Here is a 57200-nt window from a genome sequence, read left to right on the forward strand (position 1 = left end):
CCTACCCGTGGGACGTCTCGGGCTCGAACGCCGCGGTGCTGGACGGCTACATCGCCGGTCACGGCGACTTCCAGACCATCCAGGGCCTCAGCGCCGGCAACTACTTCCCGCTGCACACCACCGAGTCGAACCCCTACAAGGTCACCTCCTGGCTCCTGGAGGGCGACCTCCTGCAGGAGGCCGCGAAGATCGCCAAGGAGTGGAACGACCTCGGCGTGTGGCGCGAGGACGCGCTGAACTACGACGGCGACACCCGCGAGCTGTTCTACGCGGGCCTCTCCGGCGCCGATCAGCACCACACCCAGACCTTCCTCACCGGGATCGTCTTCAACATGACGGCCAAGCAGGAGGGCTCGGACCCGAAGTTCTTCTACTGGGGCAGCGAGAACGGGAACTTCTTCAAGGACCTCAAGACCCACGGGGCGATGGCGGTCTCCGCCACCAGCAGCAACCCCGAGAAGTCCCTCGCGGTGTACGACCTCCTGCGCAACGACGAGGAGTGCTACCGCCTGATCAACTTCGGCATCGAGGACACCGACTACGTCGTCACCGAGGACGGGAAGCTCGACTTCCCGACGGGCTACGACCCCTCCACCGACGGTCTCGGAGCGAACTTCTGGTACGGCCGCATGGACGACTACGAGCTCGATCGCGTCACCGATGCCGACTACAAGTGGGACTACTACGCCGAGCTCGACAAGGTCGCGAAGGTGTACCCGTACGAGACCCTGGTCATCGACCAGAACGCCTTCGCCCCGGCACTCTCGGCCGTCAGCGGTGTGCTCTCCGAGTACCTGCCGCAGCTCCAGTACGGCAAGTTCGACGACCCCGCCTCGGCGATCTCGGACATGCGCTCCAAGCTGGACGGCGCCGGGCTGAGCGACATCATCGCCTCCGTGCAGGAGCAGATGGACACCTGGAAGGCGGACAAGGGCCTCAGCTGATCCGGCCGGGGTGCCCGGGCGGTCCTCGCCCGGGCACCCCGCACCCCGCCGATACGAGGAACGAGCACCATGAAGAGCCTGATGGCGGCGGATTCCCCGCTGCAGAGGATCCTGGGCAGGGTCGCGGACGTGATGATCCTGAACCTGCTGTTCTTCGTGACCTCGCTGCCGCTGATCACCCTCGGCGCCTCGCTGACGGCGCTGAGCCGCACCGCGCTGGAGATGGTCGACGACCGGCAGGACTCGGTGCCCGGGACCTATCTGCGTGCGTTCCGGCAGAACCTGCGCCAGGCGACGATCCTGCTCGGGATCGCGGTCGCGGCGGTCGCGGTGCTCCTCGCCTGGCTGCTGGTGGTCTCCGCCCTCGACGTCTCCCCGCTCCTCGTGGGCCTCGCCTATGCGGTGATCGCGGTGGTCGCGCTGCGGCTCCTGGTGATCCTGTGCTTCCTCTTCCCGTACCAGGCGACCTTCGAGGGCGGCACCCGCGAGGTGATCACCGCCGCGCGGAAGATGTCCGCCCGCCACCCCGTCGCCGCGCTCGGCATGGTGGCCGTGCTCGTGCTGCCCGTCGTGGTCACCGTGACCGAGCCCGCGCTGGCGGGCTACGGGCTGTTCTGGCTCCTGTTCGGCGCCGGCGCCATCGCCTGCGTCAACGCGCTGCTGCTGCGCTCCGTCTTCTCCCGCTACATCCCCACCGAGACCACCCCTGACCTGAAGGAGACGTCGCGATGACGCCGCGCCCCACCACCCTCGAGCTCGGCGCCGGCAGGCTCCTGCTCGACGGCACCCCGTCGGTCCTGCTGTGCTCCTCCGTGTTCCCCTTCCGCATCCCGTCGGAGCAGTGGGACCACCGCCTGCAGCTCGTGCAGGAGTCGGGCTACCGGATGGTGGACCTCTACGTGCACTGGGGCTTCCACGAGCAGGTGCCCGGCACCATCGACCTCAGCTCCCCGGAACGGGACCTGGCCCGCTTCCTCGAGCTCGCCGCCGCCCGGGACCTTCTGGTGATGGCGCGGCCGGGCCCGTACATCTGCTCGGAGACCGACGGTGGCGGCCTGCCGTGGTGGCTGCACGGCGACGCCGCCACCGCGCCGGCCGCGCTGCGCACCACCGATCCCGCCTATCTCGAGGCCGTGGACCGCTGGTTCGACGCCGTCATGCCGATCCTCGCCGCGGCGCAGATCGTTCGCGGCGGCCCGGTCGCCCTCGTGCAGATCGAGAACGAGCTCGACTTCTTCGACTGCCCCGACCCGGAGGACTACATGGCCCACCTGGTCGAGCGCACCCGCGCCCACGGCATCGAGGTGCCGATCATCGCGTGCGCCGGCCAGGGCGACCTCGCGGGGGCCAGCGGCGACGCCGAGCACGTCGTCCCCACCGTGAACCTGTACCCCTCGGACACCTCGCGCAGCTTCGACGCGGAGGCCCGCCATTATGCGGCCGAGCTCGCCTCCCGGAACCTGCCGCTCATGGTCACCGAGACCAACCGGATGCACCGCACGCTGCGCCGCGAGATCCTCGCCGGCGCCCGGCTCGTCGCGCCCTATCTGCAGACCTCGGGCTTCGACCACCTGGTGCTGCCGTCGGCCGGCAACTGGGGGGACCCGGGCAACCTCATGACCCACGACTACGACTTCGACGGGTACCTCACCCCCGACGGCCGTCGGCGGCCCGAGTACGACGAGGCCGTGGCGCTCGGCGCGACCCTCGCGGCCTGGGGCGACCGTCTCGCCACCGCGCTGCCGGTCCCGCTGGACTCCGTGGCGGTCGACGGCATCGCCACCGGCGGCGCGCTCGCCCTGGACGGCGGCGGGTTCGTGGTGGGTCCGGCAGAGCTCGACGACCTCGCCACCGCCGTCCTCCTGCGCCCGAGCGGCTCCACGGCGGGCATCGCCGCGGTCCTCGCGCCCGGGACCTGTCCCTTCTGGGCGCTCGACGTCCCGCTCGAGCCCTGGGGCGCCGAGGGGACGCTGACGGCGGCGACCGCGGAGCTGATCGGGGTCCGGCCGCCGATCGCGGGCACCTCCGACTCCCTCGTGCTCACCTTCGAGGGCGGGGTCGATGCGCACGTGGCCCTCGAGCTCGCGGCCGACGGCGGGGAGCCCGAGCACCTCGTGCAGACAGGCCCGGGCGAGGCCCGCTCGCAGTCGGCACGGATCCCCGTCCGCCTCATCGTGCAGGAGCGCGCCTACAGCCTCGCCGATCCCGAGCCGGTCCTGGCCCGTGTCGCGGCGCACCGCCTTCCCGTCCACGACGCGCTCGCGGAGCTCGGCACCGTCCACCCCCTCGAGGAGGGCGCGGCCCTTCCCGGCGCAGAGCGGCTGGGCCTGGCCGACGGCCGGGTCCGCGCGGAGTTCGAGCTCTCCGCGGAGGCGACCGAGGTGCTGGTCCTCGAGGCCGCGGACCTCGTGCGGCTCGAGCTGGACGGCACCGACCACGGCGTGAGCGTCACCCACGGAGCACCCCGCTCCCTGCCGCTCGCCCCTGGCACCGGGCACGCGCTCCGCGTGGACGCCGAGATCTGGGGCCGGGCGAACTTCGACGACGCCCGCCGCCCCGCGCTGCACCTCGGTGCCGGGCGCGGCACGGGCCAGGTGCTGCAGGTGCTCCGCACCGAGGACGTCTCCGACGCCTGGGAGGTGCGCCGCATCCCGGACCGCCGCTCCCGCGGGGATCTCGCCGCGCCGCCGCTGCGGGAGCTCGGCGGCTGGTCCAGCGCCCGACCGGGCCGGGACACCCTCTACGGCCGGGCCCTCGGTCCCGTCACCTCCTCGGCGGTGCTGCGCCTGGTGGGTCTGACCCACCCGGTGCACGTCGCCCTCGACGGCGGCGAGGAGACGCTGGTGGTCCCGGACGCCCCGGTGCTCGTCCTGCCCGGCGCGGGCTCCGGCGCGGTCGACGTCACCGTCCGCACCCCGCACGTGCCCGGCGGGCTGCTCGAGCGCGTCGAGCTCCTGACCGTGGTGCCGGCCCGCTGCACCCGCCTGCGCACGCTCGCCGAGGCGGATCTCGCCGCCGAGCTCACCGCGGTCGCCGCGGCGTCGGCGGAGGAGGCGTGGACCGCGGTCCCCGCCGCCTTCGACGGACTGCGGGTCGGCGCCGGCCGGCCAGTGCTGCTGCGCCTGGAGGGCGCGGACCGCACCTCCGACCAGGGCCTGCTGCTCGAGCTCGCCGGCCAGGACGTCGAGGTCACGGTGCTGGCCGGGGGCCGTCGGGTCTCCCGGCACGTGCTCGGCGAACCCGTGGTCGGCGGCGGCCCTGCAGGTCGCAGCTGGGTGCCCGCGAGCTGGTGCGGTCCCGAGGGCGGCGAGGTGCTCCTGCTCGTCGAGGCGATCGAGGGCGCAGGGGGTATCTTCGAGGGTGCTCGACGGGCGGCGACCTCCCGCTGAGGGAGCCGGGCCGAGCCGGTCGAGATGAGCTGAGAGGCAGGCGTGGCAGCGAAGACGTCCAAGGACATCCGCAACGAGAGCCGCTTCATGGTGCTGCGGACGGTCTATGCCCGCCACACGGTGACCCGGGCCCAGATCAGCACCGAGACCGGGCTCAGCGCCGCGACCGTGACCACCCTCGTCGGCGAGCTGGTCGAGGAGGGGGTGCTCCGCGAGGCCGGGCAGATCTCCTCCCAGGGCGGTCGTCCCACCGCGACCTTCCAGGCCAACCCGCGGCGCGGCACGCTCCTCGCGGTCGACGTCGCGGAGACCTATGTGCGGGTGGACCTGTTCGACCTCTCCCTCGCCCGCCTCGGCCAGGAGCGGGTCGAGCTGGCGCTGGGCACGCAGAGCATCGAGTCGATCGCCGAGCTGATCGGCGACGCGATCGGGACTCTGCTGGAGCGTCATCCCGAGGTGGAGGGCACCGTGCTCGGCGCCGGGATCTCCCTGCCCGGGCAGGTCGACCCCGTGCGCGGTGTCGACGTCTTCGCCCCGAACTGGGGCTGGCACGAGGTGCCGCTCATGGAGGCGCTCGAGCGCGCGGTGCCGGTGCCGGTGCGGATCGACAACCCGCTCATGGCCCTCGCGACCGGCGAGCTGTGGTTCGGTGCGGGCCGGCGATTCCGGCACTTCGTCGCCGTGAACCTCGGCACCGGCGTGGGCGCCGGGATCATCCTGGACGGCCAGCTGCTGCGCGGCCCGGGGAACTCGGCCGGCGAGTGGGGCCACACGACCCTGGTCTGGAACGGACGCGCCTGCCGCTGCGGCCGCACCGGCTGCGTCGAGGCGTACGTGGGCGTGGAGGGCATCCGCGCCACCCTCGCCGAGGTCGACGCCGACCACGAGCTGCTCGCGGTGCGCCATCACCGGGACTTCATCGAGCGGCTCATGCGCGCCGAGGTCGCCGGGGACGCCCCGGCCCGCGAGGCGCTGTCCCGCACGGGCGACTACCTCGCGGCCGGCATCGGCAACCTCGTGAACCTGCTGAACCCCGAGCACGTCTCGGTGCTCGGGTGGATCACCCGCTTCGCCGGCTACGACCTGCACGACCGGGTGCGCGCCCGCATCGCGGAGGAGTGCCTGCCGGGTCCGTCGAGCACGGTGAGCATCGAGTTCACCGAGGCCGACGGCGAGGGCGTGAGCCTCGGCATGGCGGTGCTGGCCCTCGAGGGCTTCCTCGAGCAGGTGGGTCTGCCCAGCCCCAGCAGCCCGCCGGCGCCCGCCGCCGCGGAGGATCCGGGCGCCGGTCCGCGGGCCGGCTGGGCCGTGCCGCACCGGGGCACGTCCTCCCGCGCGGCGCGGCGCTGAGGCCGTCCACCGCTCACGGGGAGACGGCGCGCCGCAGCTTCTCGACGGTGGAGAGGCTGGTGTAGTCCTCGCCGACGCCCTCGAGGAGGACCATCGTGGCGGCGCTGTGACGCTGCCGCAGAGGCGCGATCTCCTGGTAGGCGCGGGATTCGTACCAGGAGCGCGCCGCGGCGAGGTCGGGGAAGCCGATGATGACCACGTCCTCGCGACGGCTGCCCTCGAGCAGCTCCGGGGTCCGCCCATGGCTGATCCATCGGCCGCCGAAGGGGACCATCGTCTGCTCGACGACCTCCATGTAGGTGAGCAGCTCGTCGGTGACGTGGACGTCATGGAGCATCGCGATGGCGTAGGCCGGGGGATTCTGTTCTGACATGGAGGATCCTTCTCGAGGCCCGCGTCGGTCCGCAGGACGTGGTGAGGTCACTCTTCCGGGCCGAGCCGGTGCCTGTCCATGGCAGGCGTCATGCCGTCCCGCCCCACAGCCGGCCCAGGACCCACGGCGGAACGCTGAATCCGACGGCGAGGGTGAGCGGGGCCAGCAGCCACAGCGGCGAGAGCAGGACGATCAGCGGGGGAGCGGCGAGCGCGGCCAGCGGCCGATCCCGCAGCAGGGCGAGCGTCGCGATCACGACGTCGGTGCGCTCCGCGGTCCGGTCCCGGGCCGCGGCGACGACATAGGCGCTCAGCGCGGCGACCGCCGCCCAGATCAGCGGCAGCAGGACGCCCACGGCGAGCACCCGCAGCGAGGGCTCGAGACGGGGGAGCACCAGCGCGTTCGCCCCGATCCCGACCGCCACGAACAGCATCAGGAGCGAGGCCGGGGCGTCCCGGCGCAGGGTGCGCCGCAGGTGCCGCAGGGTGCTCGTGAACGCCGCGTCCTCGTGGCGTGCGAGGTCCCCGGTCACCCGCGTCGCCCCCGCGAGAGCGGGCACGATCCCCACCACGGTGAGCACCCCGAGCAGCGCCGCCCAGTTCGCGCCGAGGAAGGCGGCGGGCTTCACGAGCAGCCGCACCAGCCCGCGCGACTCGAGCGGATCCCGTCGGCCGATCCCTCGCGGTGCCTGCCGGGCGAGGCTCATTTGATCCCCGAGGCGGCGAAGCCCTGCACGAAGTACCGCTGGAAGACGAGGAACAGGATGATCATCGGCACCGCCGCCATGGTGGTGCCCGCCATCAGCAGGTGCCAGTCGGTCGAGGCCTCCTGCCGGAAGGACGAGATCCCCACCTGGATCACCCGGAGGTTCTCCGAGGTCGTCACCAGCAGCGGCCACAGGAAGTTGTTCCACCCCGCCTCGAAGCTCAGCAGCGCCACGGTGAGCAGGCCCGGCTTGATGAGCGGGGTGATGATGCGGGTGTAGATCCCGAACTCGCTCACCCCGTCCAGCCGCGCCGCCTCGATCAGCTCCGAGGGCGTGGAGACGTAGAACTGGCGGAACAGGAACACCATGAACGGGGAGATCGCCCCGGGCACGATGAGCGCCCACCAGGTGTCGATCCATCCGGTGCCGCCCGCGCCGAGCAGGCTGTTCCCGCCGAACAGCGGCATGTGGCGCACCATCAGGAACACCGGGATCACGGTCGCGTAGAAGGGGATCATGATGCACGCGACCATCCAGCCGAAGATCGCCGGGGCGAGGCGGAACCGCATCTTGGCCAGGGCGTACCCGCAGGCGGAGCCGAAGGCCACGTTGAGCACCGCCGCCGCGGTCGCCAGGATGAGGCTGTTGCGCGCGTAGATCCCGAACGGGGCTCGGGACAGCGCCTCGGAGTAGTTCTCCCAGCGCAGATCCTGGGGGATCAGCGGCATGGGGACCTTCGCGAGCTCGGTGGGGTCGCGGATCGAGGACAGGGCCATCCACAGGAACGGGGCGGCCATGACGAGCGAGGCCACGATGAGGAACGCGAGCGTCGCCACGCGGGCGAGCCTCCTGCTGCGGCGCAGCCCCAGGGCCGTCTTCGGCGGCGGGGTGTGGAGATCAGTCGTCATCGGAACCTCCGACGATCCGGCGGGACAGGACGGCGAGCACGACCAGGATCAGCAGCAGGATCACCGACTGGGCGTTGGCGAGCCCCACCCGGAACTCCTGGAACGCGGTCTGGTAGATCCGGTAGGTCACCACGGAGGTCGAGTTCGCGGGCCCGCCCTCGGTGAGGATGTAGATGAGGTCGAAGGTCTGGAAGTTCGCGATCAGCGAGGTGATGAGGATGAAGAACGTCGCCGGTCGCAGCATCGGGACGGTGACGTGACGGAACTTCTGCACGATGCCCGCGCCGTCGAGATCGGCCGCCTCGTAGAGCTGGCCGTCCACCCCCTGCAGGGCCGCCAGGTAGATGAGCATCTTCAGCCCGATGCCCTGCCAGATCGTCACCAGGATGACCGAGGCCAGGGCCAGGTCGGGGTTGGTGAGGAAGGGCAGCGGCCCGATGCCGACCACGCCGAGGATCACGTTCATCAGCCCGTTCTCCGACGGGTTGTAGATCCACAGCCAGATCATCGCGACCGCGACCGTGGCGGTGATGTGGGGCAGGAACACCATCACGCGGAACAGTCCCCGGCCCGGGATCGCCCGGTCCAGCAGGACCGCGAAGACCAGCGCGAGGAACATCGAGACGGGGATGCCGACCGCCGCGATGATCACGTTGTGCAGCACGGACCGCCAGAACAGCCCGTCGGTGAAGATGATCCCGTAGTTCTCCAGGCCCGAGAACTCCGGGGCGTGGATGATGTCGTACGAGGTGAAGCTCAGCACGAACGCGATGACGATCGGCACCCCGATCCACAGCAGCGTGTGCAGCGTGGCCGGGGCGGCCAGCAGCAGACCCCAGCGGCGCTCCGCGGTGCGCACCGAGCGTCTGGAGGCGGTGGCACCCGCGGTCCCCGCGGCGCTCATCGGAGCCTGCTGATCGCGTCGTCGCACAGGGTCTGCATGTCCGCGAGCGTCTCGTCGACGCTCTTCTTCCGGGTCAGGCAGCCCTCGACGATGCCGTCGAGGTTGGTGCGGATCTGCATGTAGGCGGCGGTCCCGCCCTCGGTGGCCCCGGCGTACTGCAGGTTCTCGAGCGCGAAGCGGGTCAGCAGGCTGCCCTGGATCTCCTCGTTCTCCGGGATGTCGGGCGTGGGCGGGACCTTGCCGGTCGCCGCGTTGGAGATCCCGAGGATCTCCGGATCGAGCATGTGTTCCATGAAGGCTCCTGCGGCGTCCTTGTTCTTGGAGAGGCTGGAGACGGAGAGGAAGGAGCCGCCCTGGAACATGACGGGATCCCCGCCGCTGCCCGGAGGCATCAGGAAGACCCCGGCGGCGCCCTCCTCGCAGAGCTCGGGGGTCATCTGCTGCCAGGTGGGCCAGTTGCCGGTGGCGACCAGGGACATCGCGGCGCGCTTCTGCTGGAAGGGGGAGGGCTGTCCCTCCGCGGCCTGCAGGTTGTAGTCGATCGCCCCGGAGTCCATCCCGTCGAGCATCCACTGCAGGGCGAGCCGGCCGGGCTCCTCGGCCAGCCTCGTGGTCAGCCCGTCCTCGCTGAACATCGTGCCGCCGAAGGCGTACAGCAGGAACACGAACGCCTGCCGGGCGCCGCCCGCGCTGCCGGAGAGGTAGTCCAGGCCCACCACGCCGTCGCCGGTGAGCTCCTCCGCGACGGCGGCGAGCTCCTCCATGGTGGCGGGCGGCTCGGTGATGCCCCGGGCCTCGAACATCTCCGGGTGGTAGGCGAGGAAGCGCAGATCCAGAGCCTGCGGCAGGGAGTAGTACTTCCCGTCGTAGCGGGCCGGTGCGAGCACGCTCTCGTCGAAGCCGAGGCTCTCGATGTAGTCCGCCGGGATCTCCGCGAAGATGCCCTTCTCCGCGAAGGGCTGGGTCCAGCCCACGCCGGTCATGATGAGATCGGCGATGATGCCGCCGGCGATGCCGGTCGAGATCTTCTCGTTGAGCTTGTTCCAGTCGACCTGGTCGACGGAGACGGGGACGCCGGTCCGCTCGGTGAACGGCGCGATGACGTCGTCGTCCAGGACGGCGCGGTCCTCGCCCACGAAGTCCGGTGTGAGCAGGCTGATGCTCCCGGAGAGGTCGGCGTCCGCGACGTCGAGGTCGAGGGGGTCGTCGGGGTCCAGGGCGGCACCGGAGCCGCAGGCGGCGGCGCCGAGCCCCACGGCGGCGAGCGCGCCGGACGCGGAGAGCACGGAGCGACGGGAGACGGGCATCGGGATCCTCTCGGTGACCGGTGCGCGGGGTGCGCCGACGGTCGGTCCTCGGGGTCTGGCGGCGCCTCGATGCGCCGACCTTCGGTCCGCGCCCCGCCTGTGCGTCATCGGCGGCAGGGCGAGCAGCAAGGAAAGCGGATGCCTGGCGCGATGCGGCCGAATTGCCGCGGGTTGCCAGGGTTCGCGGTCACGGCGGGCCGCTCTACGATGCAGCCATGGCATCCCTGGAGAGCGCCCGAGACGGCGCCGAGAACGTCGAGCGTGCGGCGGAGAACGTCACCGAGCATCCGGTGTTCGAGAACATCGCCCGCGGCGGCTTCGTGATGAGCGGGCTCGTCCATGTCCTCATCGGCGTGATCGCCCTGCGGATGGCGCTGGGCGACTCCTCGGCGGACGCCGACCAGGGCGGCGCGCTGCGTGCCGTCGCCTCCGCGCCCGGCGGCGTCATCCTGCTGTGGATCGGAGGGCTGGCCATGGCGGCGCTCGTGATCTGGCATGTGGCCGAGGCCTGGTTCGGGGCCCGGTGGAAGGACGACGGCACGGAGACGATCGTCCACGTCGTGCGGACCCTCGGCAAGGCCGTCGTCTACGGGGCGCTCGCCGTCACGGCGCTGCGCTTCGCCGCCGGCGGGAGCAGCGACTCCGGCCAGCAGACCTCGGAGGTCACCGCCGGCCTGTTGGGCGGCGCCGCGGGCCGGATCGCCGTCGTGATGGTGGGCCTCGTGGTCCTCGGCATCGGCTGCTACCACGTCCACAAGGGGGCGAGCCGCGGCTTCGAGGACGATCTGCGGATCCCCCGTGGGCAGCAGATCGCCCGCGCGATCGTGGTCACCGGCGTGCTCGGCTACGTCGCCAAGGGCATCGCCCTGCTGGGGGTGGGCCTGATGTTCGGCTGGGCGGGCCTGGGCGCGGATCCGGAGAAGGCGACCGGCCTCGACGGGGCGCTGCAGTCCACGGCGTCGCTGCCCGCCGGAGGGATCGCGCTCGCCGTGATCGGTGCGGGCCTCGTCCTCTACGGGATCTACGCGGCGCTGCGCTCGCGCTACGCACCGATGTGAGGGGCGGCAGGGCGGGACCGGCGGGGCGGCTCGCGCCTCAGACCTGCGTCACCCCGTGCTCCGCCGCGAGCAGACCGCCGAGGAACGCGGCGATCCGCCCGGGGCCGGAGGCGGGGGCGGTCGCCTCGACGTCCGGGCTGTAGTTCGTGTTGGTGTTGACGTCGTAGGTGACCAGGCGGCCGTCGAGGGTCTCCGCGAACTCGATGCCGGCGATGCGCAGGCCGGTGCGCCGCAGGAACTCCTGGTGCTGCGCGACCAGGGGGTGCCGGGCGGTCAGGTCCTCGCGCAGGGTGAACAGGGGCGGGGCGGCGACGCCGTCGACGTCGGGGGCGCAGGCCTCCGCCGGGCACAGCTCGAAGGCGCCCGCCGAGGTGTCCACCCGGACCGCGTACACGAGCTCGCCGTCCACGTACTCGGCGCGCGTGATGAAGGGGGCCCGTGTCCACAGGTGCTCCTGCAGCAGCGTGATGCCGTCCGGCGAGGGCTCGAAGTCCGTCGAGCCGACCCAGGCGGCGAACTCCTCGTGGGAGTCCCAGCGGCGCACCCCCAGCCCCTTCCCTCCCTGGTTGTGCTTGCTGATGAACGGGGCGCGGAACAGCCGTGAGCGCTCTGCGAGGTCTTCGGTGCCGAACACGGCGACGGTGCGGGGCACCTCCACTCCGGCGCTGCGCAGGGCCGCGTGCTGGGCGACCTTGCTGACCTCGAGCTCGAGGGTGCCGCTGCCGCCGATCACGGTGCGGCCCCAGGACTCGAGCCATCGCAGCACGGCGCGCCCGTAGTCCTTGGACCCGGCATGGTCGCGCGTGTGCGCGGAGGCGGAGAGCCGGCACCAGTACACGCCCTCCGGCGGTTCCTGGTCGAGATCGATCGATCCGCCGGTGAGCAGCCACTCCCGTGCCGGGACGCCCTGCTGCGCGAAGGCCGCGGCGAAGGGCGGGAACCACTCGGGGTTCTCATGGATGACATGGACCTGAGGAGTTGTCATCGCACGAGGCTAGTGCTCCGACCGGCTCGCGGCGCAAGGAGATGACCGGGGATGACGCACGGCCGACGGGTCCGGGGCCGGCGGCCTCGGATTCTTCAGCGCACCGCGAGCAGGACCGCCCCGTGGGGCGGGATCCGCACGTCGATCGCGGTCGAGCCCGGGGCGACCCCGCGCGCGGCGTCGGACTGCACCGCGACCGGTCCTGTCGGCACCGACGCCCCGCTCCACAGCTCGGTGACCCCGCCGTCGAGTCGGGCGGGCAGGCCGACATCCTGGCTGTCCAGCGCGACCGCGAGCTCCGCCTCTCCGGTGTTGAACGCTGCGACGTATCGCTCGCCGCGCGGACCGTCGGCCGTCCACAGGATCAGCGGGTCCTCGCGGAACACCTCCCGGTTCCCGGAGGAGGTCGCGTGCACGGCGAGCACGTCGGCGTTCTGCAGCAGCGCGATCGTGGCCGGGTCGGAGGTGGGCAGGTCCCCGCCCACCATGAGCGGGGAGCGGGCGATCACCCAGAGGGTCATCAGCGCGACCTGCTCGTCCGGGGTCAGCAGCGAGTCGCGCGGCTCGCCGCGCTCGGCCCGGATCCCGATGCGGCCCAGCGGCAGCATGTCCCCGTCGGGCCAGCCGTCCTCGCCGGCGTGCGGCGCCCAGCGGGCGAAGCGCGAGAAGTTCGCCTCGACGTCCTCCCACCGGTCCCAGAGGTCATCGCAGATCCGCCACATGGTGGCGTGCTCGCGCAGATGGTCCAGCCGGGTCAGCGACAGGTCCCTGCCCGGGGAGAGGCTCAGCTGCATCGGGCGGCCGCAGCGGGCGATCGCCCCGGCGAAGGCCTCGATCTCCGCAGCCTGGTAGGGCCACAGCATGTCGTCGACCTTGAGGAAGTCCACGCCCCAGCCCGCGTACAGCGCGAGCACCGAGTCGTAGTACGCGCCCGCCCCGTCGACCTCGTGGTCGATGCCCACCATGTGCGGGTTCCACTCGCAGGAGTTGTCCCGCGCGGCGATGTCGGCCGCGCGCAGCTCCGTGCCGAGCACCGGGCTGTTCGCGGTGACGGCGCGGCGCGGGATCCCGCGCATCACGTGGATCCCGAGCTTCAGGCCCAGGGCGTGGATCTCCTCGGCGAGCGGGCCGAACCCGGCGCCGTCGGCGCTGCTGGGGAAGCGCTCCGGGTCCGGCTGCAGCCGCCCGTGCTCGTCCATCACCAGCGGCGCGCCCTGGTTGTAGCCGTGGGAGCGGGCCGACGGGTCCGACCAGTCGATGTCGATCACCACGGTGTCCCAGCCCAGAGGCGCCAGGTGCTCGGCGAGGAAGTGCGCGTTGGCCAGCACCTCCGCCTCGGTGACGGTGGTGCCGTAGCTGTCCCAGGAGTTCCAGCCCATCGGCGGGCGCGGGGCGGGGGCGGTGGTCATGGTCCGGTCACTCTCCGAGCAGTCGGTCGACGTAGGCGTTGGTGAAGGTGCGGCCCGGATCCAGCCGGTCCCGCAGGGCCAGGAAGTCCTCCATGTGCGGGTACTGCGCGCGCACCTGCTCCGGGGCGAGGGTGAAGACCTTGCCCCAGTGGGGGCGCGGCGCGAACGGCGCCAGGCGCTCCTCGACCTCGGGCAGCAGCGCCGTGACCTGCTCGGGCATACGCCGCCAGGTGAAGTGCAGGCAGGCGCTGTCGCGCTGGTGGGCGGGGGAGAGCCAGAGGCCGTCGGCCGCGACGGTGCGCACCTCCGAGGCGTGCAGCAGCGGCTGGATCCGCTCGGCGAGCGGCATCAGCGCGGCGAGGGCGGCGGCGACGTCCTCGCGGGCCACGAAGTACTCGGACTGGATCTCCTCGCCGCTGCTCGGGCTGAACTCGAGGCGGAAGTGCGGCAGACGCTCGTGCGCGGGGCCCGGCTCGCCCGTCTGGTCGGTGCAGGGCTCGGCCGAGACGCCCGGCAGCGGATGGATCGGGTGCTCCGACCGGTGCCCGCCCAGCCACTGCGGGGGCAGCGGCTCCTCGTCGTCCACCAGCTGCTTCACCCAGGCCTGCGTGATGTGGCCGTCCCAGCGGTGGAAGAGGCTCACGCTGGTCCCGGCGGCGAGCATGGTCGACAGGTCGTCCTGGTCCATGTGCTCGGGGGAGAGGTCGAGGTGGACGCTCTGGCGCATCGCCGCGGCCGGGTCCAGGTCCAGCGTGAGGTGGGTGACGATTCCGAGGGTGCCGAGCGCGATGACGGCGCCGTCGAAGATCTCCGGATCCGCCTCGCGCGACAGGGTGAGCAGGTCGCCGCCGGCCGTGACCAGCTCGATCGACCGCACCGCGCAGGCCAGCGAGCGCCGACGGTCGCCGGAGCCGTGGGTGCCCGTCGCGCTCGCGCCCGCGACCGAGATGTGGGGGAGCGATCCCATGTTCGGCAGCTGCAGGCCCTGCGCGTGGAGGGCGACGGCGAGCTTCCCGTACCGCACCCCGCCCGCGACCCGCACCGTGCGCGCCGCGGTGTCGATCTCGATGTCGGCCGGCATCCGGGTGACGGTCACGAGATCGGCCGTGCTCGCCGCGATCTCGGAGAACGAGTGGCGGGTGCCCAGCGCGCGGAGCCGCTCGCTGCGGCCGACGAGGGCCTGCAGCTCCGCGACCGACGTCGGGGCGTGCAGCGGGCCGGGCCCGTAGTCCACGGTCCCGGACCAGCTGTGCCCGGGCACCTCGAGGGCGTGATCGGGCGAGGTCTCGGCGGAGGTCATGGCTCCAGCTCCTGAGGGTCGGAGGGCGGGGCGGCGACGCGGGGGTGCGATGCGGCGATGTGGGGTGACGAAGGTGGGGAATGACGGGGCCATTCCCCCGCCTTCGTCACCCCCGTCGGCCTCAGAACCCCTGGGCGAGGCGGTGGAAGACCTGGTTGGTGCGCAGGTCCTGGGCGAAGGAGCGCACGGTGGTGTCCTCGTCGATGATCGCCAGCTCGATGTCGCCGATCGTCGCGAGGTCCTCCCAGGTCTCCAGGTCCACGGCGCTGCTCATCACCGTGTGGTGCGCGGCGCCGGCGGTCAGCCAGCACTCGGCGGAGGTCGCGAAGTCCGGTGCGGGCTCCCACACGGCGCAGGCCACGGGCAGCTTCGGCAGGGCATGGTCGGGCTCCACGACGTCCACCACGTTGGCGACCAGCCGGAACCGCTCGCGCATGTCCGAGAGCGCCACGACCACGGCGGGGCCCGCGTCGGCCGTGAACTTCAGGCGCACCGGGTCCTCGCGGTCGCCGATGCCGAGCGGGTGGATCTCCAGCGACGGCTTCGCGGTGGTCAGCGAGGGGGAGACCTCGAGCATGTGCGCGCCGAGGATCCGCTCGCGACCCGGGGTGAGGTCGTAGGTGTAGTCCTCCATGAGGGAGGCGCCGCCGGGCAGGCCGTGGCCCATCACCGCGGCGACCCGCACCAGGATCGCGGTCTTCCAGTCGCCCTCGGCGCCGAAGCCGTAGCCGTCGGCCATGAGGCGCTGCACGGCGAGGCCAGGCAGCTGGCGCAGCCCGCCGAGGTCCTCGAAGTTTGTGGTGAACGCACCGAACCCGCCCTCCTCGAGGAAGGTGCGCAGTCCGATCTCCTGGCGCGCGCCGTAGCGCAGCGACTCGTGGCGCTCGCCCCCGGCACGGAGCTCCGGGACCACGTCGTAGAGCTCCTCGTACTCGGCGACCAGCGCGTCGATGGCGCTGTCCTGGACCGCGTCGACCACCGCCACCAGGTCGTTCACGCCCCAGGTGTTCACCGAGACGCCGAGCCGCAGCTCCGCCTCGGTCTTGTCGCCCTCGGTGACGGCGACGCCGCGCATGTTGTCGCCGAAGCGGGCCAGCTTCAGGGAGTGCATCTCGGCCCAGCCGGTCGCGGCGCGCGCCCAGCGGCCGATCCGGCCCTGCACGGTCTGATCGCTCGCGTGGCCCACCACGGTCTTGCGGTCCACGCCCAGGCGGGTCGCGATGTAGCCGAACTCGCGGTCGCCGTGGGCGGCCTGGTTGAGGTTCATGAAGTCCATGTCGATGCTGTCCCAGGGCAGCTCGACGTTGGCCTGGGTGTGCAGGTGCAGCAGCGGGGTCTTCAGGGCGTCGAGGCCCTGGATCCACATCTTGGCGGGGGAGAAGGTGTGCATCCATGCGATGACGCCCACGCAGGCGGGGTCGGCGTTCGCGGCCAGGGCGGTCTCGCGGATCGCGTCGCGGTCGGTGAGCACCGGCTTCCAGACGATCTTCACCGGGATGTCGGAGGCGGCGTCGAGGGTCTCGGCGATGACGCGGGACTGCTCGGCGACCTGGTCGAGCGTCTCGGGTCCGTAGAGTCCCTGGCTGCCGGTCAGGAACCAGATCTCGCGGGTCTCGAAGGGGTTCTGCATGGGGTGTCCTCGTTCTTCCGGGGCCGGCGTCAGTGCTGGCCGTAGACGTTCTGGTAGCGGTCGTACAGGGAGTCGATGTGCTCGGAGGCGATCGCCAGCGGCTCGCCGAGCTGCCGGGAGACGTGCACGGTGCGCGCGACCTCCTCGACCATCACCGCGGCCTTCACGGCGGCGCGCGCATCGCGGCCGATGGTGAAGGGCCCGTGGTTCTGCATCAGCACGGCGGGGCTGCGGTGGCCGGTGAGGGTCTCCACGATCCCGCGGCCGATGGAGTCGTCGCCGATGATCGCGAAGGGGCCGACGGGCACCGGCCCGCCGAACTCGTCGCCCATCATCGTGAGCACGCAGGGGATCTCCTCCCCGCGGGCGGCCCAGGCGGTGGCGTAGGTGGAGTGGGTGTGGACCACGCCGCCCACCTCGGGCATGTGCGCGTAGACGTAGGCGTGGGCCGCGGTGTCCGAGGACGGGCTCAGCGCATCGGGGGTGCCGTCGACGATCTTGCTGCCGTCGAGGGTGCAGACCACCATGTTCTCGGCGGAGAGCTCGTCGTAGGAGACGCCGGAGGGCTTGATGACCAGCAGGTCGGGAACCTCGGGCGCCGCGGAGGGGACGCGCTCGGAGACGTTGCCGGCGGTCCAGACCACGAGGCCGTTGCGGGGCAGCTCGGCGTGGAGCGCGGCGACGCGCTCCCGGGTCGCGGCGACGGCCTCCTGGACGGCGGCGGGCAGCTCGGTGAGGACGAGGGTCATGGGGACTCCTGGATCAGGGGGTGGTGACGGGGGAGCGGGACGGCTCAGCGGAGCGTCTCGCCGGCCAGGCGCTCGACGGGCAGGGCCTCGCGGTAGCCGGCCAGCCACTGCGCATGCCCGGCCATCCCGGCCTCGTCGGGCTCGAGGGTGGAGAGCTCGTGGGAGGAGAAGATCTGCTCGGCCAGGAAGTCGGCGAGCGAGCCGGCGCCGTCGGCCGACGCGGTGCGGGCGGTGTGCGCCGCGAGCAGCGCCATGCCCCAGGCCCCGCCCTCGCCGGCGGAGTCGCCGACGGCCACCGGGGTGGCCAGGGCGTCGGCCAGCACCTGCTGGGCGACGCCGGCGGTGCGGAAGATGCCGCCGTGGGCGTACATGACGTCGAGCTCCACGCCCTCGTCCTGCAGCAGCGCCTCCATGCCCACCGCGAGCGCGCCGAAGGCGCCGTAGAGCTGGGAGCGCAGGAAGTTCTCGAGCGTGAAGCGGGCGCCCTGCTCGCGCACCACCAGCGGCCGGCCCGAGGGCACGCCCGTCTGGTGCTCGCCGGAGAGGTAGTTGTAGCTCAGCACCCCGCCGGCGTCGGCATCGCCCTCCGCACCGGCGCCGAGCAGCAGGCCGTAGAGCTCCTCGGAGCCGACGTGATGGCCCAGCAGCTCGGCGAAGCGCCCGAAGAGGGCCAGCCAGGCGTCGAGGTCACCGGCGCAGTTGTTCGTGTGGATCATCGCCACCGGGTCGCCGGCCGGCGTGGTGACCATGTCGATCTCCTCGCGAGGCCCGGAGAGCGGCTTCTCGAGCACCACCATCGCGAAGGCGCTGGTGCCGGCGGAGACGTTGCCGGTGCGGGGCGAGATCGCCTGGGTGGCGACCATGCCGGTGCCCGCGTCACCCTCCGGGGGAGCGGTGATCGCGCCCGGCTGCAGCGTGCCGGTGGGGTCGAGGTAGGCGGCCCCCTCGGCGGTGAGGGCGCCGGCGTCCTGCCCGGCGACCAGCACCTCGGGCAGCACGTCCGCGAGGGACCAGGGCAGATCGGCCACGCCGTCGAGCGCGGCGAAGCGCTCCAGCAGCTCGGGGTCGTAGGCGTCGCCGGAGGAGGAGATCGGGAACATGCCGCTCGCGTCGCCCACGCCGAGCACGGAGCGACCGGTGAGCTCGCGGTGGACGTAGCCGGCCAGGGTGGTCAGCTGTCCCAGCTCCCGCACGTGCTCCTCGCCGCCGCGGATCGCGTGCAGCAGGTGAGCGATGCTCCAGCGCAGCGGGATGTTCAGGCCGAAGGCCTCGCTCAGCTCGGCGGCGGCGTCGGTGGTGAAGGTGTTGCGCCAGGTGCGGAACGCGGCGAGCGGGGCGCCGTCGGCGTCGAGCGGGAGGTAGCCGTGCATCATCGCGGAGATGCCCAGGCTGGCCAGCTGCGTGAGCTGCACGTCGTGGCGCTCGCGCACGTCGCGCGCGAGGTCCGCGATGCAGTCCTGCACGCCGGTGCGGACATCCTCCAGGGAGTAGGTCCAGGAGTCGTCGACCAGCTGGTTCTCCCAGGCGTGGGCGCCGGTGGCGAGCACCGTGCCGGCGTCGTCCACGAGCGCGGCCTTGATCCGCGTCGACCCGAGCTCGAGCCCCAGATGGGCGCGTCCCTCGGCGAGGAGCGCGGCGGCCTCGGGGCGGTCGGCGGAAGTCACGTCGTCGTGGGTCATGGGACAACTCAAGCATCCGGGACCCGCGAATGTCAACGTTCACATCCGGTGGTGGACGAGGTCGTCGGAGGCGGGGGCGAGCGGCCTCAGTGGGTGCGCTCGGGGCGGGTGGATCGCCGCACCACCAGGCGCGGAGACAGGGTGCTCGGGCAGCCGACGGAGGAGCCGTCCCCCTCCAGGAGGGTCACCAGGTGCCGCAGCGCCTCGCGACCCACCTCGGCGAAGGGCTGCGCCACCGTGGTCAGCGAGGGCAGCAGGAACTCGGCCCCGATGGTGTTGTCGAAGCCCACCACGGCCACGTCCTCGGGGACCCGCAGCCCGTGCTGGTGCAGGGCATGCAGGGCGCCGATGGCGATCATGTCGTTCGCGGCGAAGAGCGCATCCGGCAGACCTGAGGCGATCAATGCGCTGGTCATCTCGTAGCCGGCGCGCGGAGTCCACTCGCCCGGACCCACCACGGCGCCGTCGAGGCCGAACTCCTCCAGCGAGGCGGTGAAGCCGCTGCGGCGGGCGCTGGCGTCGAACCAGTCCGTCGGCCCGGCGAGATGGACGATCGAGCGGGCGCCGGTGCGCTCCAGGTGCTCGACCACGATCCGCGCGCCCTCGGCCTGGTCGATGGCGACCACCTCGACCCCGGACTCCTGCTGCGGCTGGGCGGTCACCGCCACCACCGGGGCGGAGCCCGCGACCGCGGCGACGGCGGGGGTCATGCCCTCGTGCGCGGCGACCACCAGGATCCCCTCGACGCCCGAGGCGAGCAGGTCCGCCCCCACCTGGCGGGCGCTGCACTCGCCGGGCGGCAGCGAGGTCAGCACCACCGAGTACCCCGCCTCGCGGGCGGCGTTCTCGATCGCGGTGGTGGTCTCCGCCGGTCCGAACAGCGACAGGCTGTCCGTGAGCACGCCGATCAGCGATGACCTGGAGGTCTTCAGCGCACGGGCGGCCCGGTTGCGGGCGTACCCGAGCTCGGAGATGGCGGCGAGCACGCGCTCCCGCGTGGCGGGCCGGACGATCTCGGGCTCGTTGAGCACGCGCGAGACGGTCTGGTACGAGACGCCGGCGCGGGCGGCGACATCACCCATCGACGGGCGGCGCGGTGCTGTGCTCATGGGTGGCGCCTCCGTGGGGGATGGGTCGAGGCCGGGGACAGGGTGCTGGGCAGGGACATTGTCCAGGACGGCGGTGCCGGGACCCTCCGCCGCGAACCCCGCAGATCGAATCCTTCGGGGCAAGGCATTGCAGCCCGTTGCCAAGTTGTGACCCGCCCGGGGTGGCGGACAGTTGACACCTGCGTCAATGTGAACGTTACCATTCCAGCGGTCCCCGCCTCCCGGCGGCGTCGCGCCACGGTCGGCGCGCGGACCGGACGACGGGCCCATCCGGGGCCGTCAGCCCAGTCGACGTCCCGTCGGCGCCGCGCGGTGCACAGGAGCCCGCTCGGCCCCGAGCGGAGCGGCGACCGGACACCCTGCTGCGTGCAGCAGATGGCGATTTTCGACGAGGAGAAGCCCATGTACAACCGCAGAACCTTCATGCTGGGAGCGACGGCCGCAGCGGCCGCGCTGGGACTGGCCGCCTGCGGCGGCTCGGGCGCCGGATCCGGCGGCCCCGACACCGATGCCGCGCCGAGCGACCAGACCGTCGGCGTCGCGATGCCGACGCAGACCTACGAGCGCTGGGTCGCCGACGGCAACAACATCAAGAAGGGCCTGGAGGGCAAGGGCTTCAAGGTCGACATGCAGTATGCCGACGACGACATCCCCACCCAGCAGCAGCAGATCGATCAGATGGTCAACTCCGGCGTCAGCGTGCTGCTGATCGCCTCGATCGACGGCGCGTCCCTCTCGTCGCAGCTCGAGTCCGCGGCGGCCGCCGGCATCCCGGTCATCGCCTACGACCGCCTCCTGACCGACAGCGAGAACGTCGACTTCTACGTCACCTTCGACAACTACAAGGTGGGCGTGAACCAGGCCAACGCCCTGCTGTTCGGCCTGGGCCTGCTGGACGAGAAGTTCGAGAAGGCCGCGGACGCCCCGAAGGGTCCGCTGAACGTGGAGCTGTTCGCCGGTTCGCTGGACGACAACAACGCGCACCTGTTCTGGAAGGGTGCGATCGACACCCTGCAGCCGTACTTCGACGACGGTACCCTCGTGGTGCCCTCCAAGCAGACGGACATCGAGCAGGCCGCCACCCAGCGCTGGGAGCAGGAGACCGCCCAGAAGCGCATGGAGACGCTGCTGACCACGCACTACAACGGCGGCGAGGAGCTGGCCGGGGTGCTGGCCCCGGCCGATCCGCTGTCCCGCGGCATCATCAACGCCCTGCAGAACGCCGGCATGGGGCCGACGATCAAGGAGGGCCTGCCCGTCGTCACCGGTCAGGACGCCGAGATCGCCTCGATCAAGCTGATCGCCGACGGCGTCCAGTCCTCGACCATCTTCAAGGACACCCGCAAGCTCGCCGACCAGGCGATCGTCGCCGCGGAGTCGATCCTGAAGGGCGAGGACCCCGAGGCCAACGACACCAAGACCTACGACAACGGCGTGAAGGTCGTGCCCTCGTACCTGCTCGAGGTCCAGATGGTCCTGGAGAGCAACTACCAGGAGATCATGGTCGATTCCGGCTACTACACGGAGGAGCAGGTGGAGTCCGGCCAGCTCTGAGCACCCATCCGCTGCACAGCTCAGACGGGGTCCCGGCGCGCCCTCGCGCCGCCGGGACCCCCTGCCCGAAGGAGGACCACGTGGCCGAACACATCCTCGAGATGCGGTCCATCACCAAGCGATTCCCCGGCGTGGTCGCGCTCAAGGACGTGTCCCTGACCGTCGACGAGCACGAGATCCACGCCATCTGCGGCGAGAACGGCGCCGGCAAGTCCACGCTCATGAAGGTGCTCTCCGGCGTCGAGCCGGCCGGCACCTACGAGGGCGAGATCCATTACCGCGGCCGCCCCGTCAGCTTCACCTCGATCAACGACTCCGAGGCCGAGGGCATCGTGATCATCCACCAGGAGCTCGCCCTGGTGCCCCACCTGTCGATCGCCGAGAACATCTTCCTCGGCAACGAGCAGGCCACCCGCAAGGTGATCAGCTGGCACGAGACCAATGCGCGCGCCGCCGAGCTCATGGCGCGCGTGGGGCTCAAGGAGAAGCCCGTCACCCCCGTCGGCCAGCTCGGCGTCGGCAAGCAGCAGCTCGTCGAGATCGCCAAGGCGCTCTCGAAGAACGTGAGCCTGCTGATCCTCGACGAGCCCACCGCGGCGCTGAACGACGACGACTCCGAGCACCTGCTCGGCCTCATCCGCGGTCTGCGCGACGAGGGCGTCACCAGCATCATCATCTCCCACAAGCTCGGCGAGATCGCCGCCGTCGCCGATGCCACCACGGTCATCCGCGACGGCTCCACGATCGAGACGATCGACATGAAGGTGTCCGAGGAGCAGCGCCCCACGCTGATCCCCCGCATCATCAAGGGGATGGTGGGTCGGGACATCGACAACCTCTATCCCGAGCGGAAGGTCGAGATCGGGGAGGAGATCCTCCGCCTGGAGAACTGGCACGTGGGTCACCCGACCCAGCCCGGCCGCGTGGTGGTCGACGACGCCTCGCTGTCCGTCCGCGCGGGCGAGATCGTGGGCATCGCCGGGCTCATGGGCGCCGGTCGCACCGAGCTCGCGATGAGCGTGTTCGGCCGCTCCTACGGCCGGGACATCTCCGGCCGCGCCTACATGCACGGCCGCGAGGTGCAGATGCGCACCGTGGCCGAGGCGATCGACGCCGGCATCGCCTACGTCTCCGAGGACCGCAAGCAGTACGGGCTGAACCTCATCCAGGACATCCGCACCAACGTCACCGCGGCCGCGCTGCAGAAGGTCACCCCGCGCGGCTGGATCAACGGCAACGAGGAGATCGCGGTCGCCGAGCGCTACCGCTCCTCGCTGAACATCAAGACGCCGACGGTGATGGCGACCGTCGGCAAGCTCTCCGGGGGCAACCAGCAGAAGGTGGTGCTCAGCAAGTGGCTGTACACCGAGCCCGAGCTGCTGATCCTGGACGAGCCCACCCGAGGCGTCGACGTCGGCGCCAAGTTCGAGATCTACACGATCATCAACGAGCTCGCCGAGGCGGGCAAGGCCATCATCGTCATCTCCTCGGAGCTTCCCGAGGTCATGGGGCTGGCCGATCGCATCTACACACTGTCCGCGGGCCGTATCACCGGTGAGGTCGCCGCCCAGGACGCCACTCAGGAGCACCTCATGGAGCTCATGACCATGGAGAGGGAGTGAGCGCGCCTCATGGCCGGAACTTCTGACATCAAGGAGCTGCTGACGCGCAACATGCGCTCCAGCGGCATCTACATCGCGTTCGTGTTCATCATCGTGCTGTTCACGATCCTCACCGGGGGCCAGCTGCTCAGCCCCGGCAACCTCACCAACCTGGTGCTGCAGTACTCCTACATCCTGATCCTCGCGATCGGCATGGTGCTGATCATCGTGGCCGGGCACATCGACCTGTCGGTGGGCTCCGTGGTGGCGCTGACCGGCGCCGTCGCCGCGGTCGTGGTGATCGGGGGCGGCATGCCCTGGTGGGTGGGCGTCCTCGCGGCGCTCGCCACCGGCGTGCTGGTGGGGCTGTGGCAGGGCTTCTGGGTCGCGTACGTGGGCATCCCCGCCTTCATCGTGACCCTGGCGGGCATGCTCATCTTCCGCGGCGTCACCATGCAGGTGCTCGGCAACGTGTCCCTGTCGCCGTTCCCGAAGCAGTACCAGTACATCTCCGGCGGCTTCCTCAACGGGCTGCTGGGCGGCAACGGCTTCGACGCCTTCACGCTGTTCCTCGCCGCCGCGCTGGTGGTCGTCTTCGCGATCCAGCAGTACCGGGTGCGCATGGCGAAGCTGAAGTACAAGCAGCCCGTCGAGGCCTACCCGCTGTTCTGGCTGAAGATCGCCGTCGTGGGCCTGGTCATCATGGCCTTCGCCTGGCAGCTGGCGCATTCGCGCGGCCTGCCGGTGGTGCTGATCCTGCTGGCGGCGCTCGTGCTCATCTACGGCTTCATCAGCCAGAGCACGATCTTCGGCCGGCACATCTACGCCATGGGCGGCAACCTCCAGGCGGCCCAGCTCTCGGGTGTGAAGACCCGGCGGGTCAACATGTGGCTGTTCGTCAACATGGGCCTGCTCGCCGCGGTCGCCGGCATCGTCTACTCGGCACGCTCCAACAGCGCCCAGCCGGGCGCCGGCAACATGTTCGAGCTCGACGCGATCGCGGCCGCCTTCATCGGCGGCGCGGCGGTGACCGGCGGCGTGGGCAAGGTCCACGGCGCGATCATCGGCGGTCTGATCATGGCGGTCATGTCCAACGGCATGTCCATCATGGGCATCGACCAGTCCACCCAGTCCGTGGTCCGCGGCGTGGTGCTGCTGATCGCCGTCGCCTTCGACGTCTGGAACAAGAAGCGCTCGCAGTCCGGCGCGTGATCGGCGGAGGCGGGGCGGCGGATCCGTCGCCCCGCCTCTTCCGGCTCGCCAGCCGGACAGGAATGTCGACGCTGACGTGGGATCACCTTTCATCCAGGGGTGAGCCCACGCCAGCGTCGACATCTTTGCGTCCCGGTGATGCGGCGCTCCGGTGACGTCGTGCTCCGGCACCGTCGCGCTCCGGCGGCCGCGGCCGCCGAGGATGCCCCCCGTGGGATCTGGGACCGCCGCGGTGTTGACGGTCACATTGCAACGATGTAATTTCAAGGGAGGTGCGCCGACGGACCTCGAGGAGCGGCGAACTCGCCCGGACCTGGAGCGATGGACCCGGAACGACAGATCCGGAACCCCGGACCCGACCCCCGACCCGCCCGCACCTGCCCGACGCACCGACGCACGCCGCCGTGCCGCCCGGCCCGGCGACCATCCGACCCGATGGAGAGTTGAGATGAGGATCAGTCCACCCCCGCCTGCCGCCGGGCGGAGACCAGGCGGAGCGGGCCTCTCCCGCCGCCGCCTCCTCGGCGCCGGGGCGCTCGCCGCCTCCGGGGCGATGCTCTCCGGCTGCTCGACCCCGCTGGGCGCCGGTCTGCTCGGGTCCGAGCTCGACCCCGGCACCGTCGTCTACTGGAACCTCTTCGGCGGCGGCGACGGCGTACGCATGCAGGACATGCAGTCCGCCTATCGCGAGAAGAACGGTCCCGGATCGCTCCAGGCGACCACTCTCGCCTGGGGCAACCCCTACTACTCCAAGCTGACCCTCGCGACGGTCGGGAACCAGCCGCCGGATGTCGCCGTCTCCCACCTCACCCGGGCCAAGCCCCTGTGGGCCGGAGGGATCCTCGACCCGATCACCGAGGAGGACCTCGCCGGGGTGGGACTCTCGAGCGCGGACTTCGCCCAGCAGGCCTGGACCACGCAGGTCACCGACGGCCAGAACATCGCGATCCCGATCGACACCCACCCGTTCACCCTCTTCTACAACAAGGAGGTCTGCGAGAAGGCGGGCCTCCTCGACGGCGACGGGATCCTCGTGGACCTCCAGGGCCGGGAGGCCTTCGAGGCGGCGCTGGCAGAGGTCAGCGCGGTGACCGGAGGCAACGCCATCACGGTCGCGAACGTCGCCGAGACCGCCACCCCGTGGCGCTTCTTCTGGACCCTCTACAACCAGCTCGAGGGCGCCACCCCCTTCCTCTCCGACGATGGCGCCACCCTCAGCGTGGACGACGCGAGCTTCCTCGAGGCCGCGGAGCTGATCACCAGCTGGGTCGAGAAGGGCTGGCTGAACTCCAATCTCGACTACGCCACCTCGCAGACGGAGATGTTCACCGGCAAGGCCGGCTTCTACCTGCAGGGGGAGTGGGAGATCTCCACCGCCCAGTCGGTCGAGGGGCTCGACTTCGGGATGGCGCAGATCCCTCAGATCTTCGACCGGCCGGCGGTGCAGGCCGACTCCCACACCTTCGTCCTGCCGCGCAAGGACCGCTCGCCCGAGCAGCGTGGGCTGGCGATGGAGTTCATCAGGTCGATGCTGGACCAGAGCCTGATCTGGGCCGAGGGAGGGCATGTCCCCTCCTACCTGCCGACCTTCGAGAGCTCCGAGTTCCAGGAGCTGGAGCCGCAGCGGTACTACGCCGGGGCGGCCGACCACGCGGTGTACGACGACCCGGCCTGGTACGGCGGCTCCGGCTCCACCTTCGAGGCGACGGTCGGGGCTCAGCTCGGGCTGATGCAGCAGGGAGTGCTGACCCCGGAGCGCGCGCTCTCCGCGATCCGCGACCAGCTCGAGATCTACACCTCCACGCCCAGCCCCCTCTGACCGGAAGGCACCGACATGACGACCTCGTCCCCGACCGCCGGCCGGTCCGCGGTGCGCCGACGCACTCCGCAGGCCTGGCTCTTCCTCGCCCCTTTCGTCCTCTTCTACGCGGCCTTCATGATCGGGCCGACGATCTGGATGATGATCGCGAGCTTCTTCAACACCTCCACGGTCCGCTCGGGCCTCGGCTCCTTCGCCGGTCTGGACAACTACCTCGAGATGTTCTCGAGGCACGACTTCTGGTCCTCCCTCTGGCACACCCTCCAGTTCACCCTCTACACGGTGCCGCCGCTCGTGGTGCTCTCCTTCGTCTTCGCGGTCCTCACCAACCGCGTCGCCCGCGGGCAGTGGTTCTTCCGCTTGGCGTTCTTCCTGCCGTTCATCCTGCCCTCGGCCACGATCTCGCTCATCTGGGTCTTCGTGTTCACCCCGTCGACCGGCCTGTGGTCGCTGCCGGCGAACCTGCTCGGTCTGACGCCGGGGGACGGCATCCTCTCGGATCCGGCCACGGCGATGGTGGGCATCGCGATCGCCACCATCTGGTGGACGATCGGCTTCAACTTCGTGCTGTACCTGGCCGGGCTGCAGGAGATCCCGCGCGAGCTGTACGAGGCTGCTGCGGTCGACGGCGCGACCGCCTGGCAGCAGATCCGCTCCGTGACGATCCCGCTGCTCGCGCGGACGACGGCGCTGGTCATCCTGCTGCAGATCATCGCCAGCCTGAAGATCTTCGACCAGGTCTATCTGATGACCGAGGGCGGGCCGGGGATCTCCACCCAGGTCACCCTGGGGCTCATCACCGAGACGGCGTTCACCGACAACCGGATCGGGGCGGCGTCCGCCGCATCGGTCCTGCTGTTCCTCATCATCATCCTGATCGCCATCGTCCAGCAGCTCGTCAGCCGGGCCGGGGCGAAGCGCGAGGAGGCCTCCTGACATGACGCTCACCGCATCCCGTCCCCGTCGTGCGCGACGCTCCGGACTCTCCGCGGCGGCGCCGGCCCGCCGCTCCCGGCACGCCGGCGACAGCAGCCGCACCTTCACGGTGGTCTCGACCGTCGTCCTGGTGGTCTTCGCGATCATCTGGCTGGTGCCGAGCCTGTTCGCGCTCAAGACCTCGCTGACCGACAACGGCGTCGCCGCCCTCGGCGCGCAGGAGATCCTCGGCTCATGGAGTCCGACGCTGGACTCCTATCTGCGCCTGATGAGCCAGGGCGACATCTGGAACTGGTACCTCTCCAGCGCCGTGACCTCGGTGCTGACCGCGGTGCTCACCCTGCTGTTCGCCTCGATGGCGGCCTTCGCGCTGTCGCGGCTGCAGTTCCGCGGCCGGGCGGCGGTGTACCTGGCCATCATCGTCGGCCTCATGATCCCGAGCCAGGTGCTGATCGTGCCGATCTTCGAGCAGCTGCGGGTCGTGCAGCTGCTGAACACCTACTGGGCGGTGATCCTCCCGCAGGTGCCGTCGGTGATCGCGGTCTTCATCTTCAAGCAGTTCTTCGACGGGATCCCCCGGGAGCTGGAGGAGGCGGCCCGCGTGGACGGCGCCGGCTCGTGGCGGATCTACTGGTCGGTGGTGATGCCGCTGTCCCGGCCCGTGACCGCCGCGGTCGCGATCCTCACCTTCGTGTGGACCTGGAACAACCTCCTGCTGCCGCTGTTCGTCATGTCGAACCCGAGCCTGATGACCATCCCGGTGGGTCTGGCCACGGTGCAGGGCAGCTTCGGCCTCCGCTACGCGGACATCCAGGCCGGCGCGATCCTCGCCGCCCTACCGCTGGTGGTGCTGTACATGTTCTTCCAGCGCCAGATCGTCGAGGGCGTCACCGGATCCGGGCTGAAGGGCTGACGCCAGATCGCTCCCGAGTCGTGTCCCGATGGTGACCTCGATCACCGATTCTCACGTTAGACTTTCGTCGGGCACCCCACGGACGAGGTGCTCCGTGGTGGCTCATCAAGGGAGATGGCGATGTCTGCAGGAACTCGGAATCTGATCTCGCGCCGTGGCGCGCTCGGCCTCGGCGGCCTGGCTCTGGCGGGCGGCGGCCTGGCGGCCTGCGGCGGCAACACCGGCGGCCTCACCGGCGGCGGGGGAGGGGAATCGCTCTCCCAGTGGTACCACCAGTACGGCGAGGAGGGCACGCAGGAGGCGGCGAAGAAGTATGCCTCGACCTACGAGGACGCCACCGTGAACGTCAACTGGGTGACCGGCGACTACGCGGCCCGGCTCTCCACCGCGCTGCTCTCCGGCGGCGGGGTCGACGTCTTCGAGAACAACGGCATCGCGGTCGACCAGGCCCAGCAGGGCCGCTACGTGGACCTCACCGACATCATGGAGCCGGTCAAGGACCAGTTCAACGAGGCATCGCTGGGGCCGGTGACGATCGACGGCAAGATCTGGGGCATCCCCATGATCCTGGACCCCCAGCACTTCTACTATCGCAAGAGCCTGTTCGAGAAGGCCGGCATCCAGCCGCCGGAGACCTGGGAGGACCTCGTCGCCGCGGCGACCGAGCTCACCACCCCGGATCAGAAGGGCCTGTTCCTGGGCAACAACTACGACGCCAGCGCCTGGGCGATGATCTGGGCCGCGGGCGGCTCCCCGCTGAACGAGGCGAAGGATGCCGTCGGCTACAACACTCCTGGCTACGCGGAGGGTCTCGGCGCGATCCAGCAGATGATCAAGGACGACGTCCTGCTCACCGGCGCCCCGTCGGACTGGGCGGATCCCGCCGCCTTCGCCGCCGGGCTCGCCGCGATCACCTGGGGCGGCTGCTGGGCGCTGCCCGCCCTCGAGGGCGCGCTCGACGACATCGGGGTGTTCCCGCATCCTGCCGTCGGGTCCGACGGCCGCCAGGTCGCCTTCATGGGCTCCTGGAACGAGCAGGTCGCCGGCAACAGCGAGAAGATCGACGCGGCCAAGGCCTTCGCCAAGTGGCTGTGGGTGGACCAGACCGAGCACCAGACCGACTGGGCGCTCAGCTACGGCTTCCACATCCCGCCGATCACCGCCGTGGCCGACCAGGCGGAGGCGCTCAAGGAGGGCAACGGCCTCGAGATCGCGACCATGGCCAAGGAGATGGGCGTGACCGGCCCGCCGGAGTACACCGGTGACGTCGGCACCCCGCGCGACGACGCGGTGAGCAACATCCTCAAGAACGGCGCCGATCCCGCCGAGGAGCTCGCCAAGGCCGAGGAGGCCAGCAACCGGGCGATCGGGTCGTGAGCGCCGCGACCCCGGTGCGGGCCGCCTCCGCCGAAGGGCGGGCGGCCCGCACGGGGCCGACGCGGATCAAGGGCACCGGACTGGCCTTCTGGCTGTTCTTCACGCCCTTCCTCGTCGGCCTGCTCGTCTTCACGATCCTGCCCCTGATCTGGGGCGGCACCCTGAGCCTCTTCGAGGCGCGAGGAACGGTGCTGCCCACGAAGTTCATCGGGCTCGACAACTTCCGGGGCTTCCTCGTCGACACCGCGTTCCTGCAGTCGCTGCGCACGTTCATCGTCTTCGCGCTGTTCATCGTGCCGGTGACGATGGCGGTCTCGCTCGGCCTCGCCGTGCTGGTCAACGGCCTGCCGCGGTTCCAGACCTTCTTCCGTTCGGTGTTCTTCCTGCCCACGGCCTGCAGCTACGTGGTCGCCTGCGTCGTCTGGCGTCTCTCGCTGTTCAACGGGCTCGAATCCGGCGTGGTCAACCAGCTGCTGGGCGTGGTCGGGCTCGACTCCATCTCGGCATGGCTCTCCGCCTCGCCGTACTGGTGGATCGTGCTGGTCACGGTGCGGCTGTGGCTCCAGGTCGGCTTCTACATGCTGCTGTTCCTCGCGGGCCTGCAGGCGATCCCCACCCAGCTCTACGAGGCGGCCTCGGTGGACGGCCTGAACCCCGGCGGTCTCCGGATGTTCCGCCTCATCACCCTCCCGCAGCTGCGCACCACCTCCGCGGCGGTGCTGCTGCTCCTGCTCATCGCGTCCTTCCAGGCGTTCGACGAGTTCTACAACCTCACCGGCAACAACCCCGAGACCCGCCCGCCGCTGGTGTACCTGTACAACATCGCGCTCGGGCCGCAGCAGGACTTCGGCCGCGGATCGGCGGGCGCCCTGGTGCTCACCGCGATCATGGTCGTCGCCGGTCTGCTGCAGACCTGGCTGGTGGGCTTCGGCTCCGACGACGACACCCGCGGCGGGCGCTTCGGCATCCTGCGCCGCCTGCGCCGCCGGCCCGCCGCAGCCGCCGGTTCCGCGACCACCGAGGGAGGGACGCGATGACCGCCCAGCTCAACATCGTCGGCCAGAACCGCAGCAGCGCCGGCCTGGTGCTGCGCTACGTGCTGGCCTCGGTCCTCGCCCTGGTGTTCCTGGTGCCGTTCTACGCGATGATCAAGACGGCGCTGTCCACGAACGAGGAGATCTATTCGCAGGACTTCGTGTTCTGGCCGAGCGATCCCCAGTGGGGGCGCATTCCCGAGCTCTTCGCGGACCCGCGCTATCTCGACGCCCTGATGAACTCGGCGATCATGGCGATCGTCTCGACCTCGCTGTCGATCCTCATCGCGGCGCTGGCCGGCTACGCCCTGGTGCGCATCCCGCACCGCGCCGCGAAGCCGATGTTCGTGCTGGTGATCGTGGTGCTGCTGGTGCCGGCGACCACCGCGTTCGTGCCGAACTTCATCATCGTCGCGTCGCTGGGCTGGATCGGCACCCTGCAGGGTCTGATCGTCCCGGGCCTGTTCAGCGCCTTCAACGTGTTCCTGTTCCGGCAGTTCTACGTGAACTTCCCGCGGGAGATCGAGGAGGCCGCCTACATCGACGGCGCCGGGTTCTTCCGCACCTTCTTCCGGATCGTCTTCCCCAACACGCTGCCCTTCGCCTCGGCGCTCACGGTGCTGGGTCTGATCGGTTCGTGGAATGCCTTCCTGTGGCCGCTGGTGGTCGCGGGCGACGGGCAGAACGCGATGACGGTGCAGATCTACCTCTCCTCCTTCCTCACGGCGCAGACCTTCGACTACGGCGGGCTGTTCATGGCCGCGACGGTCAGCCTGATCCCGGTGCTGCTGGTGTTCTTCGTGCTCCAGCGCTACCTGGTGGCCGGCATCGCCGCGACGGGCCTGAAGGGGTGAGCGGGCGCGCGGAGCCCGCCTGGTCGACACCGCTCGCGGATCCGGCGGTGGTGCGCGTGCCCGGCGGCTGGATCGCCTACGGCACGGGGCCCGTCGAGGGCGGCCGCGCCGTCCCCGCGGCGCTCTCGCCGGACCTGCGGCAGTGGCAGGCGATCGGGAACGTGCTCGTGGCCCTCGACCCCTCGGCGGGCGACTCCTACTGGGCGCCCGAGGTGTGCGAGCGCGACGGCGCCTGGTGGATGTACTACTCCGTGGGCCACGGGGACCGGGGGCACCTGGTCCGGGTCGCGCGGGCCGAGCGGCCCGAGGGGCCGTTCGTCGACCAGGGCGAGATCCTCACTCCCGACGAGCTGTTCGCGATCGACGCCTCCCCGTGCCGGCTCGAGGACGGCAGCTGGTGGCTGTTCTTCGCCCGCGACGTGCTCGAGCACGAGCGGCCCGGCACGCATCTGGCCGCCGCTCCGCTGCTCACCCCGACGCAGCTGGGGGAGACCGTGCCCGTGCTCGCCCCCTACGCCGACTGGCAGCTGTTCGCGCGGGATCGCGAGATGTACGGGCGGCGCTTCGACTGGCACACGCTCGAGGGGCCGCATGTGGTGGTGCGCGATGGCCGCCTGCTGATGACCTGGTCCGGCGGGTCCTGGCAGGGCCCCGGGTATCGCACCGCCTGGGCCTGGGCCGGGCATCCCGCCGGTCCGTGGACCGTGCCGGAGGAGGGGGCCGACGTGCTGCTGCGCAGCGACGAGGAGTTCATCGGCCCCGGCCACAACTCCTGCACGGTCGACGCCGAGGGTCGCGACGTCATCGCCTTCCACGCCTGGGACGAGGAGGGCACCGGCCGGTACATGCACCTGCGGGAGCTCGCGGTGGACGCCGTCGCGCCGTCGCTGGAGGTGCTCGGCGGGAGCAGATGAGCATCCGGCGACTGGTGTCGCGGGCGGCCCGGATGCCTGAGCGTCCCGGCAGGGGACGCCTCTGGGGAGCTGTCTCGGGCGACGGTGTTGACGGCTAGTTTCCAACGATGTAAATTCCGATCAACGATCACTGAGAGCCCGGGCCGACCGTTGCATGCAGAAGGTGCGACGTTCCGCCCCACCACGAAGAGGTGGATTGCATGCAGCTTGATCCCGCACGTCCCGACTCGCACGGCCCGCGGGCCGAACCACCCCGCGTCCGGCCCCCCATCAGCCGTCGCACCCTCCTGCAGGGCGCCGGAGCGGTGGGCGCGGTCGGCGCCGCCGCCGCGCTGTCCGGCTGTGCCGGAGCCGCCGCCCGGGGCGCCGACGACATCGCCTTCTGGCACCTGCTCTCCGGCCCGGACGGCGTGACGATGGGAGAGTTGCTCGACGGCTACATGGCCACCGAGGGGGCCGCGACGGTCGAGCAGACCGTGCTCGCCTGGGGTGCTCCCTACTACACCAAGCTCGCCATGGCCTCCGCCGGTGGTCGGGCCCCGGACCTCGCCGTGATGCATGCCGCGCGGGTGCCCGGCTACGCGCCGGGCGGGCTGCTCGACGAATGGGATCTCGACCTGCTCGGCGAGTTCGGCGTCCGTCAGGAGGACTTCCCGGAGCTGATCTGGCAGAAGATGGTGGTCGACGACAAGCTCACCGCGATCGCCCTCGACTCCCACCCGTTCGTCCTCTACTACAACACCGATATTGCCGAGGCGGCGGGCGTGCTGGGCAGCGACGGCCTGCTCCTGCCGACGGAGAATCCCGAGGACTTCCGCGCCCTGGCCCTCGAGCTCGGGGCCAAGGCGCCCAGCGGCTACGGACTCTCCTTCGGGTATCTCGGGGACGGCTCGAACCAATGGCGCATGTTCTCCACCTATTACTCCCAGCTCGGCGGCACGATCGAACTGCCCGTCGGCGGGAAGATGGAGTACCAGGAGGAGCTCGTCGTCGAGACGGCCGAATGGATCCTGTCGCTCATCGACGGAGAGGTGGGGAATCCGGGTCACGACGGCGGCACCGCGATCTCCGAGTTCGCCACGGGCGGTTCCGGAGCCTTCTACGGCGGGGTCTGGGAATCGGGGAACTACCGGAATCAGGGCGTCCCCTTCGACATGACGATGATCCCGGGCGTCTTCGGCGACCCGGTCGCCTATGCCGACTCCCACTCCTTCGTCCTGCCCCATCAGATGAGCCCGGACCCGGAGCGCCGACGCGCCGTGCACAGCATCGTCGCGCATCTGCTGAAGAACTCGATCGAGTGGGCGGCGGCAGGCCACATCCCGGCGTACTCGCCGGTGATCGAGGATCCGGCGTACGACGATCTGGTCCCACAGTCGCACTACGCCGACGCCGTCGACCACCTCGTCTACGATCCGCCGGCCTGGTTCACCGGCTCCGGCAGCGACTTCCACACGTACTTCGGCAATGACATGCAGAACGTCTGGGCGCGGCGCGCGGATCCTCTCGAGGGGTGGAACGCCTTCGTGGCGCGGATCGACGCCCTGCTCCTCAAGCCCACCCCGATGTGATCTCGATGCGACAGAGAAGAGCCCTCGACCGCCCGGGCGATGACGCCCCGGCGCTCCCGGCCCCGTGCCGCATGCCCGTCCTGACGATCGTCGAAGGAAACGCCCGATGACCACCGCCGAAGCCCTCGACGTGCCGCCCACGGCGGCCGTCGATCCCGACTCCCGCTCGATCGGGCGCGCCCGACGGCGTCGTTCCGAGAACCTCCGCGGCTGGATCTACTGCGCGCCGTTCCTCATCGCCTTCGGCCTGTTCCTGATCTGGCCCACGGTCTACGGGCTCTGGATGAGCTTCACCGGCACCAGCCTCGCCGGGACCAACACCCAGTTCGTCGGCCTGGCGAACTGGAAGGAGGCCCTGGGGGACCCCCAGGTGTGGACCTCCCTGGGCAACACCGCCTGGTTCACCCTGCTCTCGACGATCCCGCTCGTCCTGGTCGCGATGGTGCTCGCGGTCCTGGTGAACATCGGCCTTCCCGGGCAGTGGTTCTGGCGGCTCGCCTTCTTCATGCCGTTCCTGCTGGCCTCCACCGTGGTCTCCCAGTTCTGGAACTGGATGTACAACCCGCAGCTGGGGCTGATCAACACCTTCCTGGGGTGGTTCGGGGTCACCGGTCCCGCGTGGCTGCAGGACCCGAACACCGCGATGATCTCCGTGGTCATCACCACCGTGTGGTGGACCATCGGGTTCAACTTCCTGCTCTACCTGGCCGCCCTGCAGAACATCCCCGACCAGCTCTACGAGGCCGCATCGCTCGACGGCGCGGGCTCCTGGAGGAAGTTCCTCTCGATCACGCTGCCGCAGCTGATGCCCACCACGGTGCTGGTGCTCGTGCTCCAGCTGCTCGCCTCCCTCAAGGTCTTCGATCAGATCTATCAGATGACCGGAGGCGGCCCCGGCGGCAGCACGAGGCCGGTGCTGCTGTACATCTACGAGGTCGGCTTCACCGGCTACCGCCTGGGCTACGCCTCGGCGATCTCGTACATCTTCTTCTTCCTCATCATCATCGTCTCGGTCGCCTACATGGTGATCTCGTCCCGACGGAGCGTGAAGGCATGAGCGCCGCGAACCCCACCAGCCCGACCCTGAACCGGCCCGTCCCCGGGGTGGAGGCGCCGGCGCTGGGCGCGGTGCGGACGTCCCGACGTGGCCCCGCTCCGGCGCGCATCCTGGCCTTCGTGATCCTCGCGGTCCTGGCGCTGGCCTGGCTCACGCCGGTGGCGTGGGCGGCGCTCACCTCGTTCAAGTCCGAGGCCGAGGCCGCGGCGATGCCGGTGACGATCGTTCCCGAGGACGGCTTCACGCTGCGGGCCTACCTCAACGTGCTCACCGAGGGTCTGGTGCCCCGGTGGGCGTGGAACAGCCTGCTCACCTCCGCGGCGGTCACGCTGATCACGGTGACGATCTCGGCGCTCGCCGGCTATGCGCTCTCGCGGCTGCGGTTCGCGGGGCGGCAGATGCTGATCACCCTGATCGTCGCCTCGATCATGATCCCCGGTCAGATCCTCATCGTGCCGCTGTTCCACCTGATGCTCTCGCTGAACCTCGTGGACACCTACTGGGGGATCATCCTGCCGCAGGTGGTCGCGGCGCCGATGGTGTTCATCCTCAAGAAGTTCTTCGACCAGATCCCCTTCGAGCTCGAGGAGGCCGCACTCATGGACGGCGCGAGCCGCCTGCGGATCTTCTGGTCGATCGTGCTGCCGCTGTCGCGGCCGATCCTCGGGGCCGTCGCGATCTTCGTGTTCATCGGCGCCTGGAACAACTTCCTGTGGCCCTTCATCGTCGTCAACGATTCCACCCTGATGACGCTGCCGACGGGCCTGCAGACCGTGATCAGCGCCTACGGCATCCAGTACGCGCAGAACATGGCCCAGGCCGTCCTGGCCGCGCTCCCGCTGATCGTCGTGTTCATGTTCTTCCAGCGCCAGATCATCAAGGGCATCGCCACCACCGGCATCGCCGGCACCTGAGGCCCGCGCGGCAGCGCCCGCGGATCCTGCAGCGAGAGCTGCGGGACCGGCGGGCGCTGTCCGCTGCACGGGAGCGGCCTCAGACCTCCTTCGTGCCCCAGAGGCTGCGGCCGTCGGCGCCCAGCACGCTGAACGTGAGAGTCCACGCTCCGGCGCTCTCCCTCCACCCCCGGGTGAAGACGCCCTCGAAGGTCTCGCCGTCGAGGACCACGGCGGCCCGATGCCCGCCCTCGAGGCGCCAGCGACCGGTGACGGCTCCGGTGATCCTCCCGTCGCCCTGGAGGACGATGCGGCGGGAGGGGATCACCTCCGGGCTGATCGCCCGCCCGTGGTCCACGAGCTGCCAGGCGCCCTCGAGCTCGGAGCGGTGCGGCAGGGCGCCGCGCTCGTCGGCAGGGGGCTCCCCGGCGTAGCGGTGGGGTGAGACCACCGGCCAGCCGTCGCGGCTGATGTGCATCCGATGCACGCGGACCTGGTGGAGCTCGCCGGTGCCGGGGAACCTGCTGTGGAGGAAGAGGAAGGTGTCCTCCTCATCCGGGCTGCTCCAGGCGGAGACGTGACCGGGGGAGACGTAGCCGGCTCCTGGTCCGTCCTCTGCGACATCCGCGTAGCGGTGGTTGCCCAGCAGCTTCGCCCCGTACGGCTCGATGGAGGCGTCGTCGAACAGCGGCAGCTCGGGATCCGCCTTCGCTTCGCGCAGGTCCTGGCCCATGGGGTCGAGATACGGGCCCTCGACATCGCGGGAGCGCCCCACCCGCACGTTGTGCCCGCCGTTCGCGTCCAGGCCGCCGAAGGTGAGCAGCAGGTAGTAGTAGCCGGCCGCCCGTGAGTGCAGGATGTAGGGGGCCTCGATGCGGGCATGGTTGCCGCCGATGAGGTGGATCCCGTACCCCTGGCCCGGGAACGGGTGCCCGGTGGCGGGGTCGAGGTCGAGCAGGAAGATCCCGCCCGAGTACGAGCCGTAGACCAGGCGGTGGAGGCCGTCGGCGTCCACGAAGGCATGCGGGTCGATGGCGTTGGGGTGGATCCGCGCGTCGTAGATCGTGCCGTCCTCGCTCGGCTGGTCCCACATGCCCGAGCGGAGGAAGATCCCCTCGTCGCGGTACGGGCCCTCGACCTGGTCGGCGATCGCCGTGCCCATCGCGGAGCGCGGTGACGAGCCCTCGCAGGCGCAGTAGTACATGCGGAACCGGCCGTCCGGGGTCTCGCTGACGTCCGCCGCCCACAGCGTGTCCGTGTTCGCCCACTCGAACGCCTCGGCCAGCTCCGCCGTGACGTCATCGAACAGAGGGTTCTGCGGGGTGACGAGATCGGCGACGCCCTCCCAATGCATCAGGTCATCGCTGCGCGCCGCGGCCAGGTGCGAGCCGAACACGTGGAAGCCGCTCCTCGTGACGATCACGGAGGGATCGTGGACCGAGACCTCCGTGAAGTCCGGATCGGGCGGCACCGTGGATCGCGGTGGCCCGGCCTCGGCGCGGGAGGCGCCGAGCAGGGTGCCTCCTGCTGCAGTGGACAGGGTCGCGGTGGCTGCGAACAGGCCGCGTCGAGAGATGGTCGCCATGCTCAACTCCTTCGTCGAGTCCCCGGAGACGCCCGGTGGTCGAGCGCCGGGGGGAGGGCGGCGGTCGCTCGTCGACCGTCGCTCCACCCTTGACGTTACAACGTTGCAAAACGTGGGGCAACGGCCAGGACGAGAGGGCGGCACGGGCCAGATACGTGGGCGATGGCCGACGCCGCCACCCGTCGCCGGGGCCCCGGTCCGCTCAGCGGGTGTAGGTGAGCATCCGGTAGCGGGTGCCACCGGCGGCCTCGTGCCATCCCGCGGCGGGGTCGGCGGAGGTGAGGGTGAAGTCCTCCGGGATCGCCGGCGCGCGGGTGTCACCGTCGACCTCGAGGTCGATCTCGGTGACGACCAGGAGCTCCGCGACCTCGATCGCGTCGGCGTAGATCGACCCGCCGCCGATCACCCAGGTGGTCCCCTCGGGGCCCGCCTCGGTGGCCGCGAGCTCGAGCGCCTCGGGCAGGGAGCGGGCCCGCACCGCGCCGGGCAGCTCCAGCGCGTCGTCGCGGGTGATGACGATGTTGGTGCGCCCGGGCAGCGGGCGGAAGCGCGCGGGGAACGAGTCCCAGGTGCGCCGGCCCATCACGACCGGGGACCCGGAGGTGGTGCGGCGGAAGTGCTTCAGATCCTCCGGCAGGTGCCAGGGCATGCTGCCATCGGCGCCGATGACCCCGCCGCGGGCCTGCGCCCAGATCATCCCGATGGCCGGGGTGCTCATACCGCCACCGGCGCCTTGATGCCCTTGTGGTGCTGGTAGTCGCGGATCTCGACGTCCTCGAGCGCGTAGTCCAGGATCGTCTCCGGCCGACGCCGCAGGTGCAGCGTCGGGTACGGGAACGGCTCCCGGGACAGCTGACGCTCGACCTGCTCGATGTGGTTGTCGTAGATGTGGCAGTCGCCGCCGGTCCACACGAAGTCGCCCACCTCGAGATCGGTCTGCTGGGCGATCATGTGGGTGAGCAGCGCGTAGCTGGCGATGTTGAACGGCACCCCGAGGAAGAGGTCGGCGCTGCGCTGGTAGAGCTGGCAGGACAGCGTGCCGTCGTGCACCTCGAACTGGAACAGCGCGTGGCAGGGGGCGAGCGCCATCTGCGGGATGTCCGCCGGGTTCCAGGCGGAGACGATCAGCCGGCGCGAGTCGGGGTTGGTGCGGATCTGCTCGACCACGTCGCTGATCTGGTCGATCACGCCGCCGTCGGCCGTGGGCCAGGAGCGCCACTGCGCCCCGTAGATCGGGCCGAGGTCGCCGTTCTCGTCGGCCCACTCGTCCCAGATGCTCACTCCCTGCTCCTGCAGCCAGCGCGCGTTCGTCTCCCCGCGCAGGAACCACAGCAGCTCGAGGATGATCGAGCGGGTGTGGACGCGCTTGGTGGTGATCAGCGGGAAGCCCTGGGAGAGGTCGTAGCGGATCTGCTTGCCGAACAGGCTGCGGGTTCCCGTGCCCGTGCGATCCCCCTTGGGATTGCCGGTCTCCAGGACCTCGCGCAGGAGGTCCTCGTACGGGGTGGGGATGCTCACCGGGGGTGCTCCTGGAGCTCGGGGACGGGCGATCGTCGGTGCCTGATCCTAGTCCTTCTGCGACCCCTCCTGCAGGGGCCCACCGGTGCTCTCCCGTGCCACCACCCGGTGAGGGACCGTCGCCGTGCGGGGCGGCCCGTCGTAGCCCTGGATGCGCTCGGTGAGGAAGTCGAGGGCGGTGCGCGTGAGCACCGAGGTGTCCGGGGAGACGGAGCTCAGCGGCGGACCGGCGAAGGGGGCGTCAGGGGTGTCGTCGTAGCCGATCACGGCGATCTCCTCCGGCACGGACCGGTGCAGATCCCGCAGCGCGGCCAGCACGCCGATGGCGAGGTCGTCGTTCGCGCAGACGATCCCGTCGACCTCGGGCTCGCGCGCCAGGAGGGCGCGGACCGCGTCGGCGCCGTCCCGGCGGTGCCAATGGGTCACCTGCTCCACGGGGGCGGCGTCGGGGTCGAGGTCGAAGCGGGCGAGCGCCTCGCGGAACCCCTGCAGGCGCAGCGTGGCGGAGCCGTGGGGGCGCGCGCCGCCGTCCTCGGGGAGCGCGCCGAGGAAGGCGATCCGTCGGCGGCCGTGCTCCAGCAGGTGAGTCGTCGCGTCGGCCGTGGCCTGCACGTTGTCGATGCGCACGTAGTCGGAGCCGGCGGGGAGATCGTCGGGCATGTGCTCCCCGATGAAGACCGTGGGCTGGGAGAGCCGGTCCATCGAGGCGAGGGCCTGCTCGTCCAGGTGTAGGGGGTTGAAGATCACGCCGTCGCCCAGGAGCCGGTCGAAACCCTCGAGTACGGCCCGCTCGGCCTCCTTCCCGGCGGAGGTGCTGTGTAGCAGGATCGTCAGGCGCCGGCTCTGGGCCTCGTCGATGAAGGTCTGGGCGAGGTCGGAGAAGTAGCTGAAGGCGAGGCTCGGCACGGCCAGGGTGAGCAGGCGGCTGGCGCCGGTGCGCAGCTGCTGGGCGGCGGCCTGCGGCCGGTAGCCGACCTGCCGGATCGCGTCCTTCACCGAGGCGCGGGTCGAGTCGCGCACGTGGGGGTAGTCGTTGACGACGTTGGAGACCGTCTTGATCGACACCCCGGCCAGCTCCGCGACATCGCGCAGGGTCGGTGGTCGGCGAGGGGTGGGCGAGGCGGAGGAGGGCATGGTCGGATTCTCGCACCACGCCCGGGGGGTCTGGGGTCGGCACGAAGGGCGCATCACGCCATTGACGCCTCCCGGAGCGCTGTGGAATGCTCTATGCAACGTTGTAGAAATCGTAGGACCGATCGTCGCACCGCAGCGCACGCACCGGCGCCGCCCACCTTCCCGAAGGACTCAGACACCGATGTCATCGCAGGTCTCCCTCCTCCTGAACCCCGCCTTCCGCGTCGCCCCCGTGCGCCGCCGCACCTTCGGCGCCTTCGTCGAACACCTCGGCCGCTGCGTCTACAGCGGCATCTTCGAGCCGGGCCATCCGTCGGCCGACGAGGACGGCTTCCGCACCGACGTCCTGGCGCTGACCCGCGAGCTCGGCGTCAGCTCCGTGCGCTACCCCGGCGGCAACTTCGTCTCCGGCTACAAGTGGGAGGACGGCGTGGGTCCGGTCGAGGACCGCCCCGCCCGCCACGACCTCGCCTGGCACTCCACCGACCCCAACACCGTGGGCCTGGACGAGTTCATGACCTGGGCGAAGAAGGCGGAGGTCGAGCCGATGTACGCGGTCAACCTCGGCACCCGCGGCATCGAGGAGGCGCTGGACGTGCTCCAGTACGCCAACTCCCCGCAGGGCATCGCCCTCTCGGACCAGCGCGCCGCGAACGGCAGCCCGGAGCCCCACGGCATCCGGATGTGGTGCCTGGGCAACGAGATGGACGGCCCTTGGCAGGCGGGCCACAAGACCGCGCACGAGTACGCGCGGATCGCGACCGAGGCCGCACGCCTCATGCGTCAGGAGGACCCGGACCTCGAGCTCATCGCCTGCGGCTCCTCGAGCTCCTCGATGGAGACCTTCGGCGAGTGGGAGAACGTGGTCCTCACCGAGGCCTACGACCACGTCGACATGATCTCCGCCCACGCCTACTACTCCGAGAAGGACGGCGACCAGGCCTCCTTCCTCGCCTCCGCCGACGACATGGACCACTTCATCGAGTCCGTCGTCGCCACCGCCGATCACGTGCGCGCCAAGCTCAAGAAGGACAAGCGCATCATGATCAGCTTCGACGAGTGGAACATCTGGTACCAGCACCGCGCCGAGTCCCGCCCGCCGAGCGGCGACGACTGGCCCGTGGCCCCGGTGTTGCTCGAGGACACCTACAGCGCCATGGACGCGGTGGTCTTCGGCAACCTGCTGATCTCCCTGCTGCGCCACAGCGACCGCGTCGCCTCCGCCTCGCTCGCCCAGCTGGTCAACGTGATCGCCCCGATCATGACCGCGCCGGGCGGGGCGAGCTGGAAGCAGACCACCTTCCACCCCTTCGCCCTCACCTCCGCGCACGCCCGCGGCGAGGTGCTCGACGTGCGCCTGGACGCGCCGTCCTTCGAGAACACCCGCTTCGGCACCAGCTCGGCGGCCGACGCGGTCGCCACCTGGGACGAGGAGTCCGGCGACCTGGCCGTGTTCGTGGTCAACCGCGGCAACCAGGACGCGCTCGACCTCGACGCCGACCTCTCCGCCTTCGGCGATCTCGAGCTGGTCGAGGCCCTCACCCTGCACCACGAGGACCCCTACGCCGCCAACACCGAGTCCGCCCCGGAGACCGTGGTCCCGCAGGCGAACGACACCATCCGTCTCGACGGGGGCCGGCTCGTCGGCTCCCTGCCCGAGATCTCCTGGTCGATCGTGCGTCTCACCCGCACCTCGGCCTGACCCCGACTGCCCCCTCGGCCGGCCGTGGCCGACGGGGCCCAGGGACCGACGGACCCGCCTGCTCCTCGTCGACCGGCGGGTCCGTCGACCCGTATCCAGCCCTCTCTGCTCCAGGAGAACCCATGACCGACTCCGCCCCCGCACCCACCCTCGCCTCCGGCCTCGTCGGCGCGCTGACGCCCACCCACGCCCGGACCAGCGGCTCCACCGGCCCGTCGGCCGCCCCCACCGACGGCCCCGCCCGCGTGGTCATCGACCTCGACCTGCCCGGCGCGACCATCAGCCGCCACCTCTACGGCCATTTCGCCGAGCACCTCGGGCGCTGCATCTACGAGGGCTTCTACGTGGGCGAGGACTCCGAGATCCCCAACACCCGCGGCATCCGCGATGACGTGGTCGAGGCGCTGCGCGCCCTGCAGATCCCGAACCTGCGCTGGCCCGGCGGCTGCTTCGCCGACGACTACCACTGGAAGGACGGCATCGGCCCGCGCGAGCAGCGCCCCCGGATGGTCAACTCCCACTGGGGCGACATCGTGGAGGACAACTCCTTCGGCACCCACGAGTTCATGGACCTCGTCGAGCTGCTCGGCACCGAGGCGTACGTCAACGGCAACGTCGGCTCCGGCACCGTCGCCGAGATGAGCGAGTGGATCGAGTACCTCACCCGTGCGGACGACTCCCCGATGGCGTCGCTGCGCCGTGAGAACGGGCGCGACGAGCCGTGGAAGGTGCCCTTCTTCGGCATCGGCAACGAGGCCTGGGGCTGCGGCGGCAACATGCGCGCCGAGGACTACGCGGCGCTCGCCCGCCAGTACGCCACCTATGTGCGGGACCACGCCGGCAACGAGGTCACCCGCATCGCCGCCGGCGCCAGCGACCACGACTACGCCTGGACCGAGGCGCTCATGCAGGCCATGAAGGGTCTCGAGAAGCGCGAGGGCCAGGCCGGGCCCTTCCAGGCCATCTCGATGCACTACTACACGATGTCCGGCCCCTGGCAGGACAAGGGCAGCGCCACCGAGTTCACCGACGAGGAGTGGTACCTGACCCTCTCGCGCGCCGCCCACGCCGAGGAGCTCGTGGCGCGCCACGCGACCGTCATGGATCACTACGACCCGCACAAGAAGGTGGGTCTGGTGTTCGACGAGTGGGGCACCTGGTGGAACGTGGAGCCCGGCACGAATCCCGGCTTCCTGTACCAGCAGAACACCGTGCGCGACGCGCTCGTGGCCTCGATCCACTTCGACGGCTTCCACCGTCACGCGGATCGCCTGCTCATGGCCAACATCGCCCAGACCGTCAACGTGCTGCAGGCGATGATCCTCACCGATCCCGATACCGGTGCGCTCGTGCTCACCCCCACGTACCACGTGTTCGCGATGAACGCCGGGCACCAGGACGCCCGTGCGCTCGCCGCCCACGTGCTGCTGCCCGAGGAGGTCGCCGAGGTCGACGGCCGCGCGCTGCCGATGATCTCCGCCTCGGCCTCCACCACCGGGTCGACGGCGCTGGTCTCGCTGTCCAACCTGGACGTCGCCGAGGAGCGCACGCTCGTGCTGGACCTCCGCGGCCGCTCCGTCACGGGGCACACGGCGACGGTGCTCACCGGCGCGAGCTCCGCCGCGCACAACACCCCTGAGCAGCCCGACGCCGTGGCTCCGACCGAGCTCGCCGACGTTCGCGAGCTCGAGCAGGAGGGTCGTCTGGAGATCACCCTGCCGCCGCACTCCTTCGCGACCGTGGAGCTGCAGCTGGGGGAGTGAGTGCGTCGGCATGGTCGGCTGCTGGCGCCCAGGCGGGCTCTGCGGAGCCATGGGCATACTGCCCGCCCTGTCGCCTGTACCCGACCGGCCGACGCCCCGCGGAGCTCAGCCCAGCGCCGGCTCCGCCTCGGCCTCGTCCACGTGAACCTCGCGGGCGTCGACGTGGCGACCTGCCAGTGGGGGCCCGAGGGCGTCCCGCCCCGCGGAGACGTCGCGCTCTGCCATGGAACGCCCTGGTCGACAGAGGTCTGAGCCCCGATCGCACGGGCTCTCAGCGCGCGGTACCGCGTCCATCGGTGGGACATGCCGGGCTACGGGCGCTCCGCCCCGGCCCCTGGTCGGGGCGCTGGGGGATCTTCGGTGCCCCGTCGCGGTCGGCTGGGGTGAGAGGGACCCCTGGATCCCCGCCCGACAGGCGGCGCGGCTCCGTCGCCTCCTGCCCGGGGATCCACCCGGCGTGGTGCTCTCAGGCGTCGGGCATCCCGCCCTCTCGAAACACGCGATGCGGTGCTGACCTCCATCGACGAATGGCTCCGGAGCCGAATTCAACCAAGGGGTTGACCAAGGATCTCCCGCAGAGTAGCGTCCCTGTCATCAACCACTCGGTGGAGAAAGGGAGGGATGGACGACGACAGCTTGTCGAGGGCCTTCGCGGCCCTCTCCGACCCCACCCGGCGGGACCTCGTCTCGCGTCTCACCCTCGGTGACGCCACCGTCGGCGAGCTCGCCGCTCCCTATGACATGTCCCTGCAGGCCGTGAGCAAGCACATCACGGTCCTCGCCGCGGCGGGCCTCGTCACCCGCCGTCGCGACGCCCAGCGGCGCCCCGTTCACCTCGATGCCGAGGTGCTGGGGGAGCTGACGCGATGGATCGATCGCCATCGCCTCGCCGCCGAGGCGCGGATGTCCCGCCTCGACGACATACTGCACGACTCGAGCAGTGCCGACACCACGGAGCGCACGCCATGAGCATCACCGAGCATCTGACCACCGCCACCATCGAGGCCGACCCCGAACTCCCGCTCATCCGCATCACCCGGGACTTCGCCACCTCTCCGGGTCGCCTGCTGCGCGCCCACACCGACCCGGAGCTGTACGCGCAGTGGGTGGGGCCGGAGTCCCTCTCCACCCGGATCGACCGCTGGGATGCCCGCACCGGCGGGGCCTGGGCGTTCACCAACATCGACCGTGACAGCGGCGAGAAGTACTCCTTCCATGGCAGCTTCCACGAGGTCGCCGAAGGCCGCATCGTCCAGACCTTCACCTTCGACGGCTGGCCCGAAGGCGTCTCCTTGGAGACGACGCGGTTCGAGGATCTCGGCGACGGCTGGACCCGGATGCTCAGCACGTCGCTCTTCGACTCCTTCGAAGGTCGCGGTCAGATGCTCGGCAGCGGCATGGAGGTCGGGATCAACGAGGGCTACGCCGCGCTCGATGCGCTCCTGGCCTCCGGCACCGCTCCCGGAGCCTCCTGATGAGCGGCTCCCTGACCCAGCTGCCTCCCGCGGAGAAGTACCGCGAGATCGCCGCCGGGTTCACGGCGGCCGTCGCCGGCGTCACCGACTGGGACGCGCCGACGCCGGTCGCCGAGTGGTGCGCCCGGGACGTGGTGGGACACCTGGTCACGTGGCTGCCGGAGATGATCCAGGGCGGATCGGACGTCCGCTTCGCGGAGGGGCCGACGGCCGACGAGGACCCCGTCGGCGCCTGGGCTCATCTCGACGGCCAGCTCCGTGCCCTCTTCGCCGACCCGGAGTCGGGCCGACACCTGCACTCCAACCCCCACACGGGGTCCGACCGGCCGGTGCCCGAGGTGATCGACCAGTTCTTCACGGGCGACGTCTTCTTCCACACCTGGGATCTCGCGCGCTCCTCCGGTCAGGACGACCGCCTCGACCCCGGCATGGTCCACGACGCCTACACGGGGATGAGTGCGGCCGAGGAGCACCTGCGCCCCACCGGCCAGTTCGGGCAGCAGCAGCCGGTCCCGGCCGACGCCACCGAGCAGGAGCGGCTGTTCGCGTTCCTCGGCCGCGACCCCCGCTGGACTCCGCCAGGGGCGTGACCGGGGCGCTCGAGCCGCCGTCCCACGGAGCGGACCGTGTGCCCCGAATCACCCTGGGAATGCGGTGTCCGGATAGGCTTTCGGGATGTTCACGAATCTCTCGGCCGGCGCACTCGGCCTCTCCCTCGACCATCCCGCTGCGATCGACAAGGCTGCCGAGCACGGCTACGGCGGCGTCTCTCCCGATCTCGGCCACCTCCGCTCCCTGGACTCCGCCGCCGCGGTCGCCGAGCACGGTGCCGCCGTGCGCGAGTGCGGTCTCGAATGGGGCATGGCGGGGCTGCCGATCGGCCTCGACGCCCCCGCCGAGGAGTTCCGCGCGCAGCTCGTCGAGCTCCCCGGCGCCCTCGCCCTGCTGAACGGCGCCGGCATCGGGCGCGTGGGCACCTGGCTGCGCCCGATGCACGACGAGCTCGACCACCGCCAGAACTGGCGCCTCCACCTGGGCCGACTCGCCCTGGTCGCGGAGATCCTCGCCGACGCGGGGATGCGGCTGGGCCTGGAGTACATCGGCCCCAAGACCTTCTGGTCCACCGAGCGCTTCCCCTTCATCCACTCGCTGCGCGAGACCCGCGAGCTCATCGCGGAGACCGGTGCGAGCAACGTGGGCCTGATCCTGGACAGCTACCACTGGTACACCGCCGGCGAGAGCGCGGCGGACCTCGAGGGCCTCACCGATGCGGACATCGTCTCGGTGGACATCAACGACGCCCGCGCCGATCGCGAGCGCGACGAGCAGCAGGACCTCGACCGCCGCCTGCCCTTCGACACGGGCGTCATCGACCTCGAGGGCTTCCTCGGCGCGGTGCACGCGGCGGGCTACACCGGGCCGGTCCTGGTGGAGCCGTTCATGAAGGAGCTCGCGGACAAGCCGGTCGACGAGGTCCTCACCGACATCGCGGCCCGTCTGGACCGCGCCGTCAGCGCGCGCTGACGGAGGGCTGCGCCCCGCGCGTCGACCGGACGAGCGGGGCCAGCAGCTCGGCCACGATCTCCGCCACGGCGATGGCGCCGTCGACCGAGTAGTGCGTGTTGTCCTCGACCCCGTCCGGGTAGAGGAGGCTGCTCCCGGCGGGCAGCTGGGTGAACAGGCTCCGGGAGGGCTCCTCGCCGAGACCCTCGATGAGGTCTCGGGTGCGCGACTGGAGGTCCAGCAGCGGCACGTCGAAGGTCTCGGCCAGGGCGAACACCGCCGCCGGGTGCTCGCCGTGGGTGCGCAGCAGCCTCCCGTCCGCGTAGTGCCGCCGAGCCACCGGGGTGCACAGCACCGGGTGGGCGCCCCGGTCCCGCACCTCCTGGATCATCCGCGCCAGGTTCTCGGTGTACCCGGACCACGCCGAGAGATGCTCGTGCTTCTGGTCGTTGTGCCCGAACTGGAGCAGCACCAGGTCCCCGGCGGCCACGGCGTCGAGCACCGCCGCCCACAGCCCGTCCTCGCGGTGGGACTGGGTGGTCGCGCCGTTCTTGGCGAGGTCGACGACGTGCAGCGGGGTCGCGTCCCCGCCTGCGCAGCGGGCGGACAGCGCCGCACCGAGATGGGCGCCCCATCCGGACATCGGGTAGGCGGTCGCGACGTACGGGGCGACGGTGGAGTCGCCGGCGAGGATCACGCGCGGGAAGCGCTCCCGCGCGCTCATGCGGGCATCTCGGCGAGGAGGGCGTCCACCTCGTCGGCCTCCACCAGCTGGTCGAGCACGGCGGCGCGCACCCGGACGTCGAGCGACTGCGAGGCGGGGATGTCCCGTGGCTCCGACCAGGCCAGGCTGGTGCCGACGCCGACGTAGTCCATGAGGCGCACGAACCACGGATCGATCCGGCCCTGGGCCTGCTCGTCCTGGACCATCAGCAGGCTCGTCCAGTCCGTGCCGTGGCGGCGGCTGATGACGATGAAGTCGCTGGTGGAGCCATGGGCGACGGACTCGCCCCGGCCCTCCCGCACCAGGATCCGCGTCTCGTCCGCGCTCGGGAGGCGCCAGAAGAGGCCGCCGTACCCGGCGCCGTGACGACCCCGGGTGGCGGGACTGGTGAGGTGGAGGTCCCCGCGGTCCGCTTCGAGGCGGCTCGCCCAGGTCAGCCCCCAGCCGCGATGGTCGGGCAGCAGGAAGGCGCCGATGCGGCGGTGCTCGAGCAGCAGCTCGGTCCCGTCGTGCGTCCGCCAGCGCACCTCGGCATGCAGGTCGCGGCCGTTCTCCGCGAGCTCCTCCGAGAGGGACTCCTGGCGTCCCTGGTTGGACAGCAGCGTGGGCCCCTGCCCCTCGACGTAGGTGCGGCCGCCCCAGTAGGTGGTGCCGTTGACGTCGGAGAGGGCGAGCGAGAGGCCGAAGTGGTGGCGATGGTCCACCGGGTTGGTCACGGTCATCGCGTGCCCGCCGAGCGAGCGGACGGGGTGCAGATGCGGTCGGGGGCTGTGCACCGGGGCCATGGAGGCGCCGCTCGTCGCCACCGTGAGCAGGGTCCCTCCGTGCAGCAGCGTCCAGTCCCGGCCCTCGCGCACCCAGCCCAGGGGCTTGTCCGTGCGGTCGATGCCGGTGGTGGCAGCGGCCGACGGGCCGGAGGGCCGGGAGGGGACGCGGGAGGGCGGGACCCTCCCGGTGCTGTCGCCCACCAGGATCTGCGGCTCGAGGAGGACGTGACCGGGAGCCGTGGAACCGTCCGCCCCGTCGGACCGCGTGCCCTCGATGTGAGGGGCGAGGAGCGCCCAGGCCGCGGCCCCGGCGTCGAGCTCCTCCTGGGCGACGGTGGTCAGGCTCGGCACCGCGTACCGCGTCAGCGCGATGCCGTCGAAGCCCGTCACCGAGAGATCGCCGGGCACGGCGACACCGAGCTCGTTCAGACGCGCGAGCAGGCCGAACGCCGAGAGGTCGTTGAAGGCGAGGGCCGCCGTGGCTCCGGAGTCGAGCACCTGCTCGGCCACCTGGAAGCCGTCGGACATCATGGATCCGCCCTGGATCGTGCGCAGCGACATGGCCGGGTTCGCGTCGGTCAGCGCGTTCAGCGCCCGGAGCCGCTCCCGGTTCGCGGCGCTCCGCGGAGGTCCGGCGACGTACAGCAGGTCGCGATGGCCGAGGTCCTCCAGGTGCTGCACCAGCTGGCGCATGCCGGCGGTGTAGTCGATCCCCACCGAGGCGATGCGCGGGTGCGCCGAGCGTCGGTTCACGAGCACGACGGGGGAGATCTGCTCGACCAGCTCCTCGAGCGTGACGTCGTCCATGCGCGGCGCGACCAGGACGACCGCGTCGCAGCGCCGTCGGGCGTCGCGGGCGGTCGCCGCCTCGCGCTCCGGGGAGGGCGCCTCGGCGACGAGCACGCTGTAGCCGTCGGCCTCCGCGGTCCGGGAGATGCCGCGCAGGATCGCCTGGAACATGGGGTTGCCGAGATCAGGGATGACCAGGGCGATCGTGTAGGTGCGCCCGGTGGAGAGGTAGCGCGCGGTGAGGTTCGGTCGGTACTGCAGCCTGTCGGCGGCCTCCCGCACGCGCGCCCCGATCGAGGGGTCGACGCTGGTGCGACCGTTGAGCACCCGGGACACGGTGGCGCGCGAGACCCCCGCCGCCTCGGCGACCTGGGTGATGGTCGGTCCCCCGCTGCTTCGAGCCATCAGGCCTCCCGCCCTTCTCGTCGTACGGCCACCGGCCCGAACTCGGCCCGGCGCTCGGAGAGATCATGCTCCACCGGCGAGTCGATGGAGGCGAACAGACCGATCTCGGCCCCGATCCAGTGGCCCTCGGTCGCCTGCCAGTCTGACAGCAGCACGGCCTGCTCCTCGTCGCGTCCCACGCCGGGGATCGTCGCGGCGAACGTCACCCGTCCTGCGGCGTCGATCGTGACCTGAAGGCGCACGGCGGCCGCCTCCGACGACCCTCGGGTGAGCAGGCTGTGCACGGCGACCTCCTCATCGGCCCCGTCGGCCGCCATGGTGCCGTGCACCAGCGCGATGCCGTCGGCGTCGCGCCGCAGGCCGGCCCAGGCGTAGGAGTACCCCAGCACGACCGCTCCCGCGCGCTCGGCGCCGGTCCCGGCCTCGGTCGTCGCGGCGGGCAGATGCAGCTCCACCTCCCAGGACGAGGGCCGGCCGGGCATCTGCTGGCAGAGGATCGCGCCCTGGTCCCGCAGATCCCCGCGCGGGCTGGGGGCGAACGCGAGGTCCAGGCGGCCCTCGCCGGTGCGCCACCACCCGGCCTGCGGGTTGGCCTGCCAGTGCCAGCGCGGGTGCAGCTCGGCGGATCCGAAGTCGTCGGAGCGCACGGGCTCGCGGTACGGCTCGCCCGACAGGTCGTCTCCGAGCAGAGGGACGACGACGACCGGCCGACCCCGGACCTCGTCGATGCTCTCGCCCAGGTGCGGCCAGCCGTCGGCGTCGAAGCGCACCGGCTGGGTGTGGGTGACCCGGCCGAACACGCCCCGGTCCTGGAAGTGCACGAACCACCATCCGCCGTTGCCGTCGTCGACGAGGGCGCCCTGGTGGGGGCCGTTCACAGGGGTGGAGTCCTGTTCGAGCACGATCCGGTGCTCGTAGGGTCCGCGCAGGTCACGGGACCGGAAGACCACCTGGTAGCCGTCGGCCACCCCGCCGGCCGGCGCGTAGATCCAGTACCAGCCGTCGTGCCGATAGGCCTTGGGTCCCTCGAGCGTGAGCATGCCGGGGAGGTCCGCTCCGTCGATGATGACCTGCGAGGTGGACAGGGGAGCGGTGAGGTCGGGGGTGACCTCGAGCAGCGAGAGCCGGTTCTTGACCCGGGCCCGGGAGCGGGCCCAGCCGTGGACCAGATAGGTCCGGCCGTCCTCGTCCCACAGCGGGCACGGATCGATCAGGCCGCGGCCTGCCAGCAGCAGCCGCGGCGCGCTCCACGGACCGGAGGGGTGCGGGGCCTCGAGCACGTGGATCCCGTGGTCGGGGTCGGGATAGACGATGTAGAAGGTGTCCTCGTGCTCCCGGAAGGACGGCGCCCAGACGCCGCTTCCCCGCCGCGGGAGCGCGTAGTGCTCCGCGGGCACCAGGGCGGGCAGCGCATTGGTGACGTGCTCCCAGTCCACGAGGTTCGAGGAGCGCAGCACCGGCAGGCCGGGAGCGCGGTTGAAGCTCGAGGCGATCATCCAGAACTCGTCGCCGACGCGGAGCACGTCGGGGTCGGGCCAGTCCGCGTCGAGGACGGGGTTCGAGCGGTGGTGCACGGAGGTCTCCTCCAGGGGACGAGGCAGGATCCGAGAAACGAGAGGAACCGGTTTCTCGGTGGTGCGTCCAGACAGTACCAGGGCGCTGCCGAGCCGGCCTGCAGGAGGTCGGCCCGCCGCCTCCGGCGAGCGAGACCGAATCGTGACAGCCCTGCCACCTGCGCACATGCCAACCATCACACCTGGCAACACCCCTCGACCCCTCGCGGATCCCCCCGAAGTCGTTGACAGGATCGAAATCCTCCCTCCACACTGGGGCCTCACCGGGAACCGGTTTCCCGTAGATCGGTTTCCCCTCGACGCAGAGCAAGGATGGCCAATGGTGGCTGACCCCGTGATCGACACCCGTGTGACCGCGCCCCGGCTCGAGGAGCCTGCGAGGCCCGCGGGGTCCGCGCCCCTCGTCCCGCGGCGTCGGAGCCTCGGCGCACAGCTGTGGAGATACCGGACCCTCTACCTGATGGCGATCCCCGGCATCCTCTACTTCCTGGTCTTCAAGTACGTGCCCATGGGCGGGCTGGTCATCTCGTTCCAGGACTACAAGCCCTTCCTCGGGATCCTGAACAGCCCGTGGGTCGGGTTCGAGCACTTCGTGCGGCTGTTCACCCAGGACACCTTCGTGATGCTGCTGCGCAACACCCTGATCCTCTCGGTGCTGCTCATGGTGATCTCGTTCCCGGTGCCGATCATCCTGGCGCTGCTGCTCAACGAGCTGCGCTCCAAGTGGTTCCAGCGCAGCGTGCAGACGATCATCTACATCCCGCACTTCATGTCCTGGGTGATCGTGGTCTCGATCTTCTACGTGATGCTCACGATCGACGGCGGCGCCATCAACAACGTCATCCAGCAGCTGGGCTTCCAGCCCATCGGGTTCCTCACCGACCCCGAGTGGCTGCGGCCCATGTACGTGTTCCAGCACATCTGGCGCACCGCCGGCTGGGGGACCATCGTGTATCTCGCCGCGCTCACGGCGGTCGACATGAACCTCTACGAGGCGTCGGAGATCGACGGCGCCAACCGCTGGCGGCAGACCTGGCACATCACGCTCCCCGCCATCCGCGCCACGATCATCGTGCTGTTCATCCTCTCGATCGGCGACTTCCTCGAGCTGGGCTTCGAGCACATGTTCCTGCTGCTGAACTCGCTGAACCGCGAGGTCGGAGAAATCTTCGACACCTTCGTGTACACCGCCGGCATCCAGAACGGCCAGCTGAGCTTCGCCACGGCCGTGGGCCTGTTCAAGGGCCTCGTGGGGCTGATCCTCGTGATGGTCGCCAACTCGCTCGCCAAGAAGTTCGGCGAAGAAGGCGTGTACTGAGCGGCCCCGCCGCTCAGGAGGTCGGTCATGCTCTTCTCCTTCGAATCCTTCGCGACGCTGAACCACTGGCTCGCAGCCTTCTGGCGCCTCATCCTCCTGAACCTGCTGTGGGTCGTCGTGACCCTGGCGGGCCTGGTGGTCATGGGCCTCGGCCCGGCGAGCTATGCGCTCGCCGCCTGCCTCGACGGATGGATCCGCCGCGGCGAAGGGCCGCCGACGGCGGCGACCTTCTTCCACCGGGCGCGGGAGCAGGGCTTCCGCCCCGTGCTCATGGGGTGGGTGCTGCTCGGGGCGGGGAGCGTCATCCTGGTGAACCTCCTGAGCCTGACCGACTGGTACCTGCGGGTCGCGAACCTCGTGGCGCTCGCCGCGCTCGTGCTCATCGGCGCCTACGTGTTCTTCGTGATGGCGGCGACGGAGGTGGTCGGCGCGAGGCGACAGATCGTCACCGCGCTGCTGCTGGGCGTCGGCTCGCTGCACTGGAGCGTGCTCGGCGCCACCGGCATCACCCTCGCCTACCTCGCGATGTTCCGCCTCGCGATGCCCCTGCTCCTCCTCCTGGGGGCCGTGCTGCCGGCCCTCCTGGTGGCCCTGATCCTGCGCTCGGCCTGGCGGGATCTCCCCCGAGACCCTGAAGCGGTGCGCACCGACGCGCCCGCACCCCTGACGAAAGGTGTTCCCGCATGATCCAGCGCAGAAGTCTCCTCAAGGCCCTCCCCGTCGCGGCGGCGGGTGGGCTCGCCCTCTCCGCCTGCGGCGGGAACAGCGGCTCCGGCGGGTCCGGCGGCTCCGACGGGTCCCTGACCTGGATGTCGATGCTGCACACGCCCACCACGCCCGACGCCGCCGGTCCGGTGATGACGGGGCTCCAGGAGCATGCGGGCGTCGAGTTCGAGTTCCAGTGGGTGCCGGACGCCTCGAAGGAGGAGAAGATCACCGCCGCGCTCGCCTCGGGCTCGCTCGCCGACATCAACACCCTGAACCAGGGCATGGCCGCGGTCCGCGAACCGCTGGCCTCCGGGCTGTTCTGGGACGTCGAGCCGCTGCTCGCGGACTTCCCGAACCTCTCGGCGATCAATCCCGCCATCATCGACGCGGCACGGCTGGACGGGGCGCTCTACGGCATCCCGTTCCAGAAGCCGATGGCCCGCTACGGCGTGCTGGTGCGTCAGGACTGGCTGGATCGTCTGGGCCTGGAGGTGCCGCACACGACCGCCGAGCTCGAGGAGGTCGCGAAGGCCTTCGCGGAGGGAGACCCCACCGGCACCGGCGCTGCGACGACCGGGTTCATCGACCGCGAGGAGAGCTTCGTCGTGGGCTTCCGCTCCCTGAGCGGGTACTTCGGTGCGGGGGATCGGTTCGAGCTGGACTCCTCGGGGAAGATTGTCCCGGCCGCCACGACCGAGGCCTTCAAGGAGGCGATGGAGTGGTACCGCGGGATCTACGAGGCCGGGGGGATCAACAAGGAGTTCATCACCACCCAGAAGCAGAACCAGCAGCAGGCGATCGCCCAGGACAAGGGCGGTCTGGTGGTGACGGGCCTGTTCGAGGCGAAGAACTACGTGGCGCTGGCGAACGAGATCAACGCGGAGACCGAGGTCCAGTGGACCCTCATCAACGACATCACCCATGAGGACGTGCCGCGCCGGATCCTCTCGGACACCTCCGGCGGCATGGGCGGGCTGATGGCCCTGAACACCCAGACGCTGAAGAGCGAGGAGGACGCCAAGCGCGCCCTCGGGCTCATCGACAAGCTCCTGGACGAGAAGGCCTTCGAGCTCATGACCAACGGCGTCGAGGGAACGCACTTCGAGATCGATGCCGACGGGGCGGTGACCATCACCGATCAGACCCGCTGGGAGCAGGAGGTCCAGCCCTACTCGAGCTCGCGACCCTCTGACCAGGTGGTCCTGTACAAGTCCACCGACGACTACGTCAATCTCGCCAATGAGCTGATGGCGGAGAACGACGAGTTCGCGATCGTGAACCCGGCCCAGTCCCTGTCCTCGCCGACCTACGACTCCCAGTGGACGACGATCGAGACCGCTCTGAACGACGCCTACAACACCTTCATCATGGGCCAGTCCTCGATGGCGGACTACGAGGCGACCATCGAGTCCCTGCGCGGCCAGGGCCTGGACGACATCACCGCCGAGTACACCGAGGCTCACGACGCCGTGAGCTGAGGCCGGCGCCTCCCACCCTCCCCTCCCGGCCGACGACGGCCCCTTCGAAAGGAATCCCAGGATGATTCAGCGCAGAACACTCCTGACCTCCCTGCCCCTCGCCGCGGCCGGCGCCACGGGCCTCGCAGCGTGCGGCTCCTCCGGCACCGGCGGAGGCTCCGGCGGCGCCTCCTCGCCGCTGACCTGGATGTCGGTCCTGCACACCCCCACCACCCCGGCGGCCGGGGGCACGATCGAGAAGGCCCTCGCCGAGAACACCGGCATCGATGTCGAGCTCCAGTGGGTCCCGGCCGAGTCCTGGGGCGAGAAGATCAACGCGGTCCTCGCCTCCGGCGAGGTCGCCGACATCACCACCCATGGCTCCTGGAACACCTCCTCGGTGCGTCAGGCCCTGGGCTCGGGACTGTTCTGGGAGGTCGAGGACCTGCTGGCCGACTATCCGAACCTTGCCGCGATCAACCCCACGACCATCGACGCCGGCCGCATCGACGGCACGCTGTACGGCGTCCCGATGGTCAAGGAGTCGGCCCGCTACGGGGTGCTGGTGCGTCAGGACTGGCTGGATCGTCTGGGTCTGGAGGTGCCGCACACGACTGCAGAGCTCGAGGCGGTCGCGAAGGCCTTCGCCGAGGGTGACCCCACCGGCACCGGTGCCGCGACCACCGGCTTCATCGACCGCGAGGAGAGCTTCGGCGTGGGCTTCCGGTCGCTGACGGGGTACTTCGGTGCGGGGGATCGGTTCGAGCTGGACTCCTCGGGGAAGATCGTCCCGGCCGCCACGACCGAGGCCTTCAAGGAGGCGATGGAGTGGTACCGCGGCATCTATGAGGCCGGGGGGATCAACAAGGAGTTCATCACCACCCAGAAGCAGAACCAGCAGCAGGCGATCGCCCAGGACAAGGGCGGCCTCGTGGTGACGGGTCTGTTCGAGGCGAAGAACTACGTGGCGCTCGCGAACGAGATCAACGCGGAGACGGAGGTGCAGTGGACCCTCATCAACGACATCACCCATGAGGACGTGCCGCGCCGGATCCTCTCGGACACCAACGGCGGCATGGGCGCTCTGTTCGCCTTCTCCACCAAGAGCCTCACGGAGGAGGCCGACGTGCGCCGCGGCCTCGAGCTCATGAACGCGCTGTGCGACGAGCCGAACTACCAGCTCATGTCCAACGGCGTCGAGGGCACCCACTTCGACTTCACCGAGGACGGCGCCCTGGAGATCACCGACCAGGCGCTGTGGGAGCAGGAGGTCCAGCCCTACAACGGCTCCCGCCCCAACTACGTCGTGGAGATCTACAAGTCGACCGACGACTACGTCAACCTCGCCAACCAGATGATGAAGGAGAACGAGGAGTTCGTCGTCACCAACATCGCCCAGCAGCTGACCTCCCCGACCTACGACAGGTCCTGGGCCACGATCGAGCAGGCGCTCAGCGACACCTACTCCAAGGTGATCATGGGCCAGGCCACGATGGCGGACTACGAGGCGACCATCGAGACCGTGCGCGGCCAGGGCATGGACGACATCATCGCGGAGTACACCGAGGCGTACGAGGCCCTGTGAACTCCGTCGTCGACCAGATCCCCGGTCCGTCGGCCGTCCCCGGGACGGTGCACGACGACCTCGCCACCGCGCGCCTCCAGCACGACATCGACGCCGCCGCCGCGCGCGGCGGCGGGCGGGTCGTCGTCGGCCCCGGCGTGCACCGCACCGGGGCGCTGCGCCTGCGCTCCGGCGTCGAGCTCCACCTCGAGGCCGGGTCCCGCCTGCAATTCGTCCCCGATCCTGCTCTCTACCCTCCCGTCGAGGCGCGCTGGGAGGGCGTGGCCGGGACCGTGCACTCGCCGTGCCTCTTCGCCCACGGGGAGTCGGATGTGGCGATCACGGGGCTCGGCACCATCGACGGCGGCGGCGCCTTCTGGTGGGAGCACCGCGAGGAGCGCGAGCTGGCCCGGCCCACCCTCATCGGCCTCCACGAGTGCCGTCGTGTGGTGCTGCGCGACGTGGTGCTGCAGAACTCCCCGGCGTGGACGGTGCATCCCGCGCTGTGCGAGGACGTGAGCATCTCCGGGCTGCGGATCCAGAACCCCGCCGACTCCCCGAACACGGACGGCATCGACCCCGAGTCCTGCCGGAACGTGCGCATCAGCGACTGCCACATCGATGTGGGCGATGACTGCATCGCGCTCAAGGCGGGCACCGAGCGCACACCCGAGCGCGTGGCCTGCGAGAACATCACCATCACGAACTGCACGATGGTGCACGGCCACGGTGGCGTGGTCCTCGGCAGCGAGATGGCCGGCGGGGTGCGCAATGTCGTGATCAGCGCGTGCGTCTTCCGGGGCACCGACCGCGGGATCCGCGTCAAGACCCGCCGCGGGCGCGGCGGACTCATCGAGAACGTGCGCGTGAGCACCGTCGTCATGGAGGACGTTCTGAGCCCGTTCACCGTCAACTCCTTCTACCACTGCGGCCCGGAGGGGAAGCTGCCCCTCATCGGGGACCGCAGCGCGCGGGAGGTCGACGAGGGCACCCCGCAGATCCGTGGCCTCCACCTCGCGCACATCACCGCCACCGGCGTGCGCGCGAGCGCCGCGCACCTCTACGGCCTCCCCGAGGCGCCGCTGCACGATGTCTCCCTGCACGACGTCACGGTGACCTTCGCGGAGGATCCCGTCCCCGGGACCCCTGAGATGGCCGACGGGGTGGGGCCCGTCGCGGGCGAGGGCATGCGGCTCGGCTTCGTGCACGACGCACGGCTGTCCGGGGTGCGCGTCCAGGGTGCTCACGGGGAGGCCCTCCTCCTCGAGCAGTGCGAGCGGATCTCCGTCGAGGAGGCGGGGAGATGAGCGTCATGACCCGGCCCATCGCCCCGACGCGCATGCGACGCACGGCGGAGATGACCCTCCTCGCCGTCGCCGTCGTGCTCTCGATCCTCACCATGGGCGGTTTCACCCTGGTGATGAACCAGATCGACATGGCCACCTTCGAGGAGGTCGTGATGCCCGCGCTGCTGGGCGGCGGAGACCTCGCCGTGGACCAGGCCCACGAGATGGCCCGCACCCTCGCGGCCTGGTTCGGGGCCTCCCTGGTGCTGATGCTGCTGCTGAGCGCGGCGGGCTTCGCGCTCGCCCGCAGCCGTCCCCACCGTCGCACCGCCGGCTGGTGGCTCTTCGCCGCGGGGCTCGTGTGCCTCCTGGGCAGCCAGCTGGTCCTGTTCC

The 57200-nt window shown here is 70.7% G+C and carries 49 protein-coding genes (2 of these 49 cut by a window edge); 30 read left to right on the forward strand and 19 right to left on the reverse strand.

The window, feature by feature from the left end; genetic code table 11:
- From CFK41_RS01500 to CFK41_RS01515, 4 genes are all read left to right on the forward strand, one after another.
- On the forward strand, positions 1-944 hold the 3' portion of the coding sequence (locus tag CFK41_RS01500) for an ABC transporter substrate-binding protein (RefSeq protein ID WP_096798076.1). It extends 616 nt beyond the left edge of the window; only the last 944 of its 1560 coding nucleotides appear in the window; its start codon lies beyond the left edge, outside the window; its stop codon occupies positions 942-944.
- A 69-nt stretch (positions 945-1013) separates the two neighbouring features.
- Entirely contained in the window at positions 1014-1676 is a 663-nt protein-coding gene (locus CFK41_RS01505) for a YesL family protein (protein WP_096798077.1), read from the forward strand.
- Entirely contained in the window at positions 1673-4333 is a 2661-nt protein-coding gene (locus tag CFK41_RS01510; RefSeq protein WP_096798078.1) for a beta-galactosidase, read from the forward strand. The genes CFK41_RS01505 and CFK41_RS01510 overlap by 4 nt, the downstream gene beginning before the upstream one ends.
- A 42-nt stretch (positions 4334-4375) precedes the next feature.
- Positions 4376-5683, forward strand: coding sequence for an ROK family transcriptional regulator (locus CFK41_RS01515; RefSeq protein ID WP_096798079.1), 1308 nt, complete (start codon positions 4376-4378; stop codon positions 5681-5683).
- A gap of 13 nt (positions 5684-5696) precedes the next feature.
- Here CFK41_RS01515 and CFK41_RS01520 read toward each other — a convergent pair whose 3' ends face one another.
- The 5 genes from CFK41_RS01520 to CFK41_RS01540 form a co-directional block, all read right to left on the reverse strand.
- Positions 5697-6056 (reverse strand): DUF1330 domain-containing protein, encoded by a 360-nt coding sequence (locus CFK41_RS01520; protein WP_096798080.1) that lies wholly within the window; start codon positions 6054-6056, stop codon positions 5697-5699.
- Positions 6057-6144: 88 nt separating this feature from the next.
- Entirely contained in the window at positions 6145-6762 is a 618-nt protein-coding gene (locus CFK41_RS01525) for a hypothetical protein (protein ID WP_096798081.1), read from the reverse strand.
- Positions 6759-7670: a carbohydrate ABC transporter permease gene (locus CFK41_RS01530; protein ID WP_096798082.1), complete on the reverse strand. Its 912-nt coding sequence runs from the start codon at positions 7668-7670 to the stop codon at positions 6759-6761. The genes CFK41_RS01525 and CFK41_RS01530 overlap by 4 nt, the downstream gene beginning before the upstream one ends.
- Entirely contained in the window at positions 7660-8574 is a 915-nt protein-coding gene (locus tag CFK41_RS01535) for a carbohydrate ABC transporter permease (protein ID WP_096798083.1), read from the reverse strand. The genes CFK41_RS01530 and CFK41_RS01535 overlap by 11 nt, the downstream gene beginning before the upstream one ends.
- Complete coding sequence (locus tag CFK41_RS01540; RefSeq protein ID WP_096798084.1) at positions 8571-9881, reverse strand: extracellular solute-binding protein; 1311 nt, start codon at positions 9879-9881, stop codon at positions 8571-8573. Before CFK41_RS01540 ends, CFK41_RS01535 begins: the two co-directional genes overlap by 4 nt.
- 215 nt (positions 9882-10096) lie before the next feature.
- Between CFK41_RS01540 and CFK41_RS01545 the strand changes: the two genes are divergently transcribed.
- On the forward strand, positions 10097-10939 hold the full coding sequence (locus CFK41_RS01545; RefSeq protein WP_096798085.1) for a DUF1206 domain-containing protein: 843 nt from the start codon (positions 10097-10099) through the stop codon (positions 10937-10939).
- Between the two features lie 37 nt (positions 10940-10976).
- On the opposite strand, the gene CFK41_RS01550 is transcribed toward CFK41_RS01545, so the two are convergent.
- The 7 genes from CFK41_RS01550 to CFK41_RS01580 form a co-directional block, all read right to left on the reverse strand.
- Positions 10977-11924 (reverse strand): ATP-grasp domain-containing protein, encoded by a 948-nt coding sequence (locus CFK41_RS01550; RefSeq protein WP_096798086.1) that lies wholly within the window; start codon positions 11922-11924, stop codon positions 10977-10979.
- Between the two features lie 95 nt (positions 11925-12019).
- Positions 12020-13333: an alpha-galactosidase gene (locus CFK41_RS01555; RefSeq protein WP_096798087.1), complete on the reverse strand. Its 1314-nt coding sequence runs from the start codon at positions 13331-13333 to the stop codon at positions 12020-12022.
- 7 nt (positions 13334-13340) lie between these two features.
- The gene (locus CFK41_RS01560) at positions 13341-14633 is read right to left on the reverse strand and encodes a D-arabinono-1,4-lactone oxidase (RefSeq protein ID WP_096798088.1); all 1293 of its coding nucleotides are present in this window, start codon (positions 14631-14633) and stop codon (positions 13341-13343) included.
- Between the two features lie 121 nt (positions 14634-14754).
- Positions 14755-16263 (reverse strand): L-arabinose isomerase, encoded by a 1509-nt coding sequence (araA, locus tag CFK41_RS01565; RefSeq protein ID WP_096798089.1) that lies wholly within the window; start codon positions 16261-16263, stop codon positions 14755-14757.
- A 29-nt stretch (positions 16264-16292) separates the two neighbouring features.
- Positions 16293-17012 (reverse strand): L-ribulose-5-phosphate 4-epimerase, encoded by a 720-nt coding sequence (locus CFK41_RS01570; protein ID WP_096798090.1) that lies wholly within the window; start codon positions 17010-17012, stop codon positions 16293-16295.
- 44 nt (positions 17013-17056) lie between these two features.
- On the reverse strand, positions 17057-18691 hold the full coding sequence (locus CFK41_RS01575) for a xylulokinase (protein ID WP_096798091.1): 1635 nt from the start codon (positions 18689-18691) through the stop codon (positions 17057-17059).
- A gap of 86 nt (positions 18692-18777) precedes the next feature.
- Positions 18778-19800 carry a LacI family DNA-binding transcriptional regulator gene (locus CFK41_RS01580; RefSeq protein ID WP_096798092.1) on the reverse strand — a complete coding sequence of 341 codons (1023 nt, stop codon included), beginning with the start codon at positions 19798-19800 and terminating at the stop codon, positions 18778-18780.
- A 402-nt stretch (positions 19801-20202) separates the two neighbouring features.
- On the opposite strand from CFK41_RS01580, the gene chvE reads away from it, so the two are divergent.
- The 13 genes from chvE (at position 20203) to CFK41_RS01645 (ending at position 35556) form a co-directional block, all read left to right on the forward strand.
- Positions 20203-21354 carry a multiple monosaccharide ABC transporter substrate-binding protein gene (gene chvE / locus CFK41_RS01585; protein WP_096798093.1) on the forward strand — a complete coding sequence of 384 codons (1152 nt, stop codon included), beginning with the start codon at positions 20203-20205 and terminating at the stop codon, positions 21352-21354.
- 80 nt (positions 21355-21434) lie between these two features.
- Complete coding sequence (gene mmsA, locus CFK41_RS01590) at positions 21435-22976, forward strand: multiple monosaccharide ABC transporter ATP-binding protein (protein ID WP_096798094.1); 1542 nt, start codon at positions 21435-21437, stop codon at positions 22974-22976.
- Between the two features lie 9 nt (positions 22977-22985).
- On the forward strand, positions 22986-24167 hold the full coding sequence (gene mmsB, locus CFK41_RS01595; protein ID WP_096798095.1) for a multiple monosaccharide ABC transporter permease: 1182 nt from the start codon (positions 22986-22988) through the stop codon (positions 24165-24167).
- Positions 24168-24615: 448 nt separating this feature from the next.
- Positions 24616-25986: an extracellular solute-binding protein gene (locus CFK41_RS01600; RefSeq protein ID WP_096798096.1), complete on the forward strand. Its 1371-nt coding sequence runs from the start codon at positions 24616-24618 to the stop codon at positions 25984-25986.
- A 15-nt stretch (positions 25987-26001) separates the two neighbouring features.
- The gene (locus tag CFK41_RS01605) at positions 26002-26922 is read left to right on the forward strand and encodes a carbohydrate ABC transporter permease (protein ID WP_096798097.1); all 921 of its coding nucleotides are present in this window, start codon (positions 26002-26004) and stop codon (positions 26920-26922) included.
- Between the two features lies 1 nt (position 26923).
- Complete coding sequence (locus CFK41_RS01610) at positions 26924-27835, forward strand: carbohydrate ABC transporter permease (protein ID WP_096798098.1); 912 nt, start codon at positions 26924-26926, stop codon at positions 27833-27835.
- A 120-nt stretch (positions 27836-27955) separates the two neighbouring features.
- A complete protein-coding gene (locus tag CFK41_RS01615) occupies positions 27956-29212 on the forward strand; it encodes an ABC transporter substrate-binding protein (protein WP_151904631.1) in 1257 nt (418 codons plus the stop codon).
- Positions 29209-30249 (forward strand): carbohydrate ABC transporter permease, encoded by a 1041-nt coding sequence (locus tag CFK41_RS01620; RefSeq protein ID WP_227873165.1) that lies wholly within the window; start codon positions 29209-29211, stop codon positions 30247-30249. Before CFK41_RS01615 ends, CFK41_RS01620 begins: the two co-directional genes overlap by 4 nt.
- Positions 30246-31100 carry a carbohydrate ABC transporter permease gene (locus CFK41_RS01625; RefSeq protein WP_096798100.1) on the forward strand — a complete coding sequence of 285 codons (855 nt, stop codon included), beginning with the start codon at positions 30246-30248 and terminating at the stop codon, positions 31098-31100. Before CFK41_RS01620 ends, CFK41_RS01625 begins: the two co-directional genes overlap by 4 nt.
- Positions 31097-32014 (forward strand): glycoside hydrolase family 43 protein, encoded by a 918-nt coding sequence (locus CFK41_RS01630; RefSeq protein WP_096798101.1) that lies wholly within the window; start codon positions 31097-31099, stop codon positions 32012-32014. Before CFK41_RS01625 ends, CFK41_RS01630 begins: the two co-directional genes overlap by 4 nt.
- Before the next feature lie 200 nt (positions 32015-32214).
- Positions 32215-33585, forward strand: coding sequence for an extracellular solute-binding protein (locus CFK41_RS01635; RefSeq protein WP_096798102.1), 1371 nt, complete (start codon positions 32215-32217; stop codon positions 33583-33585).
- A gap of 106 nt (positions 33586-33691) precedes the next feature.
- Positions 33692-34642 (forward strand): carbohydrate ABC transporter permease, encoded by a 951-nt coding sequence (locus CFK41_RS01640; protein WP_096798103.1) that lies wholly within the window; start codon positions 33692-33694, stop codon positions 34640-34642.
- Complete coding sequence (locus CFK41_RS01645; protein WP_096798104.1) at positions 34639-35556, forward strand: carbohydrate ABC transporter permease; 918 nt, start codon at positions 34639-34641, stop codon at positions 35554-35556. Before CFK41_RS01640 ends, CFK41_RS01645 begins: the two co-directional genes overlap by 4 nt.
- 79 nt (positions 35557-35635) lie before the next feature.
- Here the strand turns inward: CFK41_RS01645 and CFK41_RS01650 are convergent, their stop codons facing one another.
- The 4 genes from CFK41_RS01650 to CFK41_RS01665 all read right to left on the reverse strand — a co-directional run bounded on the left by CFK41_RS01650 (position 35636) and on the right by CFK41_RS01665 (position 39772).
- Positions 35636-37120, reverse strand: a complete 1485-nt coding sequence (locus tag CFK41_RS01650) for a glycoside hydrolase family 43 protein (RefSeq protein WP_096798105.1) — start codon at positions 37118-37120, stop codon at positions 35636-35638.
- Between the two features lie 202 nt (positions 37121-37322).
- Entirely contained in the window at positions 37323-37838 is a 516-nt protein-coding gene (locus tag CFK41_RS01655) for a dihydrofolate reductase (RefSeq protein WP_096798106.1), read from the reverse strand.
- Entirely contained in the window at positions 37835-38638 is an 804-nt protein-coding gene (locus CFK41_RS01660; RefSeq protein WP_096798107.1) for a thymidylate synthase, read from the reverse strand. Before CFK41_RS01660 ends, CFK41_RS01655 begins: the two co-directional genes overlap by 4 nt.
- Before the next feature lie 48 nt (positions 38639-38686).
- Complete coding sequence (locus CFK41_RS01665; RefSeq protein WP_096798108.1) at positions 38687-39772, reverse strand: LacI family DNA-binding transcriptional regulator; 1086 nt, start codon at positions 39770-39772, stop codon at positions 38687-38689.
- A 181-nt stretch (positions 39773-39953) separates the two neighbouring features.
- Between CFK41_RS01665 and arfA the strand changes: the two genes are divergently transcribed.
- From arfA to CFK41_RS01700, 6 genes are all read left to right on the forward strand, one after another.
- Complete coding sequence (gene arfA / locus CFK41_RS01670) at positions 39954-41474, forward strand: arabinosylfuranosidase ArfA (RefSeq protein ID WP_096798109.1); 1521 nt, start codon at positions 39954-39956, stop codon at positions 41472-41474.
- Between the two features lie 122 nt (positions 41475-41596).
- The gene (locus tag CFK41_RS01675) at positions 41597-43237 is read left to right on the forward strand and encodes an alpha-N-arabinofuranosidase (protein ID WP_096798110.1); all 1641 of its coding nucleotides are present in this window, start codon (positions 41597-41599) and stop codon (positions 43235-43237) included.
- Between the two features lie 621 nt (positions 43238-43858).
- On the forward strand, positions 43859-44206 hold the full coding sequence (locus CFK41_RS01685) for an ArsR/SmtB family transcription factor (RefSeq protein WP_096798111.1): 348 nt from the start codon (positions 43859-43861) through the stop codon (positions 44204-44206).
- Positions 44203-44712 (forward strand): SRPBCC family protein, encoded by a 510-nt coding sequence (locus tag CFK41_RS01690; RefSeq protein WP_096798112.1) that lies wholly within the window; start codon positions 44203-44205, stop codon positions 44710-44712. The genes CFK41_RS01685 and CFK41_RS01690 overlap by 4 nt, the downstream gene beginning before the upstream one ends.
- Positions 44712-45302, forward strand: coding sequence for a TIGR03086 family metal-binding protein (locus tag CFK41_RS01695; protein ID WP_096798113.1), 591 nt, complete (start codon positions 44712-44714; stop codon positions 45300-45302). The genes CFK41_RS01690 and CFK41_RS01695 overlap by 1 nt, the downstream gene beginning before the upstream one ends.
- A gap of 85 nt (positions 45303-45387) precedes the next feature.
- A complete protein-coding gene (locus CFK41_RS01700; protein WP_096798114.1) occupies positions 45388-46236 on the forward strand; it encodes a sugar phosphate isomerase/epimerase family protein in 849 nt (282 codons plus the stop codon).
- Here the strand turns inward: CFK41_RS01700 and CFK41_RS01705 are convergent.
- Genes CFK41_RS01705 through CFK41_RS01715 form a run of 3 tightly spaced genes read right to left on the reverse strand, consistent with a single transcriptional unit; the run spans position 46223 to position 50474 of the window.
- A complete protein-coding gene (locus tag CFK41_RS01705; protein WP_096798115.1) occupies positions 46223-46939 on the reverse strand; it encodes a rhamnogalacturonan acetylesterase in 717 nt (238 codons plus the stop codon). The two genes, CFK41_RS01700 and CFK41_RS01705, sit on opposite strands and share 14 nt — an antisense overlap.
- Positions 46936-48900 (reverse strand): DUF6807 family protein, encoded by a 1965-nt coding sequence (locus CFK41_RS01710; protein WP_096798116.1) that lies wholly within the window; start codon positions 48898-48900, stop codon positions 46936-46938. The genes CFK41_RS01705 and CFK41_RS01710 overlap by 4 nt, the downstream gene beginning before the upstream one ends.
- Positions 48900-50474, reverse strand: a complete 1575-nt coding sequence (locus tag CFK41_RS01715) for a glycoside hydrolase family 43 protein (RefSeq protein ID WP_096798117.1) — start codon at positions 50472-50474, stop codon at positions 48900-48902. The genes CFK41_RS01710 and CFK41_RS01715 overlap by 1 nt, the downstream gene beginning before the upstream one ends.
- Positions 50475-50793: 319 nt before the next feature.
- Between CFK41_RS01715 and CFK41_RS01720 the strand changes: the two genes are divergently transcribed.
- The 6 genes from CFK41_RS01720 to CFK41_RS01745 all read left to right on the forward strand — a co-directional run.
- Positions 50794-51792, forward strand: coding sequence for an ABC transporter permease (locus CFK41_RS01720; protein ID WP_096798118.1), 999 nt, complete (start codon positions 50794-50796; stop codon positions 51790-51792).
- Positions 51793-51819: 27 nt separating this feature from the next.
- Positions 51820-52479, forward strand: coding sequence for a YesL family protein (locus CFK41_RS01725; RefSeq protein WP_096798119.1), 660 nt, complete (start codon positions 51820-51822; stop codon positions 52477-52479).
- Entirely contained in the window at positions 52476-53978 is a 1503-nt protein-coding gene (locus tag CFK41_RS01730; RefSeq protein WP_096798120.1) for an extracellular solute-binding protein, read from the forward strand. Before CFK41_RS01725 ends, CFK41_RS01730 begins: the two co-directional genes overlap by 4 nt.
- A gap of 61 nt (positions 53979-54039) precedes the next feature.
- Positions 54040-55542 carry an extracellular solute-binding protein gene (locus tag CFK41_RS01735; protein WP_096798121.1) on the forward strand — a complete coding sequence of 501 codons (1503 nt, stop codon included), beginning with the start codon at positions 54040-54042 and terminating at the stop codon, positions 55540-55542.
- Positions 55539-56828, forward strand: coding sequence for a glycoside hydrolase family 28 protein (locus CFK41_RS01740; protein ID WP_227873166.1), 1290 nt, complete (start codon positions 55539-55541; stop codon positions 56826-56828). The genes CFK41_RS01735 and CFK41_RS01740 overlap by 4 nt, the downstream gene beginning before the upstream one ends.
- A protein-coding gene (locus tag CFK41_RS01745; protein WP_096798122.1) for a DUF1772 domain-containing protein crosses the window boundary here: on the forward strand, positions 56825-57200 show its 5' portion. It continues 74 nt past the right edge of the window; 376 of the gene's 450 nt are visible here — the first part of the coding sequence; the start codon lies at positions 56825-56827; its stop codon lies off the right edge, out of view. Before CFK41_RS01740 ends, CFK41_RS01745 begins: the two co-directional genes overlap by 4 nt.

Origin of the sequence: Brachybacterium ginsengisoli, from assembly GCF_002407065.1 — a bacterium.
Taxonomy (GTDB): Bacteria; Actinomycetota; Actinomycetes; order Actinomycetales; family Dermabacteraceae; genus Brachybacterium; species Brachybacterium ginsengisoli.

What these genes read in the sequence shown, in the direction of transcription:
- CFK41_RS01735 (WP_096798121.1), top strand. Translation starts at nt 54,040, where the DNA reads ATGATTCAGCGCAGAACACTCCTGACCTCCCTGCCCCTCGCCGCGGCC.
- CFK41_RS01720 (WP_096798118.1), top strand. Translation starts at nt 50,794, where the DNA reads ATGGTGGCTGACCCCGTGATCGACACCCGTGTGACCGCGCCCCGGCTC.
- CFK41_RS01520 (WP_096798080.1), bottom strand. Translation starts at nt 6,056, where the DNA reads ATGTCAGAACAGAATCCCCCGGCCTACGCCATCGCGATGCTCCATGAC.
- CFK41_RS01675 (WP_096798110.1), top strand. Translation starts at nt 41,597, where the DNA reads ATGACCGACTCCGCCCCCGCACCCACCCTCGCCTCCGGCCTCGTCGGC.
- mmsB (WP_096798095.1), top strand. Translation starts at nt 22,986, where the DNA reads ATGGCCGGAACTTCTGACATCAAGGAGCTGCTGACGCGCAACATGCGC.
- CFK41_RS01625 (WP_096798100.1), top strand. Translation starts at nt 30,246, where the DNA reads ATGACCGCCCAGCTCAACATCGTCGGCCAGAACCGCAGCAGCGCCGGC.
- CFK41_RS01665 (WP_096798108.1), bottom strand. Translation starts at nt 39,772, where the DNA reads ATGCCCTCCTCCGCCTCGCCCACCCCTCGCCGACCACCGACCCTGCGC.
- CFK41_RS01535 (WP_096798083.1), bottom strand. Translation starts at nt 8,574, where the DNA reads ATGAGCGCCGCGGGGACCGCGGGTGCCACCGCCTCCAGACGCTCGGTG.
- CFK41_RS01545 (WP_096798085.1), top strand. Translation starts at nt 10,097, where the DNA reads ATGGCATCCCTGGAGAGCGCCCGAGACGGCGCCGAGAACGTCGAGCGT.
- CFK41_RS01635 (WP_096798102.1), top strand. Translation starts at nt 32,215, where the DNA reads ATGCAGCTTGATCCCGCACGTCCCGACTCGCACGGCCCGCGGGCCGAA.
- CFK41_RS01705 (WP_096798115.1), bottom strand. Translation starts at nt 46,939, where the DNA reads ATGAGCGCGCGGGAGCGCTTCCCGCGCGTGATCCTCGCCGGCGACTCC.
- CFK41_RS01610 (WP_096798098.1), top strand. Translation starts at nt 26,924, where the DNA reads ATGACGCTCACCGCATCCCGTCCCCGTCGTGCGCGACGCTCCGGACTC.
- CFK41_RS01560 (WP_096798088.1), bottom strand. Translation starts at nt 14,633, where the DNA reads ATGACCTCCGCCGAGACCTCGCCCGATCACGCCCTCGAGGTGCCCGGG.
- CFK41_RS01575 (WP_096798091.1), bottom strand. Translation starts at nt 18,691, where the DNA reads ATGACCCACGACGACGTGACTTCCGCCGACCGCCCCGAGGCCGCCGCG.
- CFK41_RS01580 (WP_096798092.1), bottom strand. Translation starts at nt 19,800, where the DNA reads ATGAGCACAGCACCGCGCCGCCCGTCGATGGGTGATGTCGCCGCCCGC.
- CFK41_RS01655 (WP_096798106.1), bottom strand. Translation starts at nt 37,838, where the DNA reads ATGAGCACCCCGGCCATCGGGATGATCTGGGCGCAGGCCCGCGGCGGG.
- CFK41_RS01695 (WP_096798113.1), top strand. Translation starts at nt 44,712, where the DNA reads ATGAGCGGCTCCCTGACCCAGCTGCCTCCCGCGGAGAAGTACCGCGAG.
- CFK41_RS01530 (WP_096798082.1), bottom strand. Translation starts at nt 7,670, where the DNA reads ATGACGACTGATCTCCACACCCCGCCGCCGAAGACGGCCCTGGGGCTG.
- CFK41_RS01525 (WP_096798081.1), bottom strand. Translation starts at nt 6,762, where the DNA reads ATGAGCCTCGCCCGGCAGGCACCGCGAGGGATCGGCCGACGGGATCCG.
- CFK41_RS01615 (WP_151904631.1), top strand. Translation starts at nt 27,956, where the DNA reads ATGTCTGCAGGAACTCGGAATCTGATCTCGCGCCGTGGCGCGCTCGGC.
- chvE (WP_096798093.1), top strand. Translation starts at nt 20,203, where the DNA reads ATGTACAACCGCAGAACCTTCATGCTGGGAGCGACGGCCGCAGCGGCC.
- CFK41_RS01505 (WP_096798077.1), top strand. Translation starts at nt 1,014, where the DNA reads ATGAAGAGCCTGATGGCGGCGGATTCCCCGCTGCAGAGGATCCTGGGC.
- CFK41_RS01540 (WP_096798084.1), bottom strand. Translation starts at nt 9,881, where the DNA reads ATGCCCGTCTCCCGTCGCTCCGTGCTCTCCGCGTCCGGCGCGCTCGCC.
- CFK41_RS01730 (WP_096798120.1), top strand. Translation starts at nt 52,476, where the DNA reads ATGATCCAGCGCAGAAGTCTCCTCAAGGCCCTCCCCGTCGCGGCGGCG.
- CFK41_RS01700 (WP_096798114.1), top strand. Translation starts at nt 45,388, where the DNA reads ATGTTCACGAATCTCTCGGCCGGCGCACTCGGCCTCTCCCTCGACCAT.
- CFK41_RS01600 (WP_096798096.1), top strand. Translation starts at nt 24,616, where the DNA reads ATGAGGATCAGTCCACCCCCGCCTGCCGCCGGGCGGAGACCAGGCGGA.
- CFK41_RS01555 (WP_096798087.1), bottom strand. Translation starts at nt 13,333, where the DNA reads ATGACCACCGCCCCCGCCCCGCGCCCGCCGATGGGCTGGAACTCCTGG.
- araA (WP_096798089.1), bottom strand. Translation starts at nt 16,263, where the DNA reads ATGCAGAACCCCTTCGAGACCCGCGAGATCTGGTTCCTGACCGGCAGC.
- CFK41_RS01685 (WP_096798111.1), top strand. Translation starts at nt 43,859, where the DNA reads ATGGACGACGACAGCTTGTCGAGGGCCTTCGCGGCCCTCTCCGACCCC.
- CFK41_RS01640 (WP_096798103.1), top strand. Translation starts at nt 33,692, where the DNA reads ATGACCACCGCCGAAGCCCTCGACGTGCCGCCCACGGCGGCCGTCGAT.
- CFK41_RS01570 (WP_096798090.1), bottom strand. Translation starts at nt 17,012, where the DNA reads ATGACCCTCGTCCTCACCGAGCTGCCCGCCGCCGTCCAGGAGGCCGTC.
- arfA (WP_096798109.1), top strand. Translation starts at nt 39,954, where the DNA reads ATGTCATCGCAGGTCTCCCTCCTCCTGAACCCCGCCTTCCGCGTCGCC.
- CFK41_RS01645 (WP_096798104.1), top strand. Translation starts at nt 34,639, where the DNA reads ATGAGCGCCGCGAACCCCACCAGCCCGACCCTGAACCGGCCCGTCCCC.
- CFK41_RS01510 (WP_096798078.1), top strand. Translation starts at nt 1,673, where the DNA reads ATGACGCCGCGCCCCACCACCCTCGAGCTCGGCGCCGGCAGGCTCCTG.
- CFK41_RS01605 (WP_096798097.1), top strand. Translation starts at nt 26,002, where the DNA reads ATGACGACCTCGTCCCCGACCGCCGGCCGGTCCGCGGTGCGCCGACGC.
- CFK41_RS01550 (WP_096798086.1), bottom strand. Translation starts at nt 11,924, where the DNA reads ATGACAACTCCTCAGGTCCATGTCATCCATGAGAACCCCGAGTGGTTC.
- CFK41_RS01650 (WP_096798105.1), bottom strand. Translation starts at nt 37,120, where the DNA reads ATGGCGACCATCTCTCGACGCGGCCTGTTCGCAGCCACCGCGACCCTG.
- CFK41_RS01710 (WP_096798116.1), bottom strand. Translation starts at nt 48,900, where the DNA reads ATGGCTCGAAGCAGCGGGGGACCGACCATCACCCAGGTCGCCGAGGCG.
- CFK41_RS01690 (WP_096798112.1), top strand. Translation starts at nt 44,203, where the DNA reads ATGAGCATCACCGAGCATCTGACCACCGCCACCATCGAGGCCGACCCC.
- CFK41_RS01725 (WP_096798119.1), top strand. Translation starts at nt 51,820, where the DNA reads ATGCTCTTCTCCTTCGAATCCTTCGCGACGCTGAACCACTGGCTCGCA.